Origin of the sequence: Dehalobacter sp. (assembly GCF_030063005.1) — a bacterium.
In the GTDB taxonomy this organism is placed as follows: Bacteria; Bacillota; Desulfitobacteriia; order Desulfitobacteriales; family Syntrophobotulaceae; genus Dehalobacter; species Dehalobacter restrictus.
In genome coordinates this window covers 1-48,857 of sequence record NZ_JAPDHR010000037.1, presented here as the reverse complement: position 1 = coordinate 48,857, position 48,857 = coordinate 1, and the positions used below count along the sequence as shown (strand labels likewise).

47 protein-coding genes, 1 pseudogene and 1 riboswitch are annotated in these 48,857 nt (G+C 44.1%); of the genes and pseudogenes, 14 read left to right on the top strand and 34 right to left on the bottom strand.

The window, feature by feature from the left end:
- Window positions 1-452: 452 nt before the first annotated feature.
- The 7 genes from OKX56_RS10675 to OKX56_RS10645 form a co-directional block, all read right to left on the bottom strand.
- Window positions 453-1,502, bottom strand: a complete 1,050-nt coding sequence (locus OKX56_RS10675; protein WP_015042472.1) for an AI-2E family transporter — start codon at window positions 1,500-1,502, stop codon at window positions 453-455.
- A 198-nt stretch (window positions 1,503-1,700) separates the two neighbouring features.
- Window positions 1,701-1,904, bottom strand: coding sequence for a YrzR-like zinc ribbon domain (locus OKX56_RS10670; RefSeq protein ID WP_015042471.1), 204 nt, complete (start codon window positions 1,902-1,904; stop codon window positions 1,701-1,703).
- Complete coding sequence (locus OKX56_RS10665) at window positions 1,901-2,365, bottom strand: PRC-barrel domain-containing protein (RefSeq protein WP_015042470.1); 465 nt, start codon at window positions 2,363-2,365, stop codon at window positions 1,901-1,903. The genes OKX56_RS10670 and OKX56_RS10665 overlap by 4 nt, the downstream gene beginning before the upstream one ends.
- 155 nt (window positions 2,366-2,520) lie before the next feature.
- Window positions 2,521-3,588, bottom strand: a complete 1,068-nt coding sequence (gene mnmA, locus OKX56_RS10660) for a tRNA 2-thiouridine(34) synthase MnmA (protein WP_015042469.1) — start codon at window positions 3,586-3,588, stop codon at window positions 2,521-2,523.
- A gap of 21 nt (window positions 3,589-3,609) precedes the next feature.
- On the bottom strand, window positions 3,610-3,984 hold the full coding sequence (nifU, locus tag OKX56_RS10655) for a Fe-S cluster assembly scaffold protein NifU (protein WP_015042468.1): 375 nt from the start codon (window positions 3,982-3,984) through the stop codon (window positions 3,610-3,612).
- 70 nt (window positions 3,985-4,054) lie between these two features.
- Window positions 4,055-5,224, bottom strand: a complete 1,170-nt coding sequence (nifS, locus tag OKX56_RS10650; protein ID WP_015042467.1) for a cysteine desulfurase NifS — start codon at window positions 5,222-5,224, stop codon at window positions 4,055-4,057.
- A 75-nt stretch (window positions 5,225-5,299) separates the two neighbouring features.
- On the bottom strand, window positions 5,300-5,743 hold the full coding sequence (locus tag OKX56_RS10645) for an RrF2 family transcriptional regulator (RefSeq protein ID WP_015042466.1): 444 nt from the start codon (window positions 5,741-5,743) through the stop codon (window positions 5,300-5,302).
- A gap of 209 nt (window positions 5,744-5,952) precedes the next feature.
- Between OKX56_RS10645 and OKX56_RS10640 the strand changes: the two genes are divergently transcribed.
- Window positions 5,953-7,245 carry a replication-associated recombination protein A gene (locus OKX56_RS10640; RefSeq protein ID WP_287896392.1) on the top strand — a complete coding sequence of 431 codons (1,293 nt, stop codon included), beginning with the start codon at window positions 5,953-5,955 and terminating at the stop codon, window positions 7,243-7,245.
- A 151-nt stretch (window positions 7,246-7,396) separates the two neighbouring features.
- On the opposite strand, the gene OKX56_RS10635 is transcribed toward OKX56_RS10640, so the two are convergent.
- The 5 genes from OKX56_RS10635 to OKX56_RS10615 form a co-directional block, all read right to left on the bottom strand.
- Entirely contained in the window at window positions 7,397-8,236 is an 840-nt protein-coding gene (locus tag OKX56_RS10635) for a GGDEF domain-containing protein (protein ID WP_034362097.1), read from the bottom strand.
- 346 nt (window positions 8,237-8,582) lie between these two features.
- Complete coding sequence (locus tag OKX56_RS10630) at window positions 8,583-9,188, bottom strand: FMN-dependent NADH-azoreductase (protein WP_019225782.1); 606 nt, start codon at window positions 9,186-9,188, stop codon at window positions 8,583-8,585.
- Window positions 9,189-9,276: 88 nt separating this feature from the next.
- A complete protein-coding gene (locus OKX56_RS10625) occupies window positions 9,277-9,933 on the bottom strand; it encodes a DUF2103 domain-containing protein (protein ID WP_019225781.1) in 657 nt (218 codons plus the stop codon).
- Window positions 9,934-9,979: 46 nt separating this feature from the next.
- Complete coding sequence (locus OKX56_RS10620) at window positions 9,980-10,465, bottom strand: metallophosphoesterase family protein (RefSeq protein WP_015042461.1); 486 nt, start codon at window positions 10,463-10,465, stop codon at window positions 9,980-9,982.
- A 199-nt stretch (window positions 10,466-10,664) separates the two neighbouring features.
- Window positions 10,665-11,021, bottom strand: coding sequence for a hypothetical protein (locus OKX56_RS10615; protein WP_015042459.1), 357 nt, complete (start codon window positions 11,019-11,021; stop codon window positions 10,665-10,667).
- Between the two features lie 146 nt (window positions 11,022-11,167).
- Here OKX56_RS10615 and OKX56_RS10610 point away from each other — a divergent pair, with 146 nt between their 5' ends.
- Window positions 11,168-11,611, top strand: coding sequence for a DMT family transporter (locus OKX56_RS10610; RefSeq protein WP_019225780.1), 444 nt, complete (start codon window positions 11,168-11,170; stop codon window positions 11,609-11,611).
- 3 nt (window positions 11,612-11,614) lie between these two features.
- On the opposite strand, the gene OKX56_RS10605 is transcribed toward OKX56_RS10610, so the two are convergent.
- Window positions 11,615-12,130: a hypothetical protein gene (locus OKX56_RS10605; RefSeq protein ID WP_019225779.1), complete on the bottom strand. Its 516-nt coding sequence runs from the start codon at window positions 12,128-12,130 to the stop codon at window positions 11,615-11,617.
- A gap of 98 nt (window positions 12,131-12,228) precedes the next feature.
- Between OKX56_RS10605 and uvrC the strand changes: the two genes are divergently transcribed.
- From uvrC to OKX56_RS10590, 3 genes are all read left to right on the top strand, one after another.
- Complete coding sequence (uvrC, locus tag OKX56_RS10600) at window positions 12,229-13,986, top strand: excinuclease ABC subunit UvrC (RefSeq protein ID WP_019225778.1); 1,758 nt, start codon at window positions 12,229-12,231, stop codon at window positions 13,984-13,986.
- Between the two features lie 179 nt (window positions 13,987-14,165).
- Complete coding sequence (locus tag OKX56_RS10595; RefSeq protein WP_019225777.1) at window positions 14,166-15,059, top strand: M23 family metallopeptidase; 894 nt, start codon at window positions 14,166-14,168, stop codon at window positions 15,057-15,059.
- Between the two features lie 18 nt (window positions 15,060-15,077).
- Window positions 15,078-15,494, top strand: coding sequence for a bactofilin family protein (locus OKX56_RS10590; RefSeq protein ID WP_019225776.1), 417 nt, complete (start codon window positions 15,078-15,080; stop codon window positions 15,492-15,494).
- Window positions 15,495-15,628: 134 nt separating this feature from the next.
- Here the strand turns inward: OKX56_RS10590 and OKX56_RS10585 are convergent, their stop codons facing one another.
- From OKX56_RS10585 to thrC, 9 genes are all read right to left on the bottom strand, one after another.
- On the bottom strand, window positions 15,629-17,278 hold the full coding sequence (locus OKX56_RS10585; protein ID WP_019225775.1) for an HD domain-containing phosphohydrolase: 1,650 nt from the start codon (window positions 17,276-17,278) through the stop codon (window positions 15,629-15,631).
- Window positions 17,279-18,487: 1,209 nt separating this feature from the next.
- The gene (locus tag OKX56_RS10580) at window positions 18,488-19,114 is read right to left on the bottom strand and encodes a GNAT family N-acetyltransferase (protein WP_019225774.1); all 627 of its coding nucleotides are present in this window, start codon (window positions 19,112-19,114) and stop codon (window positions 18,488-18,490) included.
- Complete coding sequence (locus OKX56_RS10575; protein WP_015042451.1) at window positions 19,107-20,360, bottom strand: adenosylhomocysteinase; 1,254 nt, start codon at window positions 20,358-20,360, stop codon at window positions 19,107-19,109. The genes OKX56_RS10580 and OKX56_RS10575 overlap by 8 nt, the downstream gene beginning before the upstream one ends.
- A gap of 111 nt (window positions 20,361-20,471) precedes the next feature.
- Window positions 20,472-21,323 carry an Mrp/NBP35 family ATP-binding protein gene (locus OKX56_RS10570; protein ID WP_015042450.1) on the bottom strand — a complete coding sequence of 284 codons (852 nt, stop codon included), beginning with the start codon at window positions 21,321-21,323 and terminating at the stop codon, window positions 20,472-20,474.
- 14 nt (window positions 21,324-21,337) lie between these two features.
- A complete protein-coding gene (gene pepF / locus OKX56_RS10565; RefSeq protein WP_019225771.1) occupies window positions 21,338-23,137 on the bottom strand; it encodes an oligoendopeptidase F in 1,800 nt (599 codons plus the stop codon).
- Between the two features lie 144 nt (window positions 23,138-23,281).
- Window positions 23,282-23,797 carry a CYTH domain-containing protein gene (locus tag OKX56_RS10560; RefSeq protein WP_176714397.1) on the bottom strand — a complete coding sequence of 172 codons (516 nt, stop codon included), beginning with the start codon at window positions 23,795-23,797 and terminating at the stop codon, window positions 23,282-23,284.
- Window positions 23,798-24,014: 217 nt separating this feature from the next.
- Window positions 24,015-24,491, bottom strand: a complete 477-nt coding sequence (locus OKX56_RS10555; RefSeq protein ID WP_019225769.1) for a hypothetical protein — start codon at window positions 24,489-24,491, stop codon at window positions 24,015-24,017.
- Between the two features lie 273 nt (window positions 24,492-24,764).
- Window positions 24,765-26,696, bottom strand: a complete 1,932-nt coding sequence (gene acs, locus OKX56_RS10550; protein ID WP_015042446.1) for an acetate--CoA ligase — start codon at window positions 26,694-26,696, stop codon at window positions 24,765-24,767.
- A gap of 375 nt (window positions 26,697-27,071) precedes the next feature.
- Window positions 27,072-28,553, bottom strand: a complete 1,482-nt coding sequence (gene thrC / locus OKX56_RS10545) for a threonine synthase (RefSeq protein ID WP_015042443.1) — start codon at window positions 28,551-28,553, stop codon at window positions 27,072-27,074.
- Between the two features lie 267 nt (window positions 28,554-28,820).
- On the opposite strand from thrC, the gene OKX56_RS10540 reads away from it, so the two are divergent.
- Window positions 28,821-30,200: a uridine kinase family protein gene (locus OKX56_RS10540; RefSeq protein WP_287896384.1), complete on the top strand. Its 1,380-nt coding sequence runs from the start codon at window positions 28,821-28,823 to the stop codon at window positions 30,198-30,200.
- 28 nt (window positions 30,201-30,228) lie between these two features.
- Window positions 30,229-30,882: an endonuclease III gene (gene nth / locus OKX56_RS10535; RefSeq protein ID WP_287896398.1), complete on the top strand. Its 654-nt coding sequence runs from the start codon at window positions 30,229-30,231 to the stop codon at window positions 30,880-30,882.
- A gap of 18 nt (window positions 30,883-30,900) precedes the next feature.
- Here nth and OKX56_RS10530 read toward each other — a convergent pair whose 3' ends face one another.
- Both OKX56_RS10530 and OKX56_RS10525 read right to left on the bottom strand, forming a co-directional pair.
- Window positions 30,901-31,740, bottom strand: a complete 840-nt coding sequence (locus OKX56_RS10530; protein WP_015042439.1) for a PRC-barrel domain-containing protein — start codon at window positions 31,738-31,740, stop codon at window positions 30,901-30,903.
- 116 nt (window positions 31,741-31,856) lie between these two features.
- Entirely contained in the window at window positions 31,857-33,275 is a 1,419-nt protein-coding gene (locus OKX56_RS10525; protein ID WP_015042438.1) for a hypothetical protein, read from the bottom strand.
- A 75-nt stretch (window positions 33,276-33,350) separates the two neighbouring features.
- Here OKX56_RS10525 and OKX56_RS10520 point away from each other — a divergent pair, with 75 nt between their 5' ends.
- A complete protein-coding gene (locus tag OKX56_RS10520; RefSeq protein ID WP_015042437.1) occupies window positions 33,351-34,739 on the top strand; it encodes an NAD(P)/FAD-dependent oxidoreductase in 1,389 nt (462 codons plus the stop codon).
- 95 nt (window positions 34,740-34,834) lie between these two features.
- Here the strand turns inward: OKX56_RS10520 and OKX56_RS10515 are convergent, their stop codons facing one another.
- From OKX56_RS10515 to OKX56_RS10470, 10 genes and pseudogenes are all read right to left on the bottom strand, one after another.
- Window positions 34,835-35,509, bottom strand: coding sequence for an HAD family hydrolase (locus OKX56_RS10515; protein ID WP_287896396.1), 675 nt, complete (start codon window positions 35,507-35,509; stop codon window positions 34,835-34,837).
- 179 nt (window positions 35,510-35,688) lie between these two features.
- The gene (locus tag OKX56_RS10510; RefSeq protein WP_019225760.1) at window positions 35,689-36,684 is read right to left on the bottom strand and encodes an acyltransferase family protein; all 996 of its coding nucleotides are present in this window, start codon (window positions 36,682-36,684) and stop codon (window positions 35,689-35,691) included.
- A gap of 240 nt (window positions 36,685-36,924) precedes the next feature.
- Window positions 36,925-37,407: a pilus assembly protein TadG-related protein gene (locus OKX56_RS10505; RefSeq protein WP_287896380.1), complete on the bottom strand. Its 483-nt coding sequence runs from the start codon at window positions 37,405-37,407 to the stop codon at window positions 36,925-36,927.
- Between the two features lie 38 nt (window positions 37,408-37,445).
- The gene (locus tag OKX56_RS10500; protein WP_019225758.1) at window positions 37,446-38,000 is read right to left on the bottom strand and encodes a TadE/TadG family type IV pilus assembly protein; all 555 of its coding nucleotides are present in this window, start codon (window positions 37,998-38,000) and stop codon (window positions 37,446-37,448) included.
- Window positions 37,993-38,493, bottom strand: a complete 501-nt coding sequence (locus OKX56_RS10495) for a TadE/TadG family type IV pilus assembly protein (protein ID WP_019225757.1) — start codon at window positions 38,491-38,493, stop codon at window positions 37,993-37,995. Before OKX56_RS10495 ends, OKX56_RS10500 begins: the two co-directional genes overlap by 8 nt.
- Window positions 38,494-38,790: 297 nt before the next feature.
- Window positions 38,791-39,417 (bottom strand): YigZ family protein, encoded by a 627-nt coding sequence (locus tag OKX56_RS10490; protein ID WP_019225756.1) that lies wholly within the window; start codon window positions 39,415-39,417, stop codon window positions 38,791-38,793.
- Window positions 39,418-39,800: 383 nt separating this feature from the next.
- Window positions 39,801-39,980, bottom strand: a pseudogene (locus OKX56_RS10485) (uroporphyrinogen decarboxylase family protein); the annotation flags it as partial.
- A 21-nt stretch (window positions 39,981-40,001) separates the two neighbouring features.
- The gene (locus tag OKX56_RS10480; protein ID WP_019225754.1) at window positions 40,002-40,640 is read right to left on the bottom strand and encodes a cobalamin B12-binding domain-containing protein; all 639 of its coding nucleotides are present in this window, start codon (window positions 40,638-40,640) and stop codon (window positions 40,002-40,004) included.
- Window positions 40,641-41,035: 395 nt separating this feature from the next.
- Window positions 41,036-41,458, bottom strand: coding sequence for a CBS domain-containing protein (locus OKX56_RS10475; RefSeq protein ID WP_019225752.1), 423 nt, complete (start codon window positions 41,456-41,458; stop codon window positions 41,036-41,038).
- Window positions 41,459-41,698: 240 nt separating this feature from the next.
- Complete coding sequence (locus OKX56_RS10470) at window positions 41,699-42,418, bottom strand: demethylmenaquinone methyltransferase (protein WP_019225751.1); 720 nt, start codon at window positions 42,416-42,418, stop codon at window positions 41,699-41,701.
- Window positions 42,419-42,604: 186 nt separating this feature from the next.
- Window positions 42,605-42,711, top strand: a riboswitch (TPP riboswitch).
- A gap of 115 nt (window positions 42,712-42,826) precedes the next feature.
- Between OKX56_RS10470 and OKX56_RS10465 the strand changes: the two genes are divergently transcribed.
- The 6 genes from OKX56_RS10465 to OKX56_RS10440 all read left to right on the top strand — a co-directional run bounded on the left by OKX56_RS10465 (window position 42,827) and on the right by OKX56_RS10440 (window position 48,602).
- The gene (locus OKX56_RS10465) at window positions 42,827-43,114 is read left to right on the top strand and encodes a thiamine-binding protein (protein WP_015042425.1); all 288 of its coding nucleotides are present in this window, start codon (window positions 42,827-42,829) and stop codon (window positions 43,112-43,114) included.
- Between the two features lie 16 nt (window positions 43,115-43,130).
- Complete coding sequence (locus OKX56_RS10460; RefSeq protein WP_019225750.1) at window positions 43,131-43,928, top strand: ABC transporter permease; 798 nt, start codon at window positions 43,131-43,133, stop codon at window positions 43,926-43,928.
- Between the two features lie 84 nt (window positions 43,929-44,012).
- The gene (locus OKX56_RS10455) at window positions 44,013-45,026 is read left to right on the top strand and encodes an ABC transporter substrate-binding protein (protein ID WP_019225749.1); all 1,014 of its coding nucleotides are present in this window, start codon (window positions 44,013-44,015) and stop codon (window positions 45,024-45,026) included.
- A 15-nt stretch (window positions 45,027-45,041) separates the two neighbouring features.
- The gene (locus OKX56_RS10450) at window positions 45,042-45,791 is read left to right on the top strand and encodes an ABC transporter ATP-binding protein (protein WP_019225748.1); all 750 of its coding nucleotides are present in this window, start codon (window positions 45,042-45,044) and stop codon (window positions 45,789-45,791) included.
- 128 nt (window positions 45,792-45,919) lie between these two features.
- On the top strand, window positions 45,920-46,207 hold the full coding sequence (locus tag OKX56_RS10445) for a late competence development ComFB family protein (RefSeq protein ID WP_019225747.1): 288 nt from the start codon (window positions 45,920-45,922) through the stop codon (window positions 46,205-46,207).
- 139 nt (window positions 46,208-46,346) lie between these two features.
- Window positions 46,347-48,602: a DEAD/DEAH box helicase gene (locus tag OKX56_RS10440; RefSeq protein WP_019225746.1), complete on the top strand. Its 2,256-nt coding sequence runs from the start codon at window positions 46,347-46,349 to the stop codon at window positions 48,600-48,602.
- Window positions 48,603-48,857: the final 255 nt, after the last annotated feature.

The window sequence follows — 48,857 nt, the reverse complement described above, 5'->3', positions numbered from 1 at the left end:
TTTTGTAACTTTTTCCCATATCTTTTTGGGAATGAGATGGTTTCTTATTGTCTTTTTTACCCACTGATTATTAACTTACTGAAAAATTGACTCGCTTAGGGTCTTGACATATTACCGAAGGACTTATATGGAAGGCTCCTCGTGCCTTGTCAACTCTAAAATGATAACATAACGGCGATCAACGACAACACCGTATTGTGAGAAATCTGCCGACAGGATATATCAGATTTAGGATTGACATGGTACTTAAGCTTATATTTATTACAGAATAGCAAAGGCAAATCTTGCTAAGACATAAGAAAACCTGGCTGGCACCAAGCCTCTTTGGCACAGGCGGCAGCTTTCGTTGCACTTAGCTGGTTCAGAAAATACTTACACTTTCTGATACACTAAAATAAGTATAGCCAAAAGAGAAGTTGCCTGTCAACAGACCTGATAGCCGCAAATCCTACTTAATTCTTCGTTGACTTCAGATCTCGCGGTGCAATCAGATAATAATAAATATTTCTGATTATAATACGCAGGACCGCTGCCAGTGGAACTGCAAAAAGCATTCCGAGCAAACCGCCGATTTCCCCGCCGGCCAAAAGAGCAAAAACAACCCAGAGCGGATGAAGACCGATTTTGTTGCTCATCAGACGCGGATTAATCAGATTGCTGTCCAGCTGTTGGACGATGAAGATTACCAGGGTGACTTTTACAGCCATCAGAGGGGATCTGCTTAAGCCCAGTAAAATTGACGGTATGCCGCCTAAGATCGGACCAAAATACGGGATCAGATTGGTAATTCCGCAAATGATCCCGATAATCAGCGCATATTCCATACCGATGAGCTTAATCCCTATGCCGATCAGAAGGCCGACGATGACCGCATCAATCATATTGCCCTGGATATACCGTTTGATCACATAATCAATTTCCTGTAATACCTTGTGCCACTGCTCCCTCATCCTGCCAGGAACAAGCATTAAAACCCCGTCCGTGATTTTTCTCCAGTCCGTCAAAAAATAGATGGCCAGAATTGGAGAAAGAACCATTAATCCGATGGAAGAAAGCAAAGCCGGAATATTTTCCATGACCTTTTCCAGCCAGCCGGTCAGATAGGATTGCCCCTGAATCAGTTTTTTATCCATTAATCTGCTGAGCTCTTCAGGCAGGATATTTTGCGGGTAAACACTTTTCCCGGTTTGTACATAATGGTAAATGACTTCCAGCCTCTCTGGAAGTACGACGGACAGTCTTCCAAGCTCCAGGTAAAACGTGGGCAGCAGCAACAAAAACAGCACAGCAAGCAAAACCACAATCCAAAGGAAAATCAAGGCAATTGCCCACCGTCGGCGCAGGCCTTTTTTTTCGAGCCAATTGACCATGGGACTTAAAAGATAGGCTATAACGGCGCCTGCTGCAAAAGAAAAAGCAATCTTTTTAACTTTCATAAACAGCAGGAAACCTGCTATAACCAACAAGATGCCAAAAATCCAACGCAGCTTGGTCTGTCCCATACTCGCCTCCCAGTTATGTTTTAAGACAAATAAAGGGCGGTCTTTTCAAAATGAATTTGAAAATCCCAACCCCCGATGGACAGGCCGTGGCCTTAGCTTCTTGGCCTTGCCGCTACTTGCCATCCATGGTATAAGCGAAGCGCCAACTCTATTCTACGCATGCACGGTATGAAGAACTCTAGACATAGCAATTCGGCGTCATTCAGCAGCTGCCTGAGCCTGAACGATCTGCTCGCTTTCAAGGAAGAAATCTTCCCACGCTACCAGTGTCCCATCTTCTTCCAAATCAAATACGACTACCTGATCGGTATGACTGTTGAATTCAATAAAACAGTCCCAGCAATAGTATTGTTCCACACCGACCTTTCCGGTCTGTCGTCCCCCGCAAACCGGGCAAATCATGACAATGAACCTCCTTCAATCACAACAACATCCTGGCTCTCGCAAAGAATGTTTTCCTCAAATACAGCCTCCCTGCCCTTCATCAAATCCGCAAAAAGACCGTCTGATATTTCATAACCAAGTACTTTTTGGACTGTGTTGTCCACATAGATATCGCCTATCGTTCCTTTGATATCGCCTTCTCCATTAAAAACCTTGTTTCCGACTTTCTGAGACCAGGATGCACCTGAAATCTTTTTCCCTTCTGGGTTTTTAACAGCAAGGGAATCCTTGCCGAAAGATACGATATCATCTCTGCTCATGTCTTCCAGCGGGTGCGTGAGCAGAGAATCTTTTTCCACGATGACGCCGGAAACCGTATTGTCTTTTTCATTATATAGGATATCTTTTACCCAGCCCAGACGTTCCCCGGAATTCAAATCAATCACCGGAAGCCGGACAATATCTCTCATCCTCCGCATAATTCCCTCATTTGCCTTAGGATTATATCCGGTATTATTGCCGGAATATCGGGATAATATTCCTTTCAGCAATATTGCATTCTATATTATGACATAAAACTGAAATATCGCTGAAAGAAGTATTTCGCACGGGTCAGCCCTTCGGCAATCACTTCTTATTCTGCCTTAAGAAGATCTTGGCGGATTCCGCACTTATCCGATACAATGACCCCTCCTCCCAACACCGTCGGCCCGTCATAGAACACAACCGACTGACCGGGAGTAACTGCCCGCTGCGGGGTCTCAAACTGAACCCTGACAAGATTATTTTCAGGATAAAGAACAGCTGCTGCAGGATTCGCCTTGTAACGAATCTTCGCCTGCACCTTCAAGGGGCCGGACAGCCTTTCCAGGGCAATCCAGTTCAGACCTGTCGCCCAGAGAATATCGGTATAGAGATCATTTCCTTCTCCAAGTATTACCCTGTTGCCAACCGGGTCAATCGAAGCCACAAACATTGGTTTACCAAATGTTACCCCTAATCCCTTGCGCTGTCCGACCGTATAATGGATCAATCCCCTGTGTCTGCCGATAATGCGGCCGGAGAAATCCGTGAAATCACCTGGTTCAGAATCTTTGCCCATTGCCGCCCTAATATATTCCGCATAGTTGTCGTCAGGAATAAAACAGATTTCCTGACTCTCACTGCTGTCAGCAGCTGTCAATTTTCTGTTCCTCGCCAAGTCCCTGACCTGTTCTTTCGTATAATCACCAAGCGGGAAAAGTGCATGGGCAATCTGCTCCTGGCTTAAGGAGTATAACACATAACTCTGGTCTTTTTTCGCGTCCAGTCCGGTTTGAATCAGCCAGCGGCCTGAAGTTTCGTCAACCATTTTCCGAACGTAATGACCGGTCGCAAGATAGTCGGCACCAAGTCCGCGCGACTGTTTCAGCAATTCTCCGAATTTGATTTTCCGGTTACACAGCACACACGGATTTGGCGTTTCCCCTCTGTAGTAGCTCTCTGCAAAAGAATCAATGACTTCCTGTTTAAAAACCGTCCGGAAATCAAGCACATGCAGCGGTATCCTGAGCTGCTCAGCTGCTTCCAGCGCAGCAGTTTCAGCAAGTCCGCCTTCATGGGTCACAATGGTGACTCCGATCACCTCATGACCATTTTCTTGAAGTAAAGCAACGGCGGTGGAACTATCCACGCCGCCACTCATTCCAACAGCAACTTTCATACGTTTAACCTTCATCCTTCCTCAGACCTTGGTCTTTTTCTGGATGTAGTCTTTGATAGCTTCATGAACAGCATCTGCGGCAAGATTGGAACAGTGCAGCTTGGCTTCAGGCAAACCTCCAAGGGCTTCGGCAACAGCAGCATTCGAAATATCCAGGGCTTCATTCACGCTTTTGCCTTTGACCATTTCCGTAACCATACTACTGGTCGCTACCGCAGCCCCGCAGCCAAATGTCTTAAACTTGATATCTTTGATAATATCGTTTTCAACAACCATTGAAATCCGCATAATGTCGCCGCACTTGGCGTTGCCGACTTGCCCAACGCCATTTGCATTTTCAATTTCACCTACGTTGCGGGGATTCGTAAAATGATCGATTACTTTTTCTGAATACATCTGATTCACTCCTGTCTTATTTCTGTCTTTCAGCTTGCTTTGAGGAACAATCTATTTGCTTTAAGCTAGTTCAAATTGCTTTATGATATAAAGGAGACATTTCTCTTAAGCGCTGCACGATCTTCGGAAGCTCCTGTAACACATAATCGATCTCTTCATCCGTATTCTGTCTGCCAAGCGAGAGCCTCAGAGAACCATGGGCAACCTCGTGGCTTAAACCCATGGCCAGTAAAACATGCGAAGGATCCAAAGATCCCGAAGTACAGGCCGAACCGCTGGAACCGGCGATGCCAACCAAATCGAGACTTAAGAGCAGTGATTCTCCTTCAATGAAATTAATGCTGATATTGACATTGTTCGGAAGACGCTTGGCGCCACGCGGGCCGTTCACCTTGACACGATCAATGCTGGCGAGGATTCCGTCGAATAATTTATCACGGAGTCTGACCAGTTCAATATTCTCGTCTGCCATCCTTTGTCCGGCCAGCTCACAGGCTTTGCCAAAACCAATGATCCCCGGAGCGTTTTCCGTACCGGAACGGACTTTTCTCTCCTGCGAACCGCCAAAAACAAGCGAAGAAATCCTGACGCCTTTGCGGATGTATAAAGCTCCGGCCCCTTTCGGGCCATAGATTTTATGGCTCGATATCGTTAACAGGTCAACATTCATCTGATTTACATCGATTGGCAATTTTCCAAGAGACTGGACGGCATCGACATGGAACAGGATCCCTTTTTCCCTGGCAATTCGGCCTATTTCAGCGACAGGCTGAATCGACCCGACCTCGTTGTTGGCGTGCATAATACTGATTAAAATCGTGTCCGGACGGATTGCTTTTTCTATATCCTGAACACTTACCAAGCCTTCCTCATCGACCGGCACAATGGTTATTTCGTAGCCGTTTTTAGCCAGGTATTTAAAAGTATCCAGAACAGCATGATGCTCAATCGCCGAAGTAATCAGGTGAGTGCCTTTTTTTGCTCTTGTTCTGGCGGCACCCTGAATGGCCAGGTTATCAGCTTCCGTTCCGCCGCTGGTAAAGGTAATCTCCGAAGGATTTGCTCCAATCAGAGATGCAACCTGTTCTCTGGCTTCGTCGATGGCCTTATGAACTTGTCTTCCAAAGGAATGTACGCTGGATGGGTTTCCGTAGTACTCTGTAAAGTACACCATCATTAATTCTGCCACCTGCGGGTCAACCGGCGTTGTGGCACTATGATCCAAATATATTCGTTTCATCTTATCCTCCATTAAGCAGCTCTTATCTGTCGACAATTATCTGACAGATCGTAGCAAAATCATCATCTCAGACATCTATTGAAGAAATCCCAAGTTTTCTCCGCCGCTACCTGCCTCTTTTAGTAAATCAGCCAAAGAAATGGAATCAACGACACCGTTGATGGAATCCCTAACTTTCACCCATACTTCCCGCGTTACGCAGAAATCTGTTTTTTGGCAGCAGTCTTCTTCCGACTGGGTAACGCACTCGACTGGTGCGATCGGCCCTTCCAGTACCCTGATCACATCACCGATATTGATTTGTTCAGGGCGCTTGGCCAGTTCATACCCGCCCTGGGGCCCCCGGATGCTTCTAACCAGCCCTGCCTTACGCAGCTCAGGAACGAGCTGTTCCAGATAATGCTCAGATAGTTTCTGCCTGTCAGCGACAGACTTCAGGGAAACCGGACCATCAGCCGCGTGCTGGGCTAAATCAACCATGATTTGTACGCCATATCTGCCCCTGGTAGAAAATCTCACGCAATTCACCTCATGCCATGCAAAATGTTACCCTTCGTCAGTACGCTTATATCCTACTAAACCAATCGGAATTTGTCAATAAGCATTCTGGTTATTCTTTTGCAATTTTATTTGTTATAATGGATTCATCTTTCATAACATTTCCTTTTTATTATTGGTTTATCAATGATCAAGTATATCTGCAAGAATAATTTTGGAGGAAAAAGAAAATGAATCTTTTTTCGGCTGCTTTTGACTCCGGCAAAGTTGCTCCCCTGGCCGACAGAATGCGTCCCCGTACCCTCGAAGAATTTATCGGCCAACAGGGAATTCTTGGCCCCGGCAAACTTCTGCGCCGCGCCATTGAAGCAGACCGGGTGACATCGATCATTTTATACGGTCCGCCTGGAACAGGTAAAACATCCCTGGCTCAGGTCATCGCTAATAAAACGACCTCGAATTTTATCCGGATCAATGCTGTTTCTTCCGGCGTCAAAGAACTCAGAGATATCCTGGAAAAAGCCGAGGAAAGGCTGCATCTTTATCAGCAGAAGACGCTTGTGTTCTGCGATGAAGTCCACCGTTTCAACAAAGGCCAGCAAGATGTTCTACTCCCGGCTATTGAACGCGGTATGATCACCTTTATCGGAGCAACCACTGAAAACCCTTACTTTGAAATCAACTCCGCCCTTTTAAGCCGTTCCACGATTTTCAGACTGAATCTTCTTTCAGAACATGAACTCCGTCTGGGGCTTGAGAATGCCTTGAAGGACAATGAGCGAGGTCTTGGTAATTACCATACAGAGATTACAGCAGAAGCATTTCAGCATTGGGTGGATTTCGCCGGCGGAGATTTGCGCCGGGCATTAAATGCGCTCGAACTCGCAGTTCTGACCACAGCTCCTGAAGACGGGATCCGCAGGATTGATCTGGAAACCGCCATAGAGTCCGTTCAGGAAAGACACTTTCGTTTTGACAAAAACGGTGACAACCATTACGACATGATTTCGGCGATGATCAAAAGTATGCGCGGGTCCGATCCTGATGCGGCCCTGTATTGGTTTGCTGTTCTGCTGGAATCCGGCGAGGACCCGCGGTTCATCATGCGCAGGATCATCGTGCATGCTTCCGAGGACGTCGGCCTTGCTGATCCGTCAGTCATGCTCCAGGCCCATGCCGCAGCCAATGCCTTAGAGTGGGTTGGCCTGCCTGAAGCCAGAATACCGATGGCACAAGCTGTCCTGGCTATTGCGACTGCTCCGAAAAGCAATTCTGTTGTTGCGGCGATCAATCAGGCTCAGGAATACGTCAAAGCAAACAAAGCCGGCCAAGTGCCGCTGCATCTGAAAGATGCCTCTTATCCCGGCGCCAAGAAGTTTGGCCATGGTTTAGACTATCTTTACCCGCATGCTTATCCGGGCAACTGGGTCGAACAGGACTACCTGCCCGAAGAAGCCAAGGGAGCAAAATTCTTTGATCCGACCGGTCGCGGGATAGACAAGAACAGAGGAAAACCGACTTAATAAACTTACCTAATCTGTGAGAAAAATAATTTTTCTTTCATGTCAATGACAAATAGTTGGCAACAATTAAAAATCCGAGCAAAAAAAACGCACACCTCGCTGTCTTTTAGCACAAGTGTACATCGATAATCTCTAAGAAAAGAAAATCAGGCTAACTGTTCTTCTTTTCTCTTTTCTTTTCATACATGACCTCATCCGCTTTTGCCAGTACATCATTCGGGGTCTGGCATCCCTGCAACGGGGCAATCCCGAAACTAAGGTCGACCATCGGTTCAATATTTTTCACATAGTCTTTAAATTCTGTTTTGACTTGTTCCAAAACCGTCTCCACGTGTCCGCTTTCACCAAAATAAACAACAATAAACTCATCGCCGCCCCAACGGCTGATCATATTTTTCCCATTATCAAAATGCCGCCTTAAAATAGCCCCCAAATGTTTCAGTCCATCGTCTCCTGCTAGATGTCCTTCTTTATCATTAATCATCTTAAAATTATCGACATCAAGCATGATCAAATGACCGTTGTGATTTCCGGATTCAAACTGTTTCTGCAGGATATCATTAAAATTTCTTCGGTTCAGCAGCCCTGTCAGCTCATCAAAATGAGCGAGTTGCATGAGCCTTCGATTCGTCTGGTAGTAAGCGTCAGCAAAATAGCGTACAACTAAGAAACTCAAAAACAGGACAATTGGAACCTGAATCAGCTGGTCCACGAAAAAACTGCCGGGATCCAGTACGGGTATTCTCTCCGGGAAATAATGGGCGTAAGTGTGGACACCGATAAAAGCCAGAATAATCACAGCGATAATTGTATTGCGATACCAGCCGTCCAGAATGTAACTGGCGACAATCAAGAGAAAAAATACATACGCAATCGTAAAGCTGTCACTTCCTCCGGCATCGATAAAACCAAAAGGCAGAACAATCCCTGTCAGAACCAAAAAAAACAAAAATTTGCTGCGCTCGGAAAAACCTCTATGTCTTTCATACAATAAACTGCATACTGCTAAAACGAGTAAAAAAATCCATTTAATATTGAGGCTTAATGGGTAGCCTACGGCAAGATTTCCAATAATAGAAAACGCTGATAGCAGTATCATGGCCTTTAACAGGACTAGATAAAACCCCTGCTTAAGATTCGTTTCCTTCACTAACCCCATCTCTATTCTTTTTTAAATTAATACCAGTCATATTGAAAATCATAACATGATATTTTTAGGATAACAATCCTAATTTTGGAATTTTTTCCAAAATGATTCATCTGAGCATCAAGACAGAACAATACCCCGGAAGAGCCGGGTCATTCGTATATTTATTTAATTAATACCAGTATCTAGCTTAAAATGTTCTGGCTTTTTCTTCGGCTTCCTGCATTTTTTGGGAGAGTTCTCCCTGCGCATCAAATCCGATAACATCAAGTTGTTCCGCAGCGATTGTTGTAAAGTCGGTGATGCCCAGAAAACCGAAAATTGTTCTTAAATACCTGTCACCCATTTCATAAGCACCGCCTGCTCCTTCCGAATAAGCGCCGCCCCGGGTTACGATATGAACAGCTTTTTTTCCCTGGCATAAGCCCACGGGGCCTTGTTCGGTGTAATGAAAGGTAATCCCGGTGACCGTAATATAATCCAGATAACATTTGAGAATGGATGGAAAACTAAGATTCCACATTGGAGCAGCGATAATGATTTTATCACTGGCCTTGAACTCATAAGCATACTTTAAAACGGGATGATTGACGGAATCCGCGTCCTTTGGACCAAAAACAGATTGTAGATCCTCTGCAGACAGCGGCTTGACACCTTCCTGGTAGAGATCGTGGGTAATAATCTCATCACCAGGATTGTTTTGCCTGTAGGCGGTGATAAAACTCCCTGAAAGGCGAAACGTCCTCGACTGCTCGTCCGGCTTGGGATTTGCTTTAATATACAGTACTTTAGCCATAATTTTTATCCTCCATAATCATTGACAATCTTCAAATAGTTTTAGTCATTTTTGATAAAGCTATGACTGCCATTTCAAACCAAAACAATCATCTTCGCTTTGGCTGCTTTTGCCGAATTTTTCCCTTACCCTGGAGCTTCTCCTGCAGTTTCTCCAGCGCCTGGCGTATCTCCGGCTGCAAAGCGTCTTCCAATTTAGGATCTTCCAGATCTCCCATGCTGGCAAGGCTTTCAACATAGGAATCCCGAAGACCCCGATTGATTTCCACGAGCTGATAATCTTCTTTAATCCCGGCAAGCAGAGCGTCCCTGCTGCTGAGAAAGGTTTCTGAAGTTTCCCGGACTGATCCATTTGCCGACTTTGTCCGGACCGGAGCTTTTTGTTTGGCAGCCCGAGTTTCCGTTTTCTGGTGATCTTTCTGTGGGAGGGCATCCCGGGTCTCTTCGAGCGCAGCTTGAAAATAATTGATTTCTTCCATGAGCTTTGCCGCCCATTCCTTGACTACCTCAGGGCTCCGGGTAACGATAAAGGCCTCCTGAACAGATCCACCATTTTTCAGTAGGATCTTACATCCGGTCGGTGTCTCGTATTGATAGGTCGCACCGCGTTCCCTGGTATTGGTTACATCAATCACCCCGGGAATAATGTCTGTGATTTCGCGGCGCTTACTCAAATCCTCCAGCCAGTCCAGGGCGCCGGTAATGATACTGTGTTCCCTTTTAATTTTATTGCGGCGAAATTTCATATGATAACCTCAAGCTGCGCGACGGACAAAATAATTAAAAAACAGATTAAAAAAACAGATGCTGGATATCAAAATTTCCTTTTTCACTTAAGTTTAATAAGCCCATCGAAAACTGTGGCTGTCCTCTTCTTTCTGTTGGAGATCCAGGATTGAACAGCAATACCCCTTCATAGACATTTTTATAAGGTATATGGCTGTGTCCAAAGATAATCATATCTACATCTTCTCCCGAAAAGAAATTGTAAGCCCTTTCCGGGGTATTCTTTCCTGATCCAAGATAACCATGCGTAACACCAATCCTTAGAGAACCTAGTTTGGCTATGATTTTCTCCGGCAGCTCTTCCATTAACCAGTCACAGTTTCCTCTGACTGCAATGACCGGTGCAATCAAATCCAGTTCCTCGATTAGACTCTTCGTCACAACATCTCCTGCATGAATAATTGTATCAACCTCACTTAAAACATTCCAGACAAATGATGGGAGTTTCCGTCCATAGCGAATATGTGTATCAGAAAGAATGGCAATTTTCATTTCTTTCCTCCCGTTCTGTCAGACTGCTTTGGATACATGTTCCACATTTAATACTTTTCGGATTATTTGGTTAATTTCGTATTTATATAATAGTAATGAATAATTGCTGATTTGCCAATAGCTGTCTACATAATTTAACAGACAATATGTAAAAATAAACAGAGACATTCATCTCTGTTCTCTTCATTGTTATAGAACGTTATAAATACTGGCATTGACATTTTAAGGTTTTGCGAATTTCGTTGGCAACCCTCCAGGTTTCCTGCAAATGAGGAGTAAGCAGCTCTATCTTGCCGCTGAATCGGTCTACAAGCAGATCGGGGCTCGGATCACCGTCAAGGTCTTTATTGGAATGGCGGATATCTATCGCGATTTTATTGTCGTCAAACACAGGCGGAACAAAATAATTGAGTACTTCTTCTGTCGCATCTATCAGATCAGCCACTTGATCATCCGAATAACCTTCCCGTAAAAGAATCTCTTTAACCTGAGGCAAAGAATGATCTAAAGTAAGCAACATCTGCGCCCTTCTGACCATTTCAGGATCTATATTCATTCTGCCACCTCTTTTCATTAGCTGCTTATCAACATTTTTCCCTGTAAGACGGAACAAATACTACTATATTTTTTACTGACTTGGTGTTCTTGCCCAACATCAAATCTTTATTTTAATATATGTGCCAATTTAGTGGAGGTTAGAGTATGTTAAAATTTTTTTCGCTGCCTGCTGTTCTGGCAGCAATCTCCGGAGCTGCAATGGCCGTGCAGGGAACGCTGAATTCACAGCTGACGCAAAAAACTTCTTTGCTTTCTTCGACGCTGATCGTACACATCATTGGCAGTTTGATTGCCCTTCTGGCCGTATTGGCTTGGAAAGTACCTATGTTTGGGCATAAATGGCTGCAAATCCCTTGGTATCTCTATTTGGGAGGAGCGTTAAGTGTCGGAATCGTTGCCTTAGTCGCCATAACGATATCCAGAATTGGCGTATGCAATGCCACGACGGCCATTATCCTTGGACAAGTCGGCCTTGCGGTCATTATTGATCACTTTGGGCTTTTCGGGGTCCAAAGAATAAGTTGGAATCCGTGGCAGTTGCTGGGTCTTGCACTTTTTGTCGGTGGGGCAAAGCTGCTGTTTAAATAAATACTAGATTGTTCCGGAACGGCCATTGATCATATTTAAATTCAAGAGGATATTATAAACTTCTTCCGTGACCACGTATTTGTGAATATTGCCATTAGCGGAAAGCAGTAATATTTTTGTTGCTTCCCCTTTCCGATCTCCATCGATAAGCCTTATAATATACGCATAGCTCTCTGTCGACAAAGAAAGTTGCTGAAACTCGTTATCGCCGACAAACAACGCCCAGTATCCGTCTGAGATTTCACTGTCCCCAGTATAGATGGAATTATAGACACTATTTGTATCCGTCCCATCCCCTGTTGTTGTGGTATCCTTAACCTCACTTGATGTTGGCAGCGTAATTTCGCCTATTTCTTCAGTATTTGCAGTTGCGGAGGTTAGCTGATCGTAAACATTATGAAAAAAATCCGGGAATAGCAAATATCCGACAATACCAACGATGAATATCCATAATGCAAGCACTTTAATATCGCCCCAGATATCATTTTGAGGAGGACGTCCCCAGGCGTTGCTGCGCATAATACCACCCCAAGAAAATATACGTCCATTTATTGGAGAATATGACGTTGCATCTTTTAAATATTCCCCCTACAATTTAACTGAGGTGAAAAATTTTGATGGATTTGCTGCAAAAGAAACTGAAATTGCTGCCGGATAATCCTGGCGTTTATTTGATGAAAAATGCTACTGGTAAGATTATTTACGTTGGCAAAGCCAAGGTGCTGAAAAACCGGGTAAGGTCTTATTTTACAGGGTCCCATGATCAGAAGACCCAAAAACTTGTCAGTGAAATTACCGACTTTGAATATATCCTGACATCTTCTGAGGTTGAGGCTCTCCTGCTCGAATGCAACCTCATCAAAAAACACGACCCGTACTATAACATTATGCTGAAGGATGATAAATCTTATCCGTATATATTAATAACATCCGAAAAACACCCCCGGATTATTGTCACCCGTAAATTTTCCAAAAAAGCCGGCAAATATTTCGGTCCCTATCCCAATGCAACAGCGGCCAGAGAAACTGCCCGCCTGCTGAACCGGCTGCTTCCTTTCCGCAAATGCAGTCAGATCCCTGCCAAATCCTGTCTTTATTATCATATTGGACAATGTCTCGGTCCGTGTATCCATCCTATTGAGCCTGAACAATATCAGGAGGTCCTCGATAAAGCCACCATGTTCCTCCGCGGCAATCAAAAAAGCATCATCAACTGGCTGGAAGGAAAAATGACCAAAGCCGCCGAAGCGCTGCAGTTTGAGGCAGCCAGAGAATACCGGGATCTGATTCAAGACCTGAAAACCATCAGTGAAAAACAAAATATTACGCTAAGTGATTTGCGAAACCGCGATATCGTGGCCTACGCGTTTAATGAAGAGCTAATGAATATTCAGGTTTTTTGTTTTCGTCAGGGTAAACTGGTTACCCGGGACAGTTTCTTCTTTGCCTACTACGATGAACCGGAAGAATCATTTCTTTCATTTCTGATACAGTACTATACGGACGAGATGGTCATTCCGGATGAGATTTGTATTCCTGAAATCCAATCGACCGCAGTCATGGACATCCTTCCTCTGACCATACCTAAAAAAGGTAAAACCAAACAACTTCTGGCAATGGCCGCCTCGAATGCTGAGACTGTTCTGAAAGAAAAAATGGACCTGGAAAAAGACAAAAATGAAGAGATTCAGAAAACGATGACAGGATTATGTAAACTTCTCGGAATCGCTCAGGCCGATACGATCGAAGCCTTCGATATTTCTGGACTGTTCGGCAGCAATATTGTCGGGGGTATGGTTCAGTTTAAAGCCGGAAAACCCTTTCGGGCAAACTACCGCAAATTTAATATTGCTCCGCTCGCGAACAACAATGATGATACTGCCTACCTCAAGCATATTATCGGGCGCCGTTATTCCCGTCTGCAGAGAGAAGAATCCGCAATGCCGGATCTGATTCTGGTTGATGGCGGAAAAGGACAAGTCAAAGCCGCACTTGATGCTCTGAAGGAGCTCCGCTTGACCATTCCGGTTGCCGGTATGGTTAAAAACGACCGGCACGAAACGCGCAGTCTGATCAATCAAGCAGGCCGTGAGCTTTCTATTGACACCAGAATCGAGGTGTTTTATCTGATCCAGCGAATCCAGGACGAAGTGCACCGTTTTGCGATCACTTTCCACAGGCAGCAGCGGATTAAAAACATGACCGCATCGGAGCTGGATGGTATCCCCGGAATCGGGCCAAAACGAAAAAGAATGCTCCTCAGAACTTTTGATTCTTTGGATGCGATCAAAAATGCTGCACCTGAAGAATTTATTAAGTCCGGTTTGTCGGCAGTGGCCGCCCAAGAAGTCTATAACCACTTTCACCATACGTAAAAACAGGTATGATATTATTTTATATCTTGTTAAAAATTTTCTTTGATGTTTGTTTGATTTTTCTTCCTGCCTTGACAAGACAGTCAAAGACGTATATCCTAGAAAATGGATTAATGACTCACAAAAACGCGAAAATATAATATATTTTCGTTTTTTGTGTCTTATTCAGGAGTGATATTTTGAAGCACAAATACTCAATTATTATTATCCACCCTGACCACGACAAAGCACCCCGGCAGATTCAGTTTTCTGTCAAAGCGAAAAAAATGATTGTTACCAGCTCAGCTGCACTGGGTATCTTTTTTACGGGACTTTTTGCTTATGACATTTACCAGGCTCATTACATCAATGTTTATCAGCAAAAAATTGCCTATGTCGATAAGCTTGAAGATCAGTTGCAGGCCAAGGATCTGGAAATCGCTAGATTAAATGAAAAGACATCCGAAATCAATCAGAACTTGTTAACCATCTCCTCACTGGAATCTAAAATTGCCGGCATTCTTAAAATCCAGCAGAAAAGTACGACGGAAGTCAGCCGCGGCAGTTACTCCGTACAGTCATATTCCGAGCCGGAAAGCCTTGATCAGGCTTCAAATCTGCTCAATTCTCATGTGGAAACCCTGCAGGAGTATTATGATGCTTCCGTAGAATACAAAGACAAGCTGAACCGGACACCGAATATTCTTCCGGTCAATGGCCCGATCTCCTCACCTTTTGGCTATCGCCGCAATCCTTTTGGCGGCTGGAGCAGTGAATTTCATTCCGGTATTGATATTGCCTGCGATTATGGCACACCTGTCCAGGCGGTTGCTGCCGGGACCGTCACTTATGCAGGCTATGACGGTTATTGGGGACGAAGGGTGCAGATTGACCACGGCTATGGCGTTGTAACGTTTTATGCCCATAATTCCAAACTGACAGTCAAAGTCGGAGACACGGTTCAGAAAGGCGAGATTGTCGCGTACAGCGGAAATTCCGGCCGGAGCACCGGCAGCCACCTTCACTACCAGGCCTATGTTGACGGCGAACTCGTTGATCCGACAGTCTTTACTACCTATACCGAAGCGCAATAAAAAAAGGAGCGGCTAAGCATGTTTAGTAAAAAAGAAAACGACATAAAACCGGTTATCCGCAATATCAGCACGAACACAAATATTACATACATTGCCGAAGACTGTGAGCTCAAGGGGTCTTTGGTATCGAGCGGCAATATTCGGATAGACGGCAAGCTCGAAGGCACTGTTGAAGTCGGGGGCGACTTAATCATCGGTCAGTCTGCCTCAGTAAAAGCCAATATTTCTGCTGCTACAGCAACGATTACGGGCGTTGTCTGTGGGAACATTAAGGTCGGAGACCTGTTGGAATTAAGCCCTACCTCCCGCCTCTACGGGGACATCACCGCCAAACAGCTTAAGATCGACCAGGGCGCCATCTTTGTCGGCACAAGTTCGATCGTCTCTGACAGTATAGATCATCGCGATGATGCTTCCCCTGAAAAAAAGTCCTAAGAAACAATGCATATTCGGATTCGGAGTTTTGCAGGAATGCTGTAACAGCAGCCCAGCAAAACTCCTTTTTTAGCTCTGTGTCAAATATGAGGAATTTTTTCGTCCAATAACATATCTTCTTGAGGTCTAAGTTCTTAGATATTATAACATACGATATTTTTATTTATTTTATTAATTTCGCTATGGTTAGAGGCATATTGAAAATTTTTTTGAGTTATAACTTTATTTTTTTTATTTTCTTTCATAAGTACTGACAAACAAGCTTTGACTACCTCACTATCATATAAAACATTACTATGTTTTAATACTTCAGCCATTGCTTCTCCTAAACCACGGGCAGGTCTATAAGGTCTATGAGAAGACATCGCATCTATCGTATCCGCAACAGCTAATATCTTTGCTTCTATAAGTATTTCATTATTTCGTAAACCATTTGGGTACCCAGAGCCATTCATTCTTTCATGATGCTGTAAAATTATTTTAGCAATTGGCCAGGAAAAGTCTAAGGTCTTAATAACTTCAAAACCATTCTGAACATGCTCTTTGATTAAATTGAATTCATTATCTGTTAAATTACGAGGTTTATTAAGTATATCTAAAGGTATAGCTATCTTTCCAATATCATGTAGTAGTGCAGCTACTTTTATTCCTTTAATTTGTTCCTCCGGTAATTTCATTTCTTTGGCTATAGCACAAGACAAATTAGCAACATTTGTTTGATGAGAAGCCGTATATGAGTCCTTTTGTTCTAACAGTTCACTCAATGCTGTAATTGTAGATTGTGAAAGGATTTGTAATTTCTCATTGGTTTTTTTTAGTTTTGCTTCCAATGACTTAATTGCTTCCTTTTCCATTAATAATTCCGTTTGCACTTGCTTATACTTTGACATTTCACACATATATTCAAAGCGAACATCCCTGCCGTCCCTCCAACGGATTATCTTATTGGTAATTTCAAAATATTTATTTACAAAAGTATTATAATGTTCCCAGATATATGGTTTGTCCTTGGTTTCTTTTATAATTTGATTTGTACAAAAAATACATGGATAATCTTTATTATGCAAGACCTTATAGCATAACTCTCCTATCGGTTCTCTACCATAAATATCTTTAATAAATTTATTTGCATAAAGTATTTTGTAGTTTTCTATATCCGAAACGTAAATTCCCGCATTGATGCTATCAAACATAGTACAGTATTGAATACGTTCGAAATTCATGCTTTTTTTCGCCATATCATTTGCAATAGTTGAACAAAGAATTCTAGCAATAGACTGGAGAAAGTTAACATCAACTTCCAGCCATTCACGATAATTTCCCCATACATCAAAACCTAAACAACCGTAGTATATATTTTTAACAAATAACGGGATAATAAAAAGAGATTTTATCCTTTGGTTAAGTATTATTTTTTTTGTCATCTCATCGGGAATATCTTCAATGTCTGAAAAACATATTATTTTATTATTTTCCACTTGATTTAGTAACCAAGGTGTAAAACATTCCGACATATCATGAAGATTATTTTTTTCGTGCACGATACCGGGCGAAACCCATACAAAATTATTATTTATATTTGTTTCTTGATAAGGTTCTAATAAATAGGCTCGACTAACTAATAGAGTTTCTCCAAGAACTTGAAGACTTTTATTTATGCAATCGTCTATATCACTATCTTCAAGAGTAATAAGAGAAACTTTATTTAGCAATTGTTCATATATGAGTCTGTTTTTTAATGAATTTATTAAATTCCTTTTTTCAACAGCCAAATGTGTATGCAAAAATGCTTACTCACTTTCTAAAAGAAGTTTTATAATTTTAGAAGAAGTGTAAATCGGCTACCAAATGATCGTCATTTTAAATTTAAAAAATTCTTATTTGTTCTTAATTATACTATTATAAAACATTTTACTCAAGAAAAATTTTGTTTTTCAAAATATTTTTATTACTAAATATTTATTTAAAGCTCCATGAATGGTCAATAGCCGAAAAGCGGTTGGGGACACGATATAAACCCCTAAATTTACAAAAAGATACTGCCAACAGTATAAAACTATTAACAGCATCTTATAGGTTTGGAGTTACTCTTATTTAGGGGGTTATCCCTACAATACAGAACCTTATCTTACATACCACTTTTGATGGTAGTCCCTTGGATTGTAGGATATCGAGAAGTAAATGTTGCGGCTTAGGTCAAGTAGGTTTTCCCACCAGGATCCCTTTGGTTTCCTGCAAGGGCGGTTTCCCCTTCCTCCTGGTCTGAAATGTTGCCATTTCTCAGAACTTGATCGCCACTTAGTCCGCACTTCAATCCTTCTCAATAAAACGCTCTAGAAGTTTTCCTTAACACTCCCGGTCACCCTAGCCTCTTTTGCAGAAAAGAATTTCCGGCAGGTATAACGGATGTTTGCCAACACCAGTTAACCAATCATCGCCTTTCCAACTTTTCCACCTCAAGGCAGGCTACACTGCACTAAGTTCCTTCCTAATGCAGGTTCATCCCCAAGCCGTAGCTATGTTTCAAACCACGTACCTGGGCCTCCACGGATAAAGGGTAGCGCCCACATGCCATTGCGGATCCCCCTCTGTCCTTAACTCCCAGCAGCAGCCCACGACTGGGCGTCCCAAGCCACCACCAGGAACTTCATCGGTATGCCCTTAGCGGATTCTTAGGCCCGCCCTCGAATGACCGTTTCATGCACTAGAATAACGCTCCATGATCCAAAGGAACCTTACACATCTGAAACTAAGATATAATTAGTTTTCACTAGTTCATTTTTATTAGCTTCCACATCATTTTATACATATAGCTTCCATATCATTTTATACATAATCCGTATTTTTTGCAAAAGCCGGATGTACTATAAAGCGAATTCATACCGCAGATAACTGAACGTTCGTTGATTAAAGAATCGTCTATTTCCGTCAGTTGATTATTTTCGGCTAAATTCGGCCAAAACAGTCTATATTGCCGACCAAAAACCACACCATTATTTGCCGTTTAAAAATAAAAGTCGATCAAAATTATGTATCATTTTTTTTGTGATATTTTTCCCATAGCGAACCATCAGCATATTGGCTGGATGAGATGTGATTTCCTCATCGTCCGTATCTTTAATAAGCAGATCCGTATGCGTCATCAGACGGCGCATCATTTCCCTGTATTCCCAAATCGGCAGGTTTGTTCCATCCAAATCCCAGTGCCAGTAATATTCTGTTGCAATCACAATATAGTCTTCCATTTTTTCGTCACCGAAAGCAGCTTCCAGCATCCTGCGGGCTACCCCATAATTGCGGTAGCGCGGAGACACTTCAATCGCTCCGAGCTCCAGAACTTTGTCTTGTCCGGATGACCACCGTTCAAATTCATCCGGCGGATGAAACGTAATATAGCCGACCAGCTCCCCATTGATTTGGGCTGAGACGACTTTTCCCTGTGGAAGACAGCTGATCTCAACAATGGCTTTTTTTTGTTTGGCAGCCGGACGGAAAGCTTTTAATTGCTGGTCAATTTCAAGCTTTTCCAAGATATCCGGAGATGTCACCCCGGATATCAGCAGTTCCCCTTTCGAAGTCTGGATAGTACAGGTAATGTTGATCCATTCCTCTTTATTCATTTACCCACCCTGCTAGGTATTCCGCCTGATCCGATGTCAGGCTGTCAATTTGCAGTCCAAGTGAATGAAGCTTCATCAGCGCAACCTTATTGTCCAGTTGTTCCGGAACATTAAAAACTTTGTTCTCAAGCCCCTGGTTTTTTACCAGATATTCGAGGGCCAAAGCCTGCAACGCAAAAGACGTATCCATTACTTCCACCGGGTGGCCGTCTCCTGCAGCTAAATTCACCAGTCTGCCTTCAGCAAGCAAGAAGATTTTTCTCCCGTCTTCAAGGGTAAATTCTTCAGTGTTGGGGCGGACCTTTCTTTTGGAAACAGCCAGAAGACTCAGGTCCTGCTTAGAGATTTCCACATCAAAATGACCGGCGTTCGCCAGGATTGCACCATTCTTCATCCGTGCAAAATGATCTTTTGTAATGACATTTTTATTGCCAGTCACGGTAATAAAGTAATCTGCCATAGAAGCGGCTTCCTTCATCGGCATGACCTCGTATCCGTCCATCCAGGCCTCATTGGCTTTAACCGGGTCAACTTCACAGATAATGATTTTCGCCCCAAGCCCTCTGGCTCTTAATGCCACACCTTTGCCGCACCATCCATAACCAACGATACAAACCGTTTTTCCTGCAACGACCAGATTGGTTGTCCGCAGAATCGCATCCCAGACGGATTGACCCGTTCCATATCGGTTGTCAAATAAATACTTGCTTCTGGCATCATTGACGGCCATCATCGGAAATTCAAGCTTTCCTTCCCTGGACATGGCTTTTAATCTGAGAATACCTGTTGTGGTCTCCTCCGCTCCACCTCTAACCTGGCCAATCAATTCCCGCCGGCAGGTATGAATTGTTGAAACGAGATCCCCACCGTCATCAATGATATAATCAGGCCCAAAATCGAGGGCCTTGTTGATATGCACTTTATACTCCTCATCTGTCGCACCGTGCCAGGCATGAGCCCTGATGCCGTTTTCGACCAGAGCCGCTACCACATCATCCTGCGTAGAAAGCGGATTGCTGGCGACCACAGCAACTTCCCCGCCTCCCGCCTGAATTGTCAAGGCCAGGTATGCGGTTTTTGCTTCCAAATGAAGGCAGATGACAATTTTTTTCCCTGCAAACGGGCGCTCTTGAATATATTGATCCCGAAGTGAATTCAACACCGGCATGTACTGTTTTACCCAGTCTATTTTTCGTTGTCCGTCAGCAGCCAGCCTAATATCTCGAATGGTAGAAACTTCGTTCATCTTAGCACCTCCTCCGCTTTATTATACACGTATTTGTTCTAAAAGTCAGACTGCTTCAGAAGAAAATCAGGCTCCTTTTCAGGACCTGATTGTACAGTCTTGCTTGCGTACTTATGCTGTTTCTTTCGGACTTTTTTCCTTGCTGCAGGCAGCAACTTTTTGAGCAATTACATCAAACAGCGCCGACTGATATTCTTCAACTTGCCCTTCATCGGAAAGCGCTGTCAGTCTTGGATCAATCGGCAATTGGCCGAGATAAGGAATTTCATTCGCCGCAGCTTCCTTCTCTCCAGCCGGTTTGCCGAATATCTCAATGCGCTTGTTGCAGTCCGGGCATTCAATATAAGCCATATTTTCAACAAGTCCATAAAAAGTAGCTTTATACATGGTGGCCATTTTTATGGCTTTACGGACAACCATGTTAGCGAGCTGCTGAGGACTTGTGACAATAACCAAACCATCCACCGGAATAGACTGCAATACGGAGATCGGCACATCACCGGTTCCCGGAGGCAAGTCAATCAGCAGGTAATCAAGTTCTCCCCAGATCACATCCGTCCAGAACTGTTTCACCAGTTGGGAAATGACCGGACCTCTCCAAATCACAGGATCATCCTCATTTTCGAGCATAAGATTCAGAGAAACAATCTTGATGCCACTCATGGATTCGACCGGCATAATCCCCTTTTCAGCGGCACTTGCTTTGTCTTTGAGACCAAAAATCTTCGGAATGCTGGGTCCTGTGATATCCGCATCGAGAATGCCGACTTTATAGCCCTGACGCATCAGGCTTACAGCAAGCATGCTCGTTACAGAGGATTTCCCGACTCCACCCTTGCCGCTCATGACTGCGACAACATTTTTAATATTACTTAATTTTTGAGCTTCAGTAAGTTCCGGAACTGAGGAGCAGCTGCCGGAGCAGGTTGAAGCTGTTGAACAACTGCTGCATGGACTACTCACCTTTTTTACCTCCATTATTCGCTTACAAGTTTTTCCAGCTGATCGAGCAGCTCCACAAAAACATCCAGTGCCTGCTTAACCGGTTCCGGTTTTTCCATATCGACTCCGGCTTGGCGCAGAAGTTCGATCGGATAATCTGAGCCTCCGCTGGACAAAAACGCCAGATACCGCTGTACAGCAGGTTCCCCTTCCTGCACGATTTGCTGAGCGAGAGCCGTCGCTGCTGAAAATCCTGTCGCATACTTATAAACATAGAAAGCATTATAAAAATGCGGAATCCGTGTCCATTCCATATTGATCTGTTCATCCAAGACAATGTCTGACCCAAAATATTTCAAGTTCAGGTCCCGGTAAATTTCGGACAGGTAGTCCGCCGTGAGGGATTCATTCCGTTCGGCTGCAGCATGTATTTCCTTTTCAAACTCTGCGAACATGGTCTGCCTGAACACGGTTCCCCTGAATTGTTCCAGATAATGATTAATCAGATAGGCCTTCATTTTACTGTCATTCGAGGCATTGATCATATGACGCATAACCAGGGATTCGTTCAGTGTGGACGCAACCTCGGCCACAAATATTTTATATCCTGCATAAAGATGCGTCTGGTTTTTATTTGATAAATACGTGTGCAGGGAATGCCCCATTTCATGGGCCAGCGTAAACAGGGAATCCAGCGTATTCTGATGATTCAGCAAAACATAAGGATGGGAGCTGTACGTGCCCCAGGAGTAGCCTCCGCTTGTTTTGCCGATATTCTCATAGATATCGATCCAGCCGGAACGAAATCCTTCGTCCAGAATGTCCAGATACTCTTCTCCCAAAGGTTTCAGCCCTTCGCGTGCAATGGATTTCGCTTCCTCAAACGGAATATGCGTATCCATTTCAGGGACGAAAGGAACATAAATATCATACATATGCAACTCAGTAACGCCGAGGACTTTTTTGCGCAGCTGGATATACCGCTGGAACTGCGGCAAATAGTCATGAACTGTCTGTATCAGCGCGTCGTAAACGGAAAGTGGCACTTTGTCGTCGTCAAGAGCGCTTTGAATCGCAGAATCATAGTGTCTGACCCTTGCATAAAAAACATCGGCCTTGACACTCGCTCCGAGCATTGCCGCCCAGGAGTTTATTTGTTTGCCGTAAGCCGCATACATCGTCGTAAACGCATCCTGTCTGACTCTACGGTCTTTGCTTTCCATATACCGGATAAAATTTCCCTTGGTCAGTTCAATTTCCCGGCCTTCTTCATCCTTGATCGGACCGATTTTCAGATCCGCATCGTTGGCCATGCTGAAAATCGTGCTTGGTGCTGAAGCCAGTTCGCCTGTTTCAGCCAGGATTTTTTCCTCGGCCAGACTCAAGACATGTTGTTTTTGTCTCAAGATATTTTCCAGGTAATGATGATAAATCTGCAATCTCTCATCCTGACGAATCTCACTAAAGCGTTCATCCGGAATAGCCAGGATTTCCGGAACAATAAAGGACAAGGCGCTTCCGGCCTGTACTGAAAGCATTGTCGCCCGGTCTGTCATCCCCTGGTAACGGGAAATCCGGTTATCTTCATCCCTTCTCATCCGGGCGTACGTAAACAGTTCTTCCAGGTTCAGGCTGAAACGGTCTGCCCATTCCATACATTCAACAAAAATGTCCGCACCGCCGGCAAGCTGTCCCTGATATTTTGCGGAAAGCCCAATCATCTTTTCTGTTTCGCTAAACATTGTCTCCCAGTCCTGATCACTGGCAAAAATATCTTCGAGTCTCCATTTATATTCCTGCGGGATTTCTTCCCTTGAACGTAACGTCTCTGACAAACTGATCCCTCCAAATAATTGATCTTCTCGAAATATTATACACAGTAAAAGAAAAAATTACTAATTTGTTGAGCAAATTAATACTAATTGTTTGCCCTTAATAACAAGAATACCAGTCTGTGTAAACGACAGGTTGGTATCTTTTTATTCGGCTAAATCTGCCCATGTTGTATAAGGCTTCCTGCCAAGATTAAGATTTGTGTAGCGCTTCTCGCCGGTTATTTCACGGTCACCGGCAACCCATTCCGGAAATTCCAGCGGATAATCTTCCTGCGGAATTTCTGCATCCACCGTAATCAAGCCGGTATTTTCCTCTTCATAAACATCAATCTCCCAGATTATTCCCTGACCGCTCTTCACTGTATATCTCGTCTTAATGATGGGCGGGCTTATTGCCAAGGACATAAGCTTCCGAACCTCATCCTCCGTTACTTCCTTGGCCGGAGTCTCCAACTCGAACCGCCTGTTTTTCGTATAATAATCCTTGATTGTCAACATCATTTGATTTCCCTTGATTCTGAACCTGACCGATGGTTTTTCCGAAAGATAACCTTGAATCATCCGTTCCCCTTTCTTCAGTTCCGGCAGAAGATGCTGATGAACAAGGTACTTGCGCTCAATCTCCAGTCCCAATATCCCCAACTCCCATACGAGTACCATAATAACCCCTAAAATTACAATAAATGGCGAGCAGATTTCTTGGTAAGACAAGGCGGTATTACGAGAAATCTGCTGACAGTATATGAATTTAGGGTTGACATGGTACTATTGCAAATTTATTTTATAAGCTTCATTATACCTTAAATTTTCCAAGGTCTATATAAGTCTATTTAATTTATTATCTATCTTTAATCTAATAATAAGGTTGAAATTTTGATCAAGTGTCTTCTGTTTTAGCTCCTGGTTTTTTATCGTAATCAACAAGTTTCAAATAACCCCACGTCGCCAATGGGAACCAGATAATAAAGAGGATGATGGGATAAACCAGCGGACCCGTATTTATAATTCCCAGTTTTGAGATCACCTGAGAAAACATCACGCTGTAAAATATCCCGGATAAGACATAAACATAGCGGTAAATATTTTTCTTAGGTAATAAATAGAAGTATATAACATAAAATACTGCCCAGGATATCGGAGCAAAAAAATGCACTGCCATTATCCCGAACTCCTGGTAATTGATATACCCGAACAATCCGGTGAAATAGCCGATGCCCGCCGCAATAACATCAAATATAGCCCCGAATATGATTCCGTAGATCGATAGTCTTCGAATTTCTGCTCTCGGAACAACGGCAACCATAGTCAATACAAAAATAAATGTATAGACCATCGGAATAAATTTTACAGCCATAAAACGTGCTCCTTTACTGAAGAGAATGCTGATATTAATCATTCCTGCTTTTCGGAATTATTATGCAAATGACAGTCCAAAATGTTGTATATCAGGAAACAAAAATCTATGACATGACCAATCATTGTCCAATTAAGAAAGCAATTGATGTTCATAAGGCATACAAAGCAAAGAGCACCTCCTGACTGTTTATGACAGCAGCGGGTGCTCCTTGCTTATTTTAGCCGGAACATTTGTACCTGCTCGTAATGCTTAATCTTAATACCTGCTCTCTTACTGCTTCCCAATCTGCTGCAGCGCTTCAACTGCTGAGGCATCGGCAAGGGTCGTTGTATCACCGATTGCCCGCCCTTCAGCGATGTCCCTCAAAATTCTGCGGATAATTTTTCCACTGCGGGTTTTTGGCAATTCTTCCGTAAGATGAATTTCATCAGGTCTGGCTATTGCCCCGATTTTGGCCGCAACATGATTCTTAAGTTCGTTCACCAGGTCTTCCCTAGCTGCAACCCCTTCACGGAGAGTGACGAAAGCTGCGATTGCCTGCCCTTTAACTTCATGGCTTTTACCGATGCAGGCAGCCTCTGCCACAGCCGGATGCTCAACAAGGGCGCTTTCAACTTCTGCCGTACCGATTCGATGCCCAGAAACATTGATGACATCATCGACTCTGCCGATAATCCAGAAATAACCGTCTTCATCGACTTTGGCCCCGTCCCCGGCAAAGTATCTGTCTGGCCATGTACCCCAGTAGGTATCCTTATAGCGCTTGTCATCACCATAAACCGTTCTGAGCATTGCCGGCCAGGGTTCCGTGATCGCAACGAATCCAACCTCTCCGTTTTGAACCGGCTGTCCGGATCTGTTCAATATTTCGACTTTGACACCCGGGAAAGGCACAGAACAGGAGCCAGGCTTCATGTCGGTTACTCCTGGCAGAGCTGAAATCATAATCATTCCTGTTTCAGTCTGCCACCAAGTATCGACGATCGGGCATCTTTCTCCGCCGATATGCTTGTGATACCATAACCAGGCTTCAGGATTGATCGGTTCTCCAACCGTCCCGAGGAGCCTTAGGCTAGTCAAGTTTCTTTTCTGGGGATAGCTTTCTCCCCATTTCATAAAGGTCCTGATTGCCGTAGGCGCGGTATACAGAATGGTTACCCCGTACTTTTCAATCAGTTCCCAGTATCTGTCCTTCGCAGGGTAGTCAGGCGTTCCTTCAAAGAGGAATATCGTCGCACCGTTGGCCAGCGGTCCATATACCAGATAGCTGTGGCCTGTGATCCAGCCGATATCCGCCGTACACCAGTAAATATCGTTTTCCTTCAGATCAAAAACATACTGATGGGTCGTCGAAACCCCTGTCAGATAACCTCCGGTCGTATGCACAACGCCTTTAGGCTTTCCGGTGGTGCCGCTCGTATATAGGATGAACAAAATATCTTCCGCATCCATTTCTTCAGCCGGACAATCGGCTGCAGCATCCTTCATCAGCTCATGATACCAGACATCTCTTTCTCCTTGTACGGCATTATCTAGGCCTACCCGTCTGACCACGATGACTTTATCGATTTCCGCGACACCTTTCAGAGCCTCATCGACATTTTCTTTGAGCGGAAGAACCTTTCCGCGGCGATAGCCGGCATCAGCCGTAATCACAATCTTCGATTTAGCATCATTGATTCTGTCCCGAATGGCCTCAGCGCTGAATCCGCCGAAGACCACACTGTGCGGCGCTCCGATTCTGGAGCAGGCCATCATGGCAACGACTGCTTCCGTAATCATCGGCAAATAGATAGTGACAACATCCCCCTTTTTCACACCGAGAGAGCGAAGTACCCCCGCAAATTTGCTGACTTCATGATGCAGCTCCCTATAGGTGAGCATTTGGGTATCACCATTTTCGCCTTCAAAAACAATGGCATTTTTATCCGCCCGGGGCCCGGCTAAATGCCGATCCAAACAATTGTAAGACGCATTGAGTTTACCGCCGTTAAACCATTTGGCAAATGGCGGATTCCACTCCAGAACAGTATCCCATTTTTTGAACCAACTAAGCGTTGAAGCCCTCTCTTCCCAAAAAGCCAGTCTGTCTTCTGCCTTTTGATAAATGCCCGGGTCGGAAATGAGGGCATCTTTCCTGAATTCCGCTGAACTCTGAAAGACGTGTTTATTTTCTGAACTTTGGGTAATCTCTTTGGACATCTCGTTTTTCCTCCTTACCGACCCAACGATAATTTTTTATTTTTTTCATCATATCATAACCGGCTGCCCGAATCGTCTGCTTTGGAGCCAATTGCCCGTATTTAAGGGTTAAACGCAAAATACCGGCCTTCGCCGGTATCTCCAGATTTCTTTATCATCTTATCTATATGTGTCTTTAAATATCTTGCTTCTCATCTGATCATTCATTCCTGCTTATAGATCAATAAGTGAAACAGGCAGCGTACGTTCCACTGCCTGTTTCAGCCACCTCGTCCACCTTTTCTCCCAGGAAGGTTCCCCATCCTTCCAATTAATTATTTTACTTGATGATATTTTCAAATGCAAGTGCAAATCCAAATATGTCCAACATAGGTACTAGTCCTTGAGAAATTTCCTTTCCAGATAAGCGGTAATTTCCTCCGGCTGGCACCGGTATACCTCCTGGGCAGACTTCTCTCTTAAACCCTGTAGCCCGGAAGGGATATCCCAGCCCGTCAAAGCGCTGAGCCTGGTCAACGCTTCCCAGGGGTCACATTCTCTGTACCTGTCACCGGCAATTGCTGTCAGCACGCTTTGAGCAAACTTGAAAGGACTCGCCGTTGAAGTCAGGACAGTAAAGGTTTTGTCCCCGCTGTTTTCTCGATAATCGTTGTAAACCTTCATCGCGACAGCCGTATGCGGGTCCAGCAGATAGTTGTCTTCTTCATACACTTTTTTGATGGTTTCGAAAACACCCTCTTCATCCGTCCAGCCAGCGATCATATTCTCCCTACAGGCAGTCAAAGTATCCGGATCCGCACTGAACTTCCCTTCGCTGGAGAGACGTTTGAACCAGCTACTGATCTTGCCGGCATCTCTTCCGGATACTTCAAACAAAAAGCGCTCAAAATTGCTGGAAATAAGGATGTCCATTGAAGGTGACGAAGTCAGATAAAACGGACGATTGCTTTCATAAGTTCCGGCAGTGAAGAAGTCCGTAAGCACATTGTTTTTATTCGATGCACAAATCAGCCTGCCCAGTGGCAGTCCCATTCTCTTAGCATAATAAGCTGCCAGAATATTGCCAAAATTACCCGTGGGAACCACGATGTTGATTTTCTCTTCCGCAGCAGTTTTTCCGAGTCTTACTGCCTCGAGATAGGCCCAGAAATAATAAACAATCTGCGGCAGCAGTCTTCCCCAGTTGATGGAATTCGCTGAGGAGAAAACCATATGGCTGGCATTCAGTTTTTGGCGCAGTTCTTCAGATGAAAAAATCTTTTTAACTGCAGTCTGGCACTCGTCAAAATTTCCGTTGATCGCCACAACGAAAGTATTTCCTCCGCCTGTTGTAACCATCTGGCGTTCCTGCACAGCGCTAACGCCGCCGTCGGGATAAAAAACCACAATCCGAGTACCCGGAACATCCTTAAATCCGTCCAAGGCGGCCTTGCCGGTATCTCCAGAAGTCGCCGTAAGAATCAGAACTTCCACATCAAGTCCAAGTTCTTTAATACTTGCAGTAAGCAGATAAGGCAACACCTGCAGGGCCATATCTTTAAAAGCAGCGGTCGGGCCGTGCCAGAGTTCCAGCATCCCGCAGCCGTCGACTTCAACAAGCGGTGCGGGGTTTGACGTATCAAAACGTCCGTCTCCGTATACTTTAACTGCCTCTTCCAGCGTTCCTGCCGGTAGATCTCCGCAATACAGCTTCATAATTTGCAGCGCAAGCTCGGCGTAACTGCAGTTGGCATATTGTTTCCAATCCACGCAGGGGATCTCCTGAGGAACAAATAGTCCTCCCTGAGGTACCATTCCTAGAGCAATCGCCTGGGCAGAGGTCTGAGCATCAATGTTGCCGCGGGTACTAAGATACATTTTTTCTCCTCCAATAATCACTGTGCAATATTTCAATCATCAATAATTGATATTTTACTTGATTTTATATGAAAAGACACGTAAAAACAATATAACTATAATAGAATCCTGCTTAACTATCAAGGATTATCCTGTATTATTTTGAACACAAGACAAGGTATTTTACGCCTGAGCAAGAATATATTGGATAAGCGACTGATGCACTGGATAAAATGACTCATGTGGCTTGACATTCCTCAAATCAACCAGAAAGCAAGGCGAAATACGATGAAAGATAATTTCACCCGCAAATACAGACAGACTTTGCTGCTTGGCTTAATCAAGGTGATCCAGGAACTTTTCCCCGAAGAAATACTGAAGATTCCATATTCCATTCTTGACGGCGTTTATTGTGAATTTTCCGGCTCCCTGGTCTCTCCCAGAGAAGTCAGATTGATTGAAACAACACTAAAGAACTGGGCTACTCATAAAAATTTCATTAAATTTTTAGGGAAAGATGAGAGTTTTCATATCTATAAATTGGATGAAACCATTATTAAATCAATTTATGCCGCCTTCGAGGATACTTCTGCTATCAAGGATTTCCGGCTTATTCCTTTTCAGCCGGGATTTATCCTGGATTTTTCCGATGAATCCGGTTATTTGGCAGACTTTGTTCTTCCCAAAAAACTTTCAGCAACCTATACGGAAACGCAACGCTGGCTTGAAATCCTGGATCTGGCTGAGGTCAAGGACGTGAATTCCTATATCAGAAACGGCCGCTCCATCGATCTCATTAACATTGCTGAAGCTCTCCAGGAGAAAAAGATTGCGGACATTGCGGATATCATAACCAATGAAAATAAAAATGTCAGAATCGTGCTGATTTCAGGACCATCCTCGTCAGGGAAGACGACCTTTACCCATCGTCTCTCGACTCAGCTGATCGTCAACGGCCTAAAACCGATTTCCTTATCTCTGGACAACTATTACCTGAATCGGGAAAACATTCCGCGTGATGCTTCCGGACAGCTGGATTTTGATACCCTATATTCCCTGGACCTTGCGCTGCTCAATGAACATCTGGATAAGCTGATTATGGGAGAAACGGTCCAGACGCCGGTATTTAACTTTTTCACCGGAAAGAGAAATCCGGACGGAAATGATATCCATCTCGACTCGGACAATATCCTGCTGGTCGAAGGCCTTCATGCCCTGAACCCAGGTTTGCTCACCATTAACAGGAATTCGTTCTTTAAAATCTATATCAGTGCGCTTTTCCTGCTGAATATCGACCGTCACAACCGCGTCCCGACAACTGAGGCGAGACTGATCAGACGAATTGTACGCGACGATAAATTCAGGGGCTTTGGTCCGGAGCGGACTCTGAATCAGTGGCCAAGTGTCAGACGCGGGGAAAATACCAGCGTTTTTCGCTACCAGGAAGAAGCTGATATCATGTTTAATTCCAGCCTGCTCTTTGAAATGAACGCTCTACGTTCCTTTGCCGAACCCCTTCTTAAGAAAATTCAGGAAACAAATAGGTTTTACGATACTTCCGTTCGTTTGCTGAATCTTCTGTCGTTTTTTGAACCCATGGACACATCCAACATCCCCTTAAATTCAATCCTCCGGGAATTTATCGGTGGCAGTATCTATTGTGAATAGTCATAACAAATCATTCAAGGAGAAAATGATGGAACCCAACAGACTTATGATGCGTGATTGTAAAATAAACCGCATTCTTCATATTTTAGAACAAACCTATCCTGAAGCACACTGTGAGCTAAATTTCCGCAACCCCTTTGAACTCCTTGTCGCCACGATTCTCAGCGCCCAGACCACAGACCAAAAGGTCAACAAAGTAACAGCCGTACTTTTCGAACGCTGCCCCACTCCCAAAAAGATGTTGGAGATCACTCCCCGCGAGTTTGAAGAAATCATTCACCCGATCGGACTCTTCCGCACCAAAGCCAAAAATATTCTGCAGACCTGCGAGCTGCTCATTGAAGAACATCACGGAGATGTCCCCTCGAATCTGGATGACCTCGTAAAAATGCCGGGCGTTGGCCGTAAAACAGCCGGAGTAGTCTTAGCAAACGCCTATGGCATTCCCGCTTTGCCTGTGGATACCCACGTACTGAGGGTTGCCAATCGGCTCGGTCTGTCCCGGGAAAAAGACCCTTCTAAAGTAGAAAAAGAGCTTACCGCTCTTATCCCTATGGAACTATGGATTGATACCCATCACCGTTTGATTTTTCACGGTCGCAGACTTTGCCATGCCCGGAAGCCGGAATGCCCGGTCTGTCCTTTGAAAGACTGCTGTCCGGTATTTACCAGTGCTTCCTAATATCAATTCTTCCTCACCCTATTTTACAACATGAGCTGTCAACTGCATTAATGTGCTGCGGTTTTTCACCCCGGAGAGATTCTCACCCGTAATTTGCTCTCCTGCTTTTAATACTGTACCGTCCTCAAGCTGAATGTCATTATTCAGCGTTTTTCCGAGCAGGAACTGAAGCTGGCGCTGCTCAAAGACATTGAAATCCTCCGGATATATGATTGTCCCGCTATTTTCAGCTGTCTTCAGCAAACTTTCACTCTTACCGAACTGTTCGATTTTCTTCTTCAGAAGCTCTTTTTCACTCAAGGCCGGGCTCTCCTTACCGCTCGATGGCTCGGATGCCTCTGACGCCTTGTTTCGTTCCGGCTTGATCAGTTCCTTGGCTTGTTTTCCTGCAGAAGGATTGTCATCAATCAGAATGATCTCCTTACCGTACGTAATCACGTGATCACACTTAAATTCGCTGCATTTCCCCTGCGGATCAACAACCTCACAGGCTGCAATCGTTCCGGTTGTTTCATTGAACAGTATTTCCTTCACCTGACCTATCAGGCACCCCCGGGTCGTCAGAACCTGAGAACTAACGACCTTGACATCTTTTTTTAGAAGTTCCACAGCAAGGTCGTTATGCGCAACATCTTGAACAACGGTGCTGTCATTGATGATTAATGCATAATCCCCTAATCCCAGGATATCGGCGTAAGCGATTAATCTTGCACCAAAATAATCTGACGGCTGGTCGATAACAAAGAAAGCCAAACTCCCATCCTCAGAATTGATGATGATGTCTTTGACAGTGCTGATTTGCTTTCCTTCATTTATGCTGATAATTTTCAAGCCCCGAATTTCTGCCGAAGACTTCATTTTCCGATATCCTCCCGCCTATTAAAAATGACTGTCATTACACTCTGGATGTAGTTCTACAATCATACAAAATTCTCCTTCTTTATCGAATAAAATACATATACAACCTTATTGCTTCAATAACTGAATAAGGTCCATATGAGGCTGAAACAAAGTGCAGCCAGCCAGGGCAGCACATTCAGCCGGACAATCTGTGCGGCTTCCGTTTGGGTGACTGCACTAACAATAGCCGGAAATCCCCATGGAATCACTGCAGCGTCTGTCCAGATCGCCGTAACCTGTCCCAGAACGGCCAAAGGAACGGCTGAAATTCCGGCCGCCTGGCCGAGAGCCGCCGCAATCCCGCCGGTTAACGGCAGAGCAGCGAAACCGGATCCGCTCATTGCCCCCAATACCGCTGTCAGCATCACCAGCAAAGCACAGGAATACTTATTAAGCACCACGATACCAGATAACTTATAGGCCAGCTGTTCCAGATAGCCCGCCCCTTGGTGCAGCAGGACATTTTCATAACCGGAATGCGTCCCGAGGAGGAAGAAACCTGATATTACAACGATCGGGGCAAATACCTCCATCGAAAACTTCATCCCAGTCTGGATATGACGCCCAAAAGTATTAAAAGATGTCTTATAATCAGTCAAAATCGTGCCAAAAATTAGGACAAGCAGCGTTACGCCGCCGATAACCGCTACAGCACTGTCTCCCCGCAGTCTACCATAGATCAGCCAGATCACTGCCAACAAGTAAAATGCAGCTGCTGCCAGGGCCAGGACCGTTCTTTTTCTTTTCTGAATCTGATGATTTTGCTTTGTCGGAGGAAGTACATCAAGTTCTTTTTGCTGCTCCTCCCCCTTCTGCCCGTCCAGTAGTTCCCTGTTGTCTGCCACCACGTACGCAGGAATGTTTTTCTTCTGCTGGACCAGCATCATCCGAAAGCCAATCAAAGAAGCGATGATCCCGCTTCCGCATACAAGCGGCAGAGACTGCCGTAAGACCTGCTCCAGAGCGACGCCGGCTGACCTGGCGCTAAGACTGGGCGCACCCTGAATCACGTAATCACCTGCCAGCGCAATTCCTTCGCCAAAAATGCATAGACCAACCGCCAAACCAAGCGGAGGGATCCGGCTGCGGTGAATCAGTGGAAGGATCAAAGCCCCCAGCAGGGAAACTGCAGGCGTTGGCCACAGAAATAAACTAAAGGTAAGCAGCATGACCCCTGCGAGCCAGTACAAATAAGCGGCATTTTTAATCTTCAGAATTGGCTTGATCAGGATGGTTTCCGTTTTCGTTTCTTTCAGCATGCCGGTCATAGCGACCACCAATCCGATCAGCAGGATGATCGGAAGCAGATCCGCAGCTGTCAGGAGAAACCCCCGAAAGGCAGCCTGAATTCCCCCAAAGAAGCTGCCGGTATCCAGCACGCCTACGGCCAGAAGTCCAATGGCAGCAATGATTACCGGTTTTTTCTTAAAAGAAATGGCGATTATGATCAAAAGAATAAAAGCAAAGTAAACGAGCATGCCGGGACTTGGCAAACGACTTTCACTTCCTTTTCCAAAAGACAAATGCTATACTTTTTTATGGGTTGAATCATTTGAAATGAGAGGACTATGATCATGAAACATTATGATATCGGTATTGTCGGCGGTGGAATCTCCGGTATAATGTGTGCCTATGAACTGATCAAACACAACCCTAAGCTTAATATCTGCATTTTTGAAAAAGGAAACAGTATACGCGACCGAAAATGCCCCCTAACCGAAAACAAATCAGTAAAATGTGCCAATTGCCCGACCTGTGCGATCATGGAGGGGTTCGGAGGGTGCGGTTCCTTTTCTGACGGAAAATATAATTTTACCACCGAATTTGGTGGCTGGCTGAATGAGTATGTCTCCAATGACAATGTCATGGATCTGATAGAGTATATGGATTCCATTCTTGTTGACTTTGGTGCAACGACCAAACGTTTCAGTACCCAGACTCCCAAAGCGCGCGAAATCGGAAAAATTGCACTCCAAAATGATCTTCATCTTCTCCAGGCCGAAGTCAAACACCTTGGCACTGAGAATAATCTTAAAATCATGACCAATATCTTCAACTTTTTAAAAGACAAAGTTGAAATCAGACATAAGACAGAAATCATCGATATCTCCCAGGATCAAGACAGGTATATTTTGTCCGCAGCCAGTGGGGAATATTCCTGTGACCGTCTGGTCTGCGCGGTTGGCCGGGTTGGAAGCGAGTGGTTTACTTCATTATGCAGGAAAATGAATATTCCGATGACGAACAATCAAATTGATCTCGGCGTCAGAGTCGAACTTCCTTACGAAGTGTTCAGTCAGATCACCGATGAAGTCTACGAGGCTAAGTTGCATTACTACACCCGGAAATACAATGATCTGGTCAAAACCTTCTGCATGAATCCCCAGGGACATGTCGTCACAGAAAATACCGTCGGCGTACTTACTGTAAACGGTCACAGCTATTCCGACGATAAACTGAATAGCAACAATACCAATTTTGCGCTGCTGGTCTGCAATAAATTTACTTCTCCGTTCAACGAACCATTAAAGTATGGCAAATATATCGCCACGCTTTCCAACATGCTTGGCGATGGTGTCATCGTTCAGCGCTTCGGCGACCTGATTAAAGGCCGGCGGACAAATGAAAAAAGAATGATGAAATCATTCACCAAACCCACTTTGCAATCCGCGAACGCCGGTGATCTTGGACTTGTCCTTCCGAAACGCCATCTCGATAATATCATTGAAATGATCTATAAACTGGATAAAATCGCACCCGGGACGGCGAACTATGATACATTGCTTTACGGCGTTGAAGTGAAATTCTATTCGGCCAGGCCACAGTTAAATAAACAACTTGAAACGAAGTATCCGAATTTTTATGCGATCGGCGACGGCGCGGGGATTACACGCTCCCTGTCCCAATCCGCAGCCAGCGGCATCTACGTCGCCCGCAATATACTAAAGAAGGCTTGAAGCTTAGCTGGCTTATAGGTTTTGGCTTATCTGCGGGCTATAATACCGCTTTTCGGCTATTGGCCCGTAAATCTGCATGCTAGAAACTATGTAAACTATAGATTGCTTTCTAGGTAGTCGAGAGCTTCTTCTATACAGGGGTAGCTGCTGATACCTTCCGCAGCGGCTGCATCCCCGATCATAAGGAAATCGTTTGTTTCGTCTTTCATTGGCAAATCCACAATCGTATTTCCAAATACAATGACTTCCTCACTGCGAATACCAAGGATCTCTTTGACCACAGCAAGGGCCCGACCCTTGCTGTTTTCTTTGGGCATGACCTCTACACAATCATCGTATCGATTGATTTTATACTTATTTCTCTTCACCGGTTCTAGAGCTTGTACTGCCTGATACAATAAATTAACCGTGGAAAAATCCTTAGGTGTGGCAGTCAGCATCGTCTGATTGGGCTGGAACCAGAGATCCGGAAATTTTTTCAGAAGGTCTTGCTTCATTACCTCACCTACCTGGTGCGGGATAGCTTCAAGCTTTTTCTCCCATTTACGCAGCGGCTCAAAAATAACGCCGCCGTTTTCTCCCGCAACCAAAGGTTGACAGATTCCAATTCCCCTGGCCAATCCTGCCAGGTAGGAAGCCGTCCGACCGGAAATAAAAACAATTCTGATCCCCTGACGTTCCAGCGATCTTAATTTACAGGCTACCTGGGCAGTAATCGGATCGTCCGTTGGTGCCAAGGTACCGTCAATATCAAATACAGCAAGCTTGATTCCTATGCTAATCCCCTCCTTGATTGTACGAATACTTTCAAATACACCAAAGAACCAACCGTATAGTTGTATCCCGAAGGAGATTTTCTAATTCAATATATATTATTTTTATTAACCAATTAATTATTTGACTTCTCTCATATTCGCCAATATGTAGCCTTCAAATATTTCATTTATTTTCATTTGCTGTTCTCCTTAAAAAGAAAAGACACCTTGGGTTCAACCATCCATTTAAATAAAGTTCTAATTCCGTTCAAGGCCAGGATGATTGCCAGCGCTGCCCCAAGTATTATTACCAGCGCTCGCTGCGGTCCTGTCTGCAAAACCTGATAAAACCCGTATGCAACAAGGGCCTTCACGATCAATCCATGAAGCAGATACGTATACATCGTATTGCGCCCCAACGCTGAAACCAGAGGAACCTTCCTGCCAGGCACCAGCAGCAGCAGGCTCAGACCTAAAACTACAGCCAGCAGGTAAATACCTCCACGGTATAGACCTGCGAACCATTCCGTAGCGCCAAGCGCCTGATAAGATGCGCTCCCATAAAACCACGTAACGGTATAATTCTGACCAAAATAACAGAAAGCCAGAAAAGCCAGTAGCATAACACCGCCAGCAGCGAAGCGCCAATTTTTCGTCAGCAGCTTTTCCAGATGCTTTTTCTCAAAATAAAAGCCTGCCAGGAAAAACGGAAAGAAAACAACAATCCGCGACAGGCTCGCATAGTAACCCAGCTCACCCGTATATCCGGCAATAAGGCCGAAAAGAAATGTAACAGGCAGTGCATATCTGATCCTGACCACATAAGGCAGCGCCACTTTCCAAATAATCATGCTGAATAAAAACCACATGATCCAGTACGGCGTAAAAAAAGTAAAATGCAGGCTTTCCTTATGGAAAATCCAAAAGTCAAAAACGGAATAGATCATTTCGAAAATAACATAGGGTATGACTAGTTTGCTGATAATTTTTATCTCATATTTCGGATCATCAATATTCTTGGCAAAATAGCCGGAAATGAAAACAAACAGCGGCATATGAAATGAATAAATAAACGCATAAATGGATTTGAAAGCTGGAATATAGATCAGGGGTTCAATCATATGACCGACAACCACCAAAACAATCAGCATGAATTTCAGGTTGTCGAAGTACGGATCTCTTTGATTCATCCTCTGTCGGGTTCCTTTCTTTTCCTGATGATTTGATCTGGTTTATTATATCATTCATTTTGTCAAGAATCCTTAAAAAATTGCATTTAATTGGCCCCTTGTATTTAACAGGGGGCCAGGCTGCTGACAAGGCAATCGTTTGTCAGCAGTTTTTATCTTTTCAGAGGGGAAAAAAATATGGGCTTCCGGCAGAGGAACAGGAGGAATTTATCACGGATAACCAGGTCGGGAACATGAAGACTACTTTCTTCCTGGAGCCCATATTCGGGGTGATTTTGCAGCTGTACTGGTTCCATGTATGGTCACATTAATTGTTTGGGTATCAATACCGAAGATTTTTATAAATATGCAGTCATAGGTATCTGTAAGATTAATATCCAATTCGTAATTTCGTTCTGTTTCCGTCAGTTTTGTCTGATAATAATCTACGCTTACCTGGCTTTCATCCAGTCCATTTAATACTGCATAGGTGTCGGCAATGTCATTGAGCGTCACTTCAGGATTTTCCGAATGATCGATCGCCAATGTTTCATTAAAACGCGCATCCCTGATTATTTGCCCAACCTCAAACAAGTGTAGACGATTTAAGTACATCCCGCCAATATCTACAACAAGTCCTGTAAACCCAAACAATACAATTAACAGGGCAGCAAATAGAATTGTGATATTTCCATCTTCATTTTTTAAAAGTTTACGCATCAGCAAGCAGACGCTTCTAGGCATATTGCCACCTACTTTCTGACCTAACACACTTTGATTTGCTAACCTTCTTTTGTCATAATCAGTCGATTTTTTTTAAGGTTTTTCGTAAATGTCAGCTGTTCTCCGAATATCACTCTTCCTACCGGAGTCAACGGTTCAACTGTATAAACTAAACTGGCTGTGATCTGCGCATATCTCCATTTTTTTGTATTTTGATCCGTACCGCCGCCACTTTTGGGCGTGTAGTAGTCTTTCTTTTCAGTCCAACATTTTAACTTGGCATCACTCACAGACAGATCTTCCTCATCAACCAGCGACGATGTCTTTTCCATTGCCTCTTTTATTGCTTTTTTGGCAGATTCTCCACTGATAGTTTGGGAATAATCACTATCATAGCTTATACCCATTGTCCAAGACGCATTGCGATAAGCGTAATCAAAAGTAAGATACTTATTCATCATCCACCCTAAATCTATCACAGCAAACGTTAACGTTAGAAATAAAGGAAGTACCAGGGCAAATTCAACAAGTGCCTGTCCATTTTCATTTTTTAGCATGCGCATCAAATTGAACACCCTTCCCTTCAAACGTATCCGTTCGATATCTCTAACCATCCTCAGGGTACCCCTCTAAAAACACCTGCGAAGTAAATGTTGACAATACCCTAAATTCATCACCAAAAAACAATTTTGACTGCGGCATGAGCACCGGTACATCATATTCCAAGGTTACTGTCGCGTTAAAATATGTATAATAGCTTGGTAATTCTTGAAATTGAGATCCCTTGTTCGCATGATACGTATAATTCCTTCGTTTTGTCTCTCCAGCTTTGGCCTCAACGGTTAACTGATCAAAATCCAATCTGTCTGTATAATCACTAATGGAATTTTTTACTTGTTCTTTGATATTTGTCTTGCTGGTAACTTGCCGGATTCCCTCATTTGCTGCACTCTGTACCAATACTTGTGCATCGACAATTCGTCCGGCATCCAAAATAAAACCAAAAAATAGTAGTAAGATAGGCAAAACCAGTGCAAATTCCACCATAGCCTGACCTTTTTTGCATTCCCGTATTTTTCTTAAACTAATAAATTCTCTGATTTTCATATTTTTACCGCCCAGCATTAATATAATCAGCCGCTGCCATATGCAACTAGTTAAGCCTTGTCTATTTTTTACAATATATTTACGTTTAGTTTACAATCATTTTACATTTGGTTTTATATGGATTCTATCTATAAAAACTCAGACCCTCAAGAGGAAATTTGTCGAAATGATGTCTTTTACAAGAAATTGATACTTTCGGACTATTTTTGTTTCCCAATAGTACCAGTAGATTAATCCATGCGTTCCCAGTACCTACATATTTTGCGTAAAAAAAAAGGCCCCTGAGGGTCTTATTTTCTATACGCTAACCGACTTTAATACAGCCCCAGCATCCTTCCAGGAAACCTGCCCGTTGGTGAATTCATGCAGCCAGCCAGTAAAGGTATCCTGATCTCCATCCCGGATGTATACTTCAAGATCAATTTCTTCACTAAACTTTTCATTACCGCTTTCCATGCCCTTTTGCTTCAGGCCGTACCGGATCTGTTCAAACCAGGAGTACGGAATCCGGAGTACATAGATCCGGTGCGGAACGAGCTGGACAATCGCTGTGTTCTCCAATGCAAGGCGGGCTGTCCCGCCATAGGCTCTTGTAAGTCCACCGGTACCAAGCAGGATACCGCCAAAATAACGCACAACAATGATCTGGATGTTCCAGAGCTGCCGGTGCTGGAGCAGTTCCATGACCGGTCTTCCCCCTGTACCCTGCGGTTCGCCGTCATCCGAGGCTTTCTCAATCCTGCCTTCGTGAATACGGTAAGCGTATACATAATGACGGGCATTAGGAAGGACTTCCCGGATTTCCTTCATATTTTTTTCGGCTTCGGCCGTGCCTTCGATATATTTAACCAAAGCGATAAACCTTGATTTTTCAACGACTTGTTCGGCCTCTGTCTCTCTCTCGATTGTTTTAAATGCTTCCACTTTTCGTCCCCACCATTAACTTAATTATAGTTTTAGCCAGTACCTATATTCTAAATATAACATAGATTTCAACTTATATCCTTTAACCCTTCTTATATTTGACTTTTTCACACTATAACCGAACACAAAAAAGCCAGGATTTTCTCCTGGCTGATAGTTGCTTCTATATTTTTCCCTGCCAGTAGGCACTGGTAAACTACTTCCGGCAGTACGGATATTTGTTTAAAAGAGTGCCAGGAAAGTTACATAGGCTAGGCAAAACTCATTTCCTGTCCAATATCCCAATTCATTCCCATCGCGGGGTCCTTGTCTGCGAGTTCCGGAGCTCTTTAACGATATCACTCCAAGAAATCAACAATTGTTCTTCCATCGTGAAACACCTCCTATTTATAAATACCATACTCCATGACAAATTCATTTACGGCGATGATGTTTTCCGCCTTGCCATCCGCTGGTGCAAGAAGCTCCTTATCGGTGCCAAAAATGTATCCTCCGCCTGCCATACCATCGATTAATTCTTTCGCTTTGGCAATACATTCTTCCTTGGTCCGCTCTTGATAGAGGTTCATAGCTTCACTTATTGATCAACCCACCCATCTCTGGCATATTTTTACACCTTCAGCTGCGTTTGTCGAAAAGGCATCGGCACCTATACTTTTACATACATTCTCATTAACGGGTACTCCGCCGATAATCACCTTAACTGAATTTCTAAGGCCTGCTTCATTAAGCGCATTAACTGTTTCTTTCTTACTATCCAGCGCCAAAGTCAGTACGCCGCTTAATCCTATAATATCAGGGTTAACCTCTTTTACCTTGTCCACGATCTGGTTAACCGGAACATTGATCCCCAGGTCGATCACCTCAAAACTCGCGGCTTCAGCCACGGATCTGAAAATATTTTTGCCTATGTCATGAATATCTCCAAAGACTGTAGCTAAAACAATCTTTCCGCCTTTTGCTGAGGAACCTGCACTTAAAGCCGGTTTGAGCTTGTCCATTACACTTTGCAACACTTCCCCGGCGAAGACCAAATCTCCAATAAAGTACTCGCCCGAATCATAGCGTTCACCTACGAGTGTCATACCTTGCTGACAAGCTTTAACAACTTCTTGAGCTTCTGCGGCATTGTCGTCTTTACTTAGTACTTCATCAATGGCCTTGTTTAGCACGTCTTCGTCCAAATCGGACATCGCTTGAGTCAGGACTTTCAAATCCACCACTTCAGATCATCCTCCATAAAAATTTGTGTATACAAGCAACTATACCAAATATACATTTTTTTAAATTTAGTATGAAATGATTTTTAGAAATTTTATGTTCAAATATATCCGGATCATTGATTGCATCTTTAGAACTGCTTTAGCTGTAACATTACACAATCTTTTATGGTACATGTATCTCAATTCATACTTTTGGATTTTGTCTGACAGTATCTATTTATTGAATTTCCACCACATCGTAACTGCCTGAGAAAATTGCAGCACCAAACCATAAAAAAGAGCCGCTTAAAAATGATATTTTGTTTTCACTCATAAAACCTCCATAAAATATGTAATGGGATATGCCATTGTAAAGCATATCCCATTTATGATTGAAGTATCTTTCCTATCTGGCATTAATGGCTGATGCCTCGCGATATCCCGTTTAAAGCCTCTCCAGCCTCATTGATATGAATATTTTCAATCGCGAGGTCACCTAACGCAATGACCCCAATAATTTGCCCCTTGTTCAGCACAGGAAGACGTTTTACCTGGTATTCAGCCATGGTTTCAGCAACAGTATCGATATCCTGCGTGCCATCGATACAGATTGGATCTACCGTCATGCACTGCTCGGCCGTCATCTGGTTGACATCCTTGTTCGAAGCGATGACCCTCAGAACAATATCCCGGTCTGTAATAATTCCCAATACTTTGCCGGCCTGAACGACCGGAACAGCACCAATATCTTTATCTCTCATAATTTTAGCGATATCCGTAACTTTGGCTGCTGGGTCCACCCAGCTTACATCTGTTGACATAATATCCATGACCCGCATATAAAAAACACCTCCGTTTTAATATTTCCACTAGTTTTTCACTGAAACCAATGAATTATGTCAGTAAATAATCCCTTTGTAAAACGTTGATTTTAATTAAAGAAAAATGATTATCTATACTATCTTTTGCTGTAAAAATAAAATTATCCTCGGTTGACCCGGGGATAATTTTATTACGTTATTTACTGCTATTATTGTTGTTTATAATTGAATTCCTTATTTTTATTCTATTTGTTTGATTCATTTTGGTTTTCGGCCATACACGATCGCCACAACACCGCCGACAAGATTTTTATATCCCGTATCCTGAAGTCCGCATTCAGCAAAGATCAGGGTGAGCTGACGCTGAGATTCAAACTCACAGGCTGAATCATAAAGATACGTGTATTCTTTTTGTTTTCCGCCGTGGATTTTTCCCAGCCACGGGACGATCTTCTCAAAATACAGCCAGTAAAACTGTTTGAAAACCGGTATAGTCGGTTTTCCCATATCCAGAGATACAACCATCGAACCAGGTTTGACAACACGGATCATTTCCCGGATTCCGCGGCGCAGATCAGGAAGATTCCTGAGCCCCCAGCCAACGGTCGCTCCGTCAAAACTGTTGTCGGTAAAAGGCAAGCTCATCGCATTGCCCTGCAAAAGCTCAATACTCGCTTTGTAACGGTCATTTTCAATATTTTTCCGGCCCACAACCAGCATTTCCTCTGAAAAATCGACTCCGGTGACTCTGCCGGAATCCCCGACGGCGACGGCAATTTCTCTGGTAAGCTTGCCGGTTCCGCAGCACAGGTCAATCATCTTCATTCCGGGTTTAGCCTCGACAATCCTGACTGCTTTGGCCCGCCAGGCGTTATCCATCCCCATACTCATCAGGGAATTCATTAGATCATATTTCCCGGCAATCGCGTTAAACGTTTCCTTGACGTATTCTGATTTATCTTTGCCTGCAAAATCCATTTTCTCTCTCCTTGTACCATCTTGCCCAGTATATGGTCAGTACTATCATATGATAATTAGCCCAAATTGTCCAATTTAAGAACTATCTAGAATATCTCACCTGAGAAGCAAATGATCTGATGAAAAGCAAACAGTAATCTAAAACACTATTGCTAATGATTTTCAACTATGGTAGGATAAAACTAATTTAATAGTATGGGGAGCTGGGGATGCTGGCTGAGAGGGATATCACGTATCCGACCCTTAAAACTGATCTGGGTAATGCCAGCGTAGTAATAATAAAAAACTTTAATAACTGCGCTGCCTTTGCAGCGTTTTTTGTTTGTCGGTCATGGTTGATAAGCAGTGTCTTATTATTTACAAAGTCACGGACAGTAATCTATAAAATACGTGAAGGAGAAATGTATTTTGGCGAAGATAACAATGGCCTTTCAGGTCATTCCAAAAGTTGAGGAATCCAGAATCTATCCGGTTGTTGATGAAGCAATCAAAGTTGTCGCCCAAAGCGGCCTTCCCTACGAAGTCGGTCCGATGGAAACAGCACTTGAAGGAGAGCCTGATGAAATCTGGCAGGTCATCAAAGATGCTATGGAGGCTTGTATCAAAGCCGGGGCTTCCAGGGTAATGACCAATGTAAAAATTGACTATGTACCCCAGGGTTCCACGATCAATGAGAAAATTGCCAAGTACCGCTGAAAAGAAGGGATTCCCATTGCTGAAAAACAATAGCCGGAGATTCCGACCACCGGCTGTACTGCTGAGGTATGCCCCTGCCCTTTTCTTTTTGGTTGTGCTGCTGGCAGTCTGGCAGCTTACGGTAAATTACTTCAGCATCCCCCGCTGGCTTCTTCCCTCTCCTTCTCAGATCGGGAAAGCTCTCTGGAATACGAAGGACGTGATCTGGGGCCATACCAAAGCAACGATCATTGAGACGACGTTGGGCTTAGGGCTCGCTGTTGCTCTGGGCATGACGGTCAGCACACTAATGACGCTGTTTCCGCTGTCTCGGCGGGTGTTTTACCCATTTCTGATCATTTCCCAGACGATCCCCTTGATAGCGGTCGCACCGCTGCTGTTGCTCTGGCTGGGGTATGGGGTACTGCCTAAAATCTTGATTGTCGTTCTGGTCTGTTTTTTTCCGATCGCGATCAGTTTGCTTGAAGGCCTTGAATTAAGCGATTTAGATCTTCTGCATCTGCTGCAAAGCATGGGCGCATCCAAATGGCAGGTATTCTCCCTAATCCGTTGGCCTCACGCTATGCCGGCACTGTTTTCAGGCTTGAAAATTGCTGCTGCCTACAGTGTCATGACGGCTGTCATCAGTGAATGGCTTGGAGCAAGCCAAGGGCTCGGTGTCTATCTGCTGCGTTCTTCGAATAATTTCCTTACCGACAGAGTATTTGCAGCAATCATTGCAATCACTGCTCTCAGCTTCTTTTATTATGCAATCATTATTATTCTGACCAGGCTACTGCTTCCCTGGTATTCCCGATACAGACGGACAAGCTGACCCAGGGACGTATCTTTCGTCCCCGTAAACAAGGAGAAAAGATACGTTCCTTCGCCCCCCAAAAAATACAAGTGAGGTATAGAAATGAAAACGAAAAAGATATTGGTTACGTTTATTGTGCTCCTTCTGATTCTCACTGTGACTCTTTCGGGTTGCAGCAAACAGGCTGAACAGAACTCCGTCCAGAATAACCAGCCGGTTAAACTAACGCTTATGCTGGACTGGACACCGAATACGAATCATACCGGGCTATTTGTTGCTCAGGATAAAGGCTATTTCAAAGACCAGGGACTCGAAGTCAACATTGTCAACCCATCGAGCCAAGGAACACTCGAGCAGCTTGTTGCAACCGGAAAGGTAGATTTTGGTATCAGTGCACAGGAACAGGTTACATCTGCCCGCCTCAGTGACTTGCCACTTGTCTCTCTGGCAACTATCATTCAACACAACACCTCTGGTTTTGTCTCGCTGAGAAGCAAGAATATCCTGACAGCCAAGGATTTTGAAGGAAAAACATACGGCGGCTGGGGGTTGCCTTCGGAAACCGCGATCCTTACAGCGCTGATGCAAAAAGAAAATGCCGACTTCAGCAAAATCAACATGGTCAATATCGGGGAAACCGATCAGTTGGCCTCTTTGAATAGCAATATTGATCTGACCTGGATTTTCTATGGTTGGACAGGTATCCAGGCTGAAATCAGAGGACAGGAACTTAATATGATCTGGCTGAAAGATATCGACCCTGCCCTCGATTATTACACACCGGTCATTGTCTCGAACGAGGAAATGATTCAGAGTAACCCCGATACTGTCCGCAAAATGATGCAGGCAATCGGTGCCGGCTACGAATATGCAATTGGGAATCCGGAAGAATCAGCTGAAATCTTGATCAAATACGCTCCTGAATCCGATCCGGAAATGATCAAACGCAGTCAGGCCTGGCTGAGCCCGCAGTACAAAGCCGATGCGAAACAATGGGGTGTCCAGAAAGCAACTGTCTGGGAAAACTACAGCAAGTGGCTCTATGACAATAAGCTCGTCACCAAAATGATGGATTCATCCAAAGCTTTTACCAATGATTTTCTTCCGACCAGATAACGGAGGTCAGACGCCTTGACACTTGCCTTAAAAAACCTTTCGAAAACCTATATCGAAAACGGTCAATCCATGGAGATTTTCCGGGATTTGAATCTGACCATCGAGAGCGGTTCTTTCGTCTCCCTGATCGGGCCTTCCGGTTCCGGCAAGAGTACGCTGTGCAATCTTATCGCCGGTATTGAAAAGCCCGACCAGGGGCAAATCCTTCTCGATGACCAAGAAATCACCGGAATGCCAGGACATGTCGGCTACATGTTTCAAAAAGACCTGCTTCTTCCGTGGCGGACTCTTCGGGAAAATGTAACGCTGGGCTGCGATCTCAGACGCCAGGATAAAAAAATCTCTTCAGTCGAGGCCATCAAGGGTCTGGAACATTTCGGGCTGCTCGATTTTGCCGATTACTATCCTCATCAGCTTTCCGGCGGCATGAAACAGCGTGGCGCCCTGCTCCGAACCATCCTATTCGGACAGCCCACGCTGCTTTTGGATGAGCCTTTCGGGGCGCTTGATGCCCTGACCCGCAGAGAAATGCAGCTTTGGCTGCTGTCAATCTGGATTGAAACGAAGCATACCGTGCTCTTTATTACCCATGATATTGAAGAAGCAATTCTGCTGTCGGATAAAATTTTTGTACTCAGCAAATACCCGGCAGAAGTTGTCGAGATCATCGACGTTCCGTTTCCCCGGCCGCGTGATCCGGAACTGATTTTTTCTTCCGGGATATTGCCTTTGAAGACAAAACTGTTTCACTTGCTGGGAACTTGATATCCAAAGAACGTTTGAAGATGTTTCAATACCTGAAAAACTTTTTCGAAATCCCGCTGGGTTCTTTTACCCTTTGGCGCGATATGTTAAAATAGGGTAAGCATTTTTTCCCAGGGAGGATAAGACTAATGTATGAACTAAAAAATTTTAGTGAAGTCATCGTGAAGAAAACACTGGAAGATTATCTGCCCGTCGCCAATATCCCTTGCAAATGCGAACGGTGTCAGGCCGACATAATGGCTTTTGTACTGAACCGCTTCCCTCCAAGATATTATGTTTCCTTAAAAGGCGAAGTCATGACACACTTTGAATCACAAATGTTTCCGGACAAAGCCCGAGTTTTGGCAGAAGTCGTTGGTGCTGCCCAGATAGTTGCTGCTTTCCCGTCCCATCCGCTTGACCAGAAAGAAGAATAAACCCGCATGGGATTAATGACAGTTGCAAAGGCGCTTCAAATGATATGAGGCGTCTTTACTTTTTCCAATCCTGGATTTGATTATCGCTATTTACTCTGTTACAATGATTGCGACTTCAAAATAAAAGCAGGTGATCAGCGTGATTTCCGAGTATCAGGGACTAAAACTCGACCAATTCCAAATGGATGCGATTGAAGCAATCAATCACGGGCATTCCGTCATTGTCTCAGCCCCTACCGGGACAGGAAAAACAATGGTAGCAGATTATCTGGTCGAAAAATCAATTCGGGAAAGCAAACGGATTATTTATACAGCACCGATAAAAGCGTTAAGCAACCAGAAATTCAAAGATTTTTCCCACCAATTTGGCAGCGAGACCGTCGGGATCATGACCGGGGATGTTGTGATCAATCCTGGCGCTCCGCTGCTGATCATGACGACAGAGATCTTCCGCAACCAGGTCATCACCAATGACCCGGAACTGGAGCACGTTTCCTATATCATCTTTGATGAGATTCACTGGCTTAATGATGAGGACAGAGGTACAGTCTGGGAAGAATCCATCATTCTCGCTCCGCCAAATATTAAGATTCTGGGCTTAAGTGCCACAATTGCCAATGCCGTGGAACTGAAGGGCTGGATCGAGGCCATCCGCAAAGACACCGTTGTGTTGATCGAGGAACAGCAAAGGATCGTTCCTCTGGAATATTATTATTTTTGTCAGGACACCGGCATCATCGGCTATGATGACCTGATCAGGTTCTATTATCAGAAGCTTAAATCCACGGACAGAACCGATAATTCCCCGCTGTTTAAACCGACGTCACATCTTGACCTGATCAAAACTGTTGATAAACAATATCTTCCTACCCTCTATTTTGTATTCAGCAGAAAGCAATGCGCCGATAAAGCGCATGAACTGGCCAATATCAAAAACTATCTGTCGTCGGAACAAAGCAAAGAAGTGAAAAACATTTTTTTGGAGCATTTTGGTGCTGAAGATACTTGGTCCTCTTCCACGCGCAAGTTATTCAGGGTCTGCCGGAAAGGTATTGCCTATCACCATGCCGGGCTGCTGCCTTTGCAGAAATCCGTCGTAGAGGATCTTTTCCTGGCCAAGATGATCTCAGTTCTGTACTGTACCGAGACCTTCAGTGTCGGGATCAACTATCCTGTCAAGGCCGTCTGCTTTGATTCCCTAAACAAATACGACGGACGCAGTTTCAGGGCTCTGGCAAACCACGAATTTTTTCAGATGTCCGGCAGGGCCGGCCGACGCGGCATTGACGAGATCGGTTATTCCTTTGCGATTGTTGATTTGAATTACTTTGAAAAAGAACCGCCGGTAAAATTTGATATTGCCAAGTTAGAACCTCTGACCAGTCAGTTTCGGCTTTCCTATAATACAGTTTTGAATCTCCTGGCAACATTATCGCCGGAGCAAATCGAAACCTATTTCAAAAAAAGTTTTGCTGCTCATTCCTATATCTTGACCGCACAAAAAACGGAAGAAGAGATTCGTCTTCTGTCCGAGCAATCAGCCCAAGCCAAAGAGAACCTTTGTGAGCATGTCGGGACCTATCGGTGTCCGCTGAATTACTACCCGAAAAAGAAAGAATTGGACAGGCTTCATAAAGCCTATGATAAATTGGACCCGCGACGCCGCAATAAGATTTTCGGGCGTCAGATGCACCGAAAAATCATGAAATGGGAGAAGATCCTTAAGACTGTTCCCCAGAAATGTACCAGAAAACAAAACGACAGCTGTAAATCCTTCGCCGGAAAGTGGATGAACCTCGAAAAAGAAATCACGGACCTCAAGAATCAATTGTTCTCAATGCCGGATTACAACACATTTAATTCCGAATTTGAAAGAAAAAAAGCCCTACTGCAGCAAATAGGCTATATCGGAAATGACAAGCTTTTGCCGCGGGGGGAGCTCGCCAGATATATTTATGTGCAGGAAATCCTGGTAACCGAGTTGATTTACTCAGGAATCATCGAACAGCTGGATGATGACCAGCTGACTGCGCTGATTTCCTGTATTGATTATGAAAGCAAACGTAATGAGTATTTCCAAAAGTTTGACCAGATTGATTTTAAGCCTGTCAGGGAAATCCTGAATTATATTCAGAGCATCTGCGGGCCTGACGCTGTGCGCTTTGAATCCAAGGCGGCCGTCCTTGCGTATCATTGGAGCAAAGGCGCCACATTAATCGAGCTTCAGCAGCTCTGCACCCTCGATGAAGGAGACATTATCGCGGTCTTAAGGCGAACCATCGATTTACTGCGCCAGATGCGGGAAGCCGTAACAGACCAGTCGTTAAGAGAACGCTTCAGCATCTGCATCAAGAAACTGGACAGAGATGAGGCTTCGATCCAAGAGTTAAATTAAGCTGCCTTGCCCTCTGTAGCCATCAAAAAGAGGAGCCGTTTTAGAGGCCACTGAAAAACACTTTGTTTTTCGCTTAAACCACACAACCAAAAAACCAGAAGATGAGATATATTGACTCATTCTCCTGATTTTTCAATTCTTATATGTAATGGCTTAGTTTATCACTCTCTTTTTAACCCATTAAAGTTATAATTCTTTTTAAATTAACAGCAAATATTGTGGTCGCCGCTTGTAGCTGCATACCAAATATGCCTG

What these genes read in the sequence shown, in the direction of transcription:
- OKX56_RS10675 (WP_015042472.1), bottom strand. Translation starts at nt 1,502, where the DNA reads ATGGGACAGACCAAGCTGCGTTGGATTTTTGGCATCTTGTTGGTTATA.
- OKX56_RS10670 (WP_015042471.1), bottom strand. Translation starts at nt 1,904, where the DNA reads ATGATTTGCCCGGTTTGCGGGGGACGACAGACCGGAAAGGTCGGTGTG.
- OKX56_RS10665 (WP_015042470.1), bottom strand. Translation starts at nt 2,365, where the DNA reads ATGCGGAGGATGAGAGATATTGTCCGGCTTCCGGTGATTGATTTGAAT.
- mnmA (WP_015042469.1), bottom strand. Translation starts at nt 3,588, where the DNA reads ATGAAAGTTGCTGTTGGAATGAGTGGCGGCGTGGATAGTTCCACCGCC.
- nifU (WP_015042468.1), bottom strand. Translation starts at nt 3,984, where the DNA reads ATGTATTCAGAAAAAGTAATCGATCATTTTACGAATCCCCGCAACGTA.
- nifS (WP_015042467.1), bottom strand. Translation starts at nt 5,224, where the DNA reads ATGAAACGAATATATTTGGATCATAGTGCCACAACGCCGGTTGACCCG.
- OKX56_RS10640 (WP_287896392.1), top strand. Translation starts at nt 5,953, where the DNA reads ATGAATCTTTTTTCGGCTGCTTTTGACTCCGGCAAAGTTGCTCCCCTG.
- OKX56_RS10630 (WP_019225782.1), bottom strand. Translation starts at nt 9,188, where the DNA reads ATGGCTAAAGTACTGTATATTAAAGCAAATCCCAAGCCGGACGAGCAG.
- OKX56_RS10625 (WP_019225781.1), bottom strand. Translation starts at nt 9,933, where the DNA reads ATGAAATTTCGCCGCAATAAAATTAAAAGGGAACACAGTATCATTACC.
- OKX56_RS10620 (WP_015042461.1), bottom strand. Translation starts at nt 10,465, where the DNA reads ATGAAAATTGCCATTCTTTCTGATACACATATTCGCTATGGACGGAAA.
- OKX56_RS10615 (WP_015042459.1), bottom strand. Translation starts at nt 11,021, where the DNA reads ATGAATATAGATCCTGAAATGGTCAGAAGGGCGCAGATGTTGCTTACT.
- OKX56_RS10610 (WP_019225780.1), top strand. Translation starts at nt 11,168, where the DNA reads ATGTTAAAATTTTTTTCGCTGCCTGCTGTTCTGGCAGCAATCTCCGGA.
- OKX56_RS10605 (WP_019225779.1), bottom strand. Translation starts at nt 12,130, where the DNA reads ATGCGCAGCAACGCCTGGGGACGTCCTCCTCAAAATGATATCTGGGGC.
- uvrC (WP_019225778.1), top strand. Translation starts at nt 12,229, where the DNA reads ATGGATTTGCTGCAAAAGAAACTGAAATTGCTGCCGGATAATCCTGGC.
- OKX56_RS10590 (WP_019225776.1), top strand. Translation starts at nt 15,078, where the DNA reads ATGTTTAGTAAAAAAGAAAACGACATAAAACCGGTTATCCGCAATATC.
- OKX56_RS10580 (WP_019225774.1), bottom strand. Translation starts at nt 19,114, where the DNA reads ATGAATAAAGAGGAATGGATCAACATTACCTGTACTATCCAGACTTCG.
- OKX56_RS10575 (WP_015042451.1), bottom strand. Translation starts at nt 20,360, where the DNA reads ATGAACGAAGTTTCTACCATTCGAGATATTAGGCTGGCTGCTGACGGA.
- OKX56_RS10560 (WP_176714397.1), bottom strand. Translation starts at nt 23,797, where the DNA reads ATGGTACTCGTATGGGAGTTGGGGATATTGGGACTGGAGATTGAGCGC.
- OKX56_RS10555 (WP_019225769.1), bottom strand. Translation starts at nt 24,491, where the DNA reads ATGGCTGTAAAATTTATTCCGATGGTCTATACATTTATTTTTGTATTG.
- acs (WP_015042446.1), bottom strand. Translation starts at nt 26,696, where the DNA reads ATGTCCAAAGAGATTACCCAAAGTTCAGAAAATAAACACGTCTTTCAG.
- thrC (WP_015042443.1), bottom strand. Translation starts at nt 28,553, where the DNA reads ATGTATCTTAGTACCCGCGGCAACATTGATGCTCAGACCTCTGCCCAG.
- OKX56_RS10540 (WP_287896384.1), top strand. Translation starts at nt 28,821, where the DNA reads ATGAAAGATAATTTCACCCGCAAATACAGACAGACTTTGCTGCTTGGC.
- nth (WP_287896398.1), top strand. Translation starts at nt 30,229, where the DNA reads ATGGAACCCAACAGACTTATGATGCGTGATTGTAAAATAAACCGCATT.
- OKX56_RS10530 (WP_015042439.1), bottom strand. Translation starts at nt 31,740, where the DNA reads ATGAAGTCTTCGGCAGAAATTCGGGGCTTGAAAATTATCAGCATAAAT.
- OKX56_RS10520 (WP_015042437.1), top strand. Translation starts at nt 33,351, where the DNA reads ATGATCATGAAACATTATGATATCGGTATTGTCGGCGGTGGAATCTCC.
- OKX56_RS10510 (WP_019225760.1), bottom strand. Translation starts at nt 36,684, where the DNA reads ATGAATCAAAGAGATCCGTACTTCGACAACCTGAAATTCATGCTGATT.
- OKX56_RS10505 (WP_287896380.1), bottom strand. Translation starts at nt 37,407, where the DNA reads ATGCCTAGAAGCGTCTGCTTGCTGATGCGTAAACTTTTAAAAAATGAA.
- OKX56_RS10500 (WP_019225758.1), bottom strand. Translation starts at nt 38,000, where the DNA reads ATGGTTAGAGATATCGAACGGATACGTTTGAAGGGAAGGGTGTTCAAT.
- OKX56_RS10495 (WP_019225757.1), bottom strand. Translation starts at nt 38,493, where the DNA reads ATGAAAATCAGAGAATTTATTAGTTTAAGAAAAATACGGGAATGCAAA.
- OKX56_RS10475 (WP_019225752.1), bottom strand. Translation starts at nt 41,458, where the DNA reads ATGCGGGTCATGGATATTATGTCAACAGATGTAAGCTGGGTGGACCCA.
- OKX56_RS10470 (WP_019225751.1), bottom strand. Translation starts at nt 42,418, where the DNA reads ATGGATTTTGCAGGCAAAGATAAATCAGAATACGTCAAGGAAACGTTT.
- OKX56_RS10455 (WP_019225749.1), top strand. Translation starts at nt 44,013, where the DNA reads ATGAAAACGAAAAAGATATTGGTTACGTTTATTGTGCTCCTTCTGATT.
- OKX56_RS10445 (WP_019225747.1), top strand. Translation starts at nt 45,920, where the DNA reads ATGTATGAACTAAAAAATTTTAGTGAAGTCATCGTGAAGAAAACACTG.